General features: G+C 35.6%; 68 protein-coding genes (1 of these 68 running past the window's edge). 25 read left to right on the top strand and 43 right to left on the bottom strand.

The genetic code is table 11. The annotated features are described in order from the left end of the window. Positions 1–23 precede the first annotated feature (23 nt). Positions 24–272, top strand: a complete 249-nt coding sequence (locus tag JR050_RS18125) for a hypothetical protein (RefSeq protein WP_204205057.1) — start codon at positions 24–26, stop codon at positions 270–272. 265 nt (positions 273–537) lie between these two features. Here JR050_RS18125 and JR050_RS18120 read toward each other — a convergent pair whose 3' ends face one another. After that, positions 538–795 (bottom strand): hypothetical protein, encoded by a 258-nt coding sequence (locus tag JR050_RS18120; RefSeq protein ID WP_204205056.1) that lies wholly within the window; start codon positions 793–795, stop codon positions 538–540. A gap of 207 nt (positions 796–1,002) precedes the next feature. Between JR050_RS18120 and JR050_RS18115 the strand changes: the two genes are divergently transcribed. From JR050_RS18115 to JR050_RS18045, 15 genes are all read left to right on the top strand, one after another. Then, positions 1,003–1,998: a Gfo/Idh/MocA family protein gene (locus JR050_RS18115; RefSeq protein ID WP_204205055.1), complete on the top strand. Its 996-nt coding sequence runs from the start codon at positions 1,003–1,005 to the stop codon at positions 1,996–1,998. Positions 1,999–2,055: 57 nt separating this feature from the next. Continuing rightward, entirely contained in the window at positions 2,056–2,247 is a 192-nt protein-coding gene (locus tag JR050_RS18110; RefSeq protein ID WP_204205054.1) for a hypothetical protein, read from the top strand. Between the two features lie 12 nt (positions 2,248–2,259). Continuing rightward, the gene (locus JR050_RS18105) at positions 2,260–2,967 is read left to right on the top strand and encodes a DNA alkylation repair protein (RefSeq protein WP_204205053.1); all 708 of its coding nucleotides are present in this window, start codon (positions 2,260–2,262) and stop codon (positions 2,965–2,967) included. 90 nt (positions 2,968–3,057) lie between these two features. Continuing rightward, positions 3,058–3,324, top strand: coding sequence for a hypothetical protein (locus tag JR050_RS18100; protein WP_204205052.1), 267 nt, complete (start codon positions 3,058–3,060; stop codon positions 3,322–3,324). A 112-nt stretch (positions 3,325–3,436) separates the two neighbouring features. Then, entirely contained in the window at positions 3,437–3,760 is a 324-nt protein-coding gene (locus JR050_RS18095) for a PadR family transcriptional regulator (protein WP_204205051.1), read from the top strand. A gap of 1 nt (position 3,761) precedes the next feature. Beyond that, the gene (locus tag JR050_RS18090) at positions 3,762–4,388 is read left to right on the top strand and encodes an HAAS signaling domain-containing protein (protein ID WP_204205050.1); all 627 of its coding nucleotides are present in this window, start codon (positions 3,762–3,764) and stop codon (positions 4,386–4,388) included. A gap of 64 nt (positions 4,389–4,452) precedes the next feature. Then, complete coding sequence (locus JR050_RS18085) at positions 4,453–5,913, top strand: DUF4153 domain-containing protein (RefSeq protein WP_204205049.1); 1,461 nt, start codon at positions 4,453–4,455, stop codon at positions 5,911–5,913. A 368-nt stretch (positions 5,914–6,281) separates the two neighbouring features. Next, entirely contained in the window at positions 6,282–7,985 is a 1,704-nt protein-coding gene (abc-f, locus tag JR050_RS18080) for a ribosomal protection-like ABC-F family protein (protein WP_204205048.1), read from the top strand. Between the two features lie 95 nt (positions 7,986–8,080). Continuing rightward, the gene (locus JR050_RS18075) at positions 8,081–8,713 is read left to right on the top strand and encodes a pyridoxamine 5'-phosphate oxidase family protein (RefSeq protein ID WP_204205047.1); all 633 of its coding nucleotides are present in this window, start codon (positions 8,081–8,083) and stop codon (positions 8,711–8,713) included. A 14-nt stretch (positions 8,714–8,727) separates the two neighbouring features. Next, positions 8,728–9,213 carry an SAM-dependent methyltransferase gene (locus tag JR050_RS18070; RefSeq protein ID WP_204205046.1) on the top strand — a complete coding sequence of 162 codons (486 nt, stop codon included), beginning with the start codon at positions 8,728–8,730 and terminating at the stop codon, positions 9,211–9,213. Next, on the top strand, positions 9,210–9,662 hold the full coding sequence (locus JR050_RS18065) for a GNAT family N-acetyltransferase (RefSeq protein WP_204205045.1): 453 nt from the start codon (positions 9,210–9,212) through the stop codon (positions 9,660–9,662). The genes JR050_RS18070 and JR050_RS18065 overlap by 4 nt, the downstream gene beginning before the upstream one ends. 9 nt (positions 9,663–9,671) lie before the next feature. Continuing rightward, positions 9,672–10,214 (top strand): HD domain-containing protein, encoded by a 543-nt coding sequence (locus tag JR050_RS18060; protein WP_204205044.1) that lies wholly within the window; start codon positions 9,672–9,674, stop codon positions 10,212–10,214. Then, entirely contained in the window at positions 10,211–10,996 is a 786-nt protein-coding gene (locus tag JR050_RS18055) for a CPBP family intramembrane glutamic endopeptidase (protein ID WP_204205043.1), read from the top strand. Before JR050_RS18060 ends, JR050_RS18055 begins: the two co-directional genes overlap by 4 nt. An 11-nt stretch (positions 10,997–11,007) precedes the next feature. After that, positions 11,008–11,310, top strand: a complete 303-nt coding sequence (locus JR050_RS18050; RefSeq protein ID WP_204205042.1) for a hypothetical protein — start codon at positions 11,008–11,010, stop codon at positions 11,308–11,310. A 14-nt stretch (positions 11,311–11,324) separates the two neighbouring features. Next, on the top strand, positions 11,325–11,834 hold the full coding sequence (locus JR050_RS18045; protein ID WP_204205041.1) for a GrpB family protein: 510 nt from the start codon (positions 11,325–11,327) through the stop codon (positions 11,832–11,834). 21 nt (positions 11,835–11,855) lie between these two features. Here the strand turns inward: JR050_RS18045 and JR050_RS18040 are convergent, their stop codons facing one another. Beyond that, positions 11,856–12,923, bottom strand: a complete 1,068-nt coding sequence (locus JR050_RS18040) for a DUF3900 domain-containing protein (protein ID WP_204205040.1) — start codon at positions 12,921–12,923, stop codon at positions 11,856–11,858. 148 nt (positions 12,924–13,071) lie between these two features. Here JR050_RS18040 and JR050_RS18035 point away from each other — a divergent pair, with 148 nt between their 5' ends. Beyond that, the gene (locus tag JR050_RS18035) at positions 13,072–14,205 is read left to right on the top strand and encodes an alcohol dehydrogenase catalytic domain-containing protein (protein WP_204205039.1); all 1,134 of its coding nucleotides are present in this window, start codon (positions 13,072–13,074) and stop codon (positions 14,203–14,205) included. A 51-nt stretch (positions 14,206–14,256) separates the two neighbouring features. After that, positions 14,257–15,573: a DUF2254 domain-containing protein gene (locus JR050_RS18030; protein ID WP_204205038.1), complete on the top strand. Its 1,317-nt coding sequence runs from the start codon at positions 14,257–14,259 to the stop codon at positions 15,571–15,573. Here the strand turns inward: JR050_RS18030 and JR050_RS18025 are convergent. Next, complete coding sequence (locus JR050_RS18025; protein WP_204205037.1) at positions 15,549–15,770, bottom strand: hypothetical protein; 222 nt, start codon at positions 15,768–15,770, stop codon at positions 15,549–15,551. The two genes, JR050_RS18030 and JR050_RS18025, sit on opposite strands and share 25 nt — an antisense overlap. A gap of 622 nt (positions 15,771–16,392) precedes the next feature. Between JR050_RS18025 and JR050_RS18020 the strand changes: the two genes are divergently transcribed. Continuing rightward, positions 16,393–17,298, top strand: a complete 906-nt coding sequence (locus JR050_RS18020) for a BsuPI-related putative proteinase inhibitor (protein ID WP_204205036.1) — start codon at positions 16,393–16,395, stop codon at positions 17,296–17,298. A 232-nt stretch (positions 17,299–17,530) separates the two neighbouring features. Here the strand turns inward: JR050_RS18020 and JR050_RS18015 are convergent, their stop codons facing one another. Further along, on the bottom strand, positions 17,531–18,400 hold the full coding sequence (locus JR050_RS18015) for an LAGLIDADG family homing endonuclease (protein WP_204205035.1): 870 nt from the start codon (positions 18,398–18,400) through the stop codon (positions 17,531–17,533). A gap of 353 nt (positions 18,401–18,753) precedes the next feature. Here JR050_RS18015 and map point away from each other — a divergent pair, with 353 nt between their 5' ends. Further along, positions 18,754–19,497, top strand: coding sequence for a type I methionyl aminopeptidase (gene map / locus JR050_RS18010; RefSeq protein ID WP_204205034.1), 744 nt, complete (start codon positions 18,754–18,756; stop codon positions 19,495–19,497). Positions 19,498–19,814: 317 nt separating this feature from the next. On the opposite strand, the gene JR050_RS18005 is transcribed toward map, so the two are convergent. The 13 genes from JR050_RS18005 to JR050_RS17945 all read right to left on the bottom strand — a co-directional run bounded on the left by JR050_RS18005 (position 19,815) and on the right by JR050_RS17945 (position 29,526). Further along, positions 19,815–20,693 (bottom strand): DUF3307 domain-containing protein, encoded by an 879-nt coding sequence (locus JR050_RS18005; RefSeq protein ID WP_204205033.1) that lies wholly within the window; start codon positions 20,691–20,693, stop codon positions 19,815–19,817. A gap of 187 nt (positions 20,694–20,880) precedes the next feature. Further along, the gene (locus JR050_RS18000) at positions 20,881–21,504 is read right to left on the bottom strand and encodes a SatD family protein (protein ID WP_204205032.1); all 624 of its coding nucleotides are present in this window, start codon (positions 21,502–21,504) and stop codon (positions 20,881–20,883) included. 357 nt (positions 21,505–21,861) lie between these two features. Next, positions 21,862–22,485 (bottom strand): TetR/AcrR family transcriptional regulator, encoded by a 624-nt coding sequence (locus JR050_RS17995; RefSeq protein WP_204205031.1) that lies wholly within the window; start codon positions 22,483–22,485, stop codon positions 21,862–21,864. Between the two features lie 181 nt (positions 22,486–22,666). Beyond that, positions 22,667–23,137 carry an 8-oxo-dGTP diphosphatase gene (locus JR050_RS17990; RefSeq protein ID WP_204205030.1) on the bottom strand — a complete coding sequence of 157 codons (471 nt, stop codon included), beginning with the start codon at positions 23,135–23,137 and terminating at the stop codon, positions 22,667–22,669. Positions 23,138–23,139: 2 nt separating this feature from the next. Next, positions 23,140–23,667: a GNAT family N-acetyltransferase gene (locus tag JR050_RS17985; RefSeq protein WP_204205029.1), complete on the bottom strand. Its 528-nt coding sequence runs from the start codon at positions 23,665–23,667 to the stop codon at positions 23,140–23,142. A gap of 26 nt (positions 23,668–23,693) precedes the next feature. Beyond that, a complete protein-coding gene (locus tag JR050_RS17980; RefSeq protein WP_204205028.1) occupies positions 23,694–23,990 on the bottom strand; it encodes a hypothetical protein in 297 nt (98 codons plus the stop codon). Between the two features lie 19 nt (positions 23,991–24,009). Beyond that, the gene (locus JR050_RS17975) at positions 24,010–24,396 is read right to left on the bottom strand and encodes a DUF4181 domain-containing protein (RefSeq protein WP_204205027.1); all 387 of its coding nucleotides are present in this window, start codon (positions 24,394–24,396) and stop codon (positions 24,010–24,012) included. Between the two features lie 30 nt (positions 24,397–24,426). Then, the gene (locus tag JR050_RS17970) at positions 24,427–24,762 is read right to left on the bottom strand and encodes an NIPSNAP family protein (RefSeq protein WP_204205146.1); all 336 of its coding nucleotides are present in this window, start codon (positions 24,760–24,762) and stop codon (positions 24,427–24,429) included. Positions 24,763–24,784: 22 nt separating this feature from the next. After that, the gene (locus tag JR050_RS17965) at positions 24,785–25,252 is read right to left on the bottom strand and encodes a hypothetical protein (protein ID WP_204205026.1); all 468 of its coding nucleotides are present in this window, start codon (positions 25,250–25,252) and stop codon (positions 24,785–24,787) included. A gap of 444 nt (positions 25,253–25,696) precedes the next feature. Further along, positions 25,697–27,127: an aspartate ammonia-lyase gene (aspA, locus tag JR050_RS17960; protein ID WP_204205025.1), complete on the bottom strand. Its 1,431-nt coding sequence runs from the start codon at positions 27,125–27,127 to the stop codon at positions 25,697–25,699. Positions 27,128–27,348: 221 nt separating this feature from the next. Then, positions 27,349–27,762 (bottom strand): YoqH family protein, encoded by a 414-nt coding sequence (locus tag JR050_RS17955; protein WP_430392900.1) that lies wholly within the window; start codon positions 27,760–27,762, stop codon positions 27,349–27,351. 133 nt (positions 27,763–27,895) lie between these two features. After that, positions 27,896–28,795, bottom strand: a complete 900-nt coding sequence (locus tag JR050_RS17950) for a hypothetical protein (RefSeq protein WP_204205023.1) — start codon at positions 28,793–28,795, stop codon at positions 27,896–27,898. A gap of 170 nt (positions 28,796–28,965) precedes the next feature. After that, complete coding sequence (locus JR050_RS17945) at positions 28,966–29,526, bottom strand: cell wall hydrolase (RefSeq protein WP_204205022.1); 561 nt, start codon at positions 29,524–29,526, stop codon at positions 28,966–28,968. A gap of 213 nt (positions 29,527–29,739) precedes the next feature. Here JR050_RS17945 and mreBH point away from each other — a divergent pair, with 213 nt between their 5' ends. Further along, positions 29,740–30,747, top strand: coding sequence for a rod-share determining protein MreBH (gene mreBH, locus JR050_RS17940; RefSeq protein WP_204205021.1), 1,008 nt, complete (start codon positions 29,740–29,742; stop codon positions 30,745–30,747). A gap of 163 nt (positions 30,748–30,910) precedes the next feature. Here the strand turns inward: mreBH and JR050_RS20900 are convergent, their stop codons facing one another. From JR050_RS20900 to JR050_RS17875, 13 genes are all read right to left on the bottom strand, one after another. After that, a complete protein-coding gene (locus JR050_RS20900; protein WP_204205145.1) occupies positions 30,911–31,129 on the bottom strand; it encodes a DUF3888 domain-containing protein in 219 nt (72 codons plus the stop codon). Between the two features lie 6 nt (positions 31,130–31,135). Next, positions 31,136–31,354, bottom strand: a complete 219-nt coding sequence (locus JR050_RS17930) for a hypothetical protein (RefSeq protein WP_204205020.1) — start codon at positions 31,352–31,354, stop codon at positions 31,136–31,138. Between the two features lie 183 nt (positions 31,355–31,537). After that, complete coding sequence (locus JR050_RS17925; RefSeq protein ID WP_204205019.1) at positions 31,538–32,404, bottom strand: GNAT family N-acetyltransferase; 867 nt, start codon at positions 32,402–32,404, stop codon at positions 31,538–31,540. Positions 32,405–32,423: 19 nt separating this feature from the next. After that, the gene (locus JR050_RS17920) at positions 32,424–33,665 is read right to left on the bottom strand and encodes a GNAT family N-acetyltransferase (RefSeq protein ID WP_204205018.1); all 1,242 of its coding nucleotides are present in this window, start codon (positions 33,663–33,665) and stop codon (positions 32,424–32,426) included. A gap of 111 nt (positions 33,666–33,776) precedes the next feature. After that, positions 33,777–35,075: a phosphotransferase gene (locus JR050_RS17915; protein ID WP_204205017.1), complete on the bottom strand. Its 1,299-nt coding sequence runs from the start codon at positions 35,073–35,075 to the stop codon at positions 33,777–33,779. Positions 35,076–35,501: 426 nt separating this feature from the next. Beyond that, positions 35,502–36,458, bottom strand: a complete 957-nt coding sequence (trhO, locus tag JR050_RS17910; RefSeq protein WP_204205016.1) for an oxygen-dependent tRNA uridine(34) hydroxylase TrhO — start codon at positions 36,456–36,458, stop codon at positions 35,502–35,504. Between the two features lie 210 nt (positions 36,459–36,668). Then, positions 36,669–36,917: a YuzB family protein gene (locus tag JR050_RS17905; RefSeq protein ID WP_204205015.1), complete on the bottom strand. Its 249-nt coding sequence runs from the start codon at positions 36,915–36,917 to the stop codon at positions 36,669–36,671. Positions 36,918–36,965: 48 nt separating this feature from the next. Continuing rightward, the gene (locus tag JR050_RS17900; RefSeq protein ID WP_204205014.1) at positions 36,966–37,820 is read right to left on the bottom strand and encodes a pirin family protein; all 855 of its coding nucleotides are present in this window, start codon (positions 37,818–37,820) and stop codon (positions 36,966–36,968) included. Between the two features lie 294 nt (positions 37,821–38,114). Continuing rightward, positions 38,115–39,023, bottom strand: a complete 909-nt coding sequence (locus JR050_RS17895) for a CBASS cGAMP-activated phospholipase (RefSeq protein ID WP_204205013.1) — start codon at positions 39,021–39,023, stop codon at positions 38,115–38,117. A 180-nt stretch (positions 39,024–39,203) separates the two neighbouring features. Continuing rightward, a complete protein-coding gene (locus tag JR050_RS17890; protein ID WP_204205012.1) occupies positions 39,204–39,662 on the bottom strand; it encodes an SRPBCC family protein in 459 nt (152 codons plus the stop codon). Between the two features lie 151 nt (positions 39,663–39,813). Next, positions 39,814–40,209 carry a flavoprotein gene (locus JR050_RS17885; RefSeq protein ID WP_204205144.1) on the bottom strand — a complete coding sequence of 132 codons (396 nt, stop codon included), beginning with the start codon at positions 40,207–40,209 and terminating at the stop codon, positions 39,814–39,816. Then, complete coding sequence (locus JR050_RS17880) at positions 40,202–40,615, bottom strand: GNAT family N-acetyltransferase (protein WP_239454458.1); 414 nt, start codon at positions 40,613–40,615, stop codon at positions 40,202–40,204. Before JR050_RS17880 ends, JR050_RS17885 begins: the two co-directional genes overlap by 8 nt. 50 nt (positions 40,616–40,665) lie before the next feature. Beyond that, positions 40,666–41,445, bottom strand: coding sequence for a class I SAM-dependent methyltransferase (locus tag JR050_RS17875; RefSeq protein ID WP_204205011.1), 780 nt, complete (start codon positions 41,443–41,445; stop codon positions 40,666–40,668). Between the two features lie 186 nt (positions 41,446–41,631). Here JR050_RS17875 and JR050_RS17870 point away from each other — a divergent pair, with 186 nt between their 5' ends. The 3 genes from JR050_RS17870 to JR050_RS17860 are packed head-to-tail and all read left to right on the top strand — an operon-like array spanning position 41,632 to position 42,953. Further along, positions 41,632–41,835 carry a DUF1657 domain-containing protein gene (locus tag JR050_RS17870; RefSeq protein ID WP_204205010.1) on the top strand — a complete coding sequence of 68 codons (204 nt, stop codon included), beginning with the start codon at positions 41,632–41,634 and terminating at the stop codon, positions 41,833–41,835. Between the two features lie 42 nt (positions 41,836–41,877). After that, positions 41,878–42,081, top strand: coding sequence for a DUF1657 domain-containing protein (locus JR050_RS17865; protein ID WP_204205009.1), 204 nt, complete (start codon positions 41,878–41,880; stop codon positions 42,079–42,081). Between the two features lie 11 nt (positions 42,082–42,092). Next, positions 42,093–42,953 carry a DUF421 domain-containing protein gene (locus JR050_RS17860; protein ID WP_204205008.1) on the top strand — a complete coding sequence of 287 codons (861 nt, stop codon included), beginning with the start codon at positions 42,093–42,095 and terminating at the stop codon, positions 42,951–42,953. Between the two features lie 134 nt (positions 42,954–43,087). On the opposite strand, the gene JR050_RS17855 is transcribed toward JR050_RS17860, so the two are convergent. The 6 genes from JR050_RS17855 to JR050_RS17830 form a co-directional block, all read right to left on the bottom strand. Continuing rightward, positions 43,088–44,038, bottom strand: a complete 951-nt coding sequence (locus tag JR050_RS17855) for a TRM11 family SAM-dependent methyltransferase (protein WP_204205007.1) — start codon at positions 44,036–44,038, stop codon at positions 43,088–43,090. A 111-nt stretch (positions 44,039–44,149) separates the two neighbouring features. Then, a complete protein-coding gene (locus tag JR050_RS17850; protein ID WP_204205006.1) occupies positions 44,150–44,647 on the bottom strand; it encodes a hypothetical protein in 498 nt (165 codons plus the stop codon). A gap of 1 nt (position 44,648) precedes the next feature. Continuing rightward, on the bottom strand, positions 44,649–45,014 hold the full coding sequence (locus JR050_RS17845; protein ID WP_204205005.1) for a hypothetical protein: 366 nt from the start codon (positions 45,012–45,014) through the stop codon (positions 44,649–44,651). Between the two features lie 365 nt (positions 45,015–45,379). Then, positions 45,380–46,714, bottom strand: coding sequence for a UDP-glucose dehydrogenase family protein (locus tag JR050_RS17840; protein ID WP_204205004.1), 1,335 nt, complete (start codon positions 46,712–46,714; stop codon positions 45,380–45,382). Positions 46,715–46,745: 31 nt separating this feature from the next. Then, positions 46,746–47,894 (bottom strand): glycosyltransferase family 4 protein, encoded by a 1,149-nt coding sequence (locus JR050_RS17835; protein WP_204205003.1) that lies wholly within the window; start codon positions 47,892–47,894, stop codon positions 46,746–46,748. A gap of 33 nt (positions 47,895–47,927) precedes the next feature. Then, a complete protein-coding gene (locus JR050_RS17830; RefSeq protein WP_204205002.1) occupies positions 47,928–48,455 on the bottom strand; it encodes a phosphatase PAP2 family protein in 528 nt (175 codons plus the stop codon). Positions 48,456–48,924: 469 nt separating this feature from the next. On the opposite strand from JR050_RS17830, the gene JR050_RS17825 reads away from it, so the two are divergent. Beyond that, on the top strand, positions 48,925–49,854 hold the full coding sequence (locus JR050_RS17825; protein ID WP_204205001.1) for an FkbM family methyltransferase: 930 nt from the start codon (positions 48,925–48,927) through the stop codon (positions 49,852–49,854). A gap of 22 nt (positions 49,855–49,876) precedes the next feature. On the opposite strand, the gene JR050_RS17820 is transcribed toward JR050_RS17825, so the two are convergent. The 7 genes from JR050_RS17820 to JR050_RS17790 all read right to left on the bottom strand — a co-directional run. Beyond that, positions 49,877–50,440 carry an FAD-dependent oxidoreductase gene (locus JR050_RS17820; protein ID WP_204205000.1) on the bottom strand — a complete coding sequence of 188 codons (564 nt, stop codon included), beginning with the start codon at positions 50,438–50,440 and terminating at the stop codon, positions 49,877–49,879. 163 nt (positions 50,441–50,603) lie between these two features. Further along, complete coding sequence (locus JR050_RS17815; RefSeq protein ID WP_204204999.1) at positions 50,604–52,295, bottom strand: methyl-accepting chemotaxis protein; 1,692 nt, start codon at positions 52,293–52,295, stop codon at positions 50,604–50,606. A gap of 92 nt (positions 52,296–52,387) precedes the next feature. Further along, entirely contained in the window at positions 52,388–52,618 is a 231-nt protein-coding gene (locus JR050_RS17810; protein WP_204204998.1) for a hypothetical protein, read from the bottom strand. A gap of 71 nt (positions 52,619–52,689) precedes the next feature. Continuing rightward, positions 52,690–54,513 (bottom strand): LysM peptidoglycan-binding domain-containing protein, encoded by a 1,824-nt coding sequence (locus JR050_RS17805; RefSeq protein ID WP_204204997.1) that lies wholly within the window; start codon positions 54,511–54,513, stop codon positions 52,690–52,692. A gap of 103 nt (positions 54,514–54,616) precedes the next feature. After that, entirely contained in the window at positions 54,617–55,540 is a 924-nt protein-coding gene (locus tag JR050_RS17800) for a type II secretion system F family protein (RefSeq protein WP_204204996.1), read from the bottom strand. Between the two features lie 3 nt (positions 55,541–55,543). Next, complete coding sequence (locus JR050_RS17795) at positions 55,544–56,506, bottom strand: type II secretion system F family protein (protein ID WP_204204995.1); 963 nt, start codon at positions 56,504–56,506, stop codon at positions 55,544–55,546. Next, positions 56,506–57,671, bottom strand: the 3' portion of a protein-coding gene (locus tag JR050_RS17790) for a TadA family conjugal transfer-associated ATPase (RefSeq protein WP_204204994.1). The gene runs 271 nt beyond the window's last position; 1,166 of the gene's 1,437 nt are visible here — the last part of the coding sequence; its start codon lies beyond the right edge, outside the window; its stop codon occupies positions 56,506–56,508. The genes JR050_RS17795 and JR050_RS17790 overlap by 1 nt, the downstream gene beginning before the upstream one ends.

Genomic DNA, 57,671 nt, shown 5'->3' with positions numbered 1-57,671 from the left:
AAGATTAATAGGAGGGCTATACCTTGAAAGGAAAGTGGAAATACGTTTGTAGAGTGGGAATATTATACTCATTTGTCCTAACAATTGGTATCCAGCTAATTAATATTTTGCTATATGGACTCCCAAAGGAATTTGATACTCCATTACAGTCTGCGCTGGGTTTCGCAGTCGGTGTGATGGCAGGTACGATATTACTGTTTCCTTTTGGCATCATATCCGGACTTCTCATATGGAAACAAAAATCAAAAAAGATAAATGGAGTTCCATACTGAATTAACAAGAGTTGAAAATATCAGGAGGTGCATGTATGTTTTGAAGCTGTTCATATTAATTGTTTACCTGGTATTTTCTTTATTGATGCATACTGAAAAGAAGTTAATTAAAGAAGAGGAAGAAGACATAACGGAGTCACGACATTAATATGTTGTTCTATTTATAATGGTTTCAATAAAACTGTTTCTTGGTAAAAAGTTTAAGACTATAACCATTGTATCCTCATAAAAGAGTAGCTCAGAGTATAAACTCTGAGCTTTTCCATTAATACGGTCCGTCTAAAAGCTCTCCACCTAATAATCCTAAGCCAAAACCAAGAAGTCCAGTTCCTACTGGTCCACCAAACGGTCCACCATAACCATACCCATATCCTGGTCCATATCCGTAACCTGGACCGTATCCGTATCCATATCCATAAGGTCTTGGTCTCGGACGTCCATACCCATATCCATATCCGTAAGGTCTTGGTCTCGGGCGCCCATGCCCATATCCATATCCATAAGGTCTTCTACTATTCACCATCACAATTCCTCCTTGAAATGCAAATTAAATGTAGTAACACTGTAGACTATGTAATTACCTAACTTTTGGACTGGTCAAATACCCGGTTTTACAAATCTAGCAAGAAATAAGGAATTTGCCTATACACATTCGACAAATTTCGGGTAGTGACTGGCACCACGTAATCATTTACAATTTAAATAGATTACAACAAGGGAGGATCTTTAAATGGCGAAGGTTAAGGTTGGAGTTGTTGGACTTGGTGCAATAGGTAAGCGGTTGATGGATGGGATGAAGGCATTATTTACAGATGAAATTGAGATTTATGCGGTTTGTGATGTGGATCATCAACTAACTGAAACTGTTTCTCGTGAATATTCGGTTGAACGTACGTTTACGAATTATGTAGAGTTAGTTAATTTACCGGAGTTAGATTTTGTTTACATTGCGGTTCCTCCTAAGTTTCATGAGAAGGTAGCGTTAGATGCGATTGCAGCCGGAAAGCATATTCTCTGTGAAAAGCCGCTTGCAAATTCTTTAGAGGAAGCAAGTAGCATGCTTGAAGCTGCAAGTGGCAAGAACCTTATACATATGATGAATTTCCCTTTAAACTATCAAGGTGCGATGCATAAAATGATGAGTTTACTAGAAGATGGTTACATGGGTTCATTAGAGAAGATTGAATTGAACTTACATTTTCCCGAGTGGCCACGTGCCTGGCAAAAGAATAGCTGGGTAGGGAATCGTGAGCAAGGTGGTTACATACTCGAAGTAGGCGCACATTGGATTCAGTTTATTCAAAAGAACTTTGGACAAATTGAGTATATAGAAGGGGAAGTAACCTACCCAGAGGATGAAACGTTATGTGAGAAATCAGTTTGGGCTAAGATGAAGCTAGATAATAATCTAATTGTCCATCTAGATGGAGATAGCAACTTCGAAGGAATAGAGAGAGTAGAATTAGTGTTACATGGTACAGACGGAACACTTATGATAGAAAACTGGGGAACGTTAAAAGGTCAGCGGTCTGATGAGGAACTTTACGAAATCCCTACAAATGATGTAGAAGTACAACCAATTTTTCATCATATGATCCATGCTTATAAAGGAAATCCGGCAGATTTATATGATTTCAAAGTTGGGTATAATGTTCAAGTAGTGTTAGAGGCATTAAAGCATCCAAATCTAGCAGATGGAATCCACTTAAAAAGTCAATATAAATAGAATAGAAACCATTATTGATATAAATCGTATTACGAGTATTGGAATGGAGGTTTGATTGTGGAAGAAGCACACGGTTTTGAGTTGAATATTGGGGATATTATATGGCAATTATTTAACCTTGGAATAATCTTAGGGGTTATAGCAATTTTAGTATACCTTTTTATTAGTAAGAAAAAACAGAAAAAAAACATGGATGAGAGACTAGATCGTATTGAAAACAAGCTCGATAAATTAACAAACGAAAAATAGTGAGGTGACAATATGAACCTAGAAGAGGTCATGCAAACTCTAGAGCAACTCGGAACGGAACAAACGAAGAAAACGTTTATGAATCACGGTGCACAGGAACCATTTTTTGGTGTTCGAGTTGGAGATTTGAAGAAATTAGTGAAGCATGTAAAAAAGGATCAAGAACTCGCTTTAGCCCTTTATGAAACAGGGAACTCGGATGCGATGTATTTAGCTGGCCTTTCCGTTAATCCGAAACTAATTGAAAAGGAAACATTACAGCAATGGGTAAAGAATGCATACTGGTATATGATCGCGGAGTATACCGTTGCAGGTGTAGCTGCGGAAAGTAATTATGCGTTAGAGCTTGCGAGAGAATGGATGCAATCTCCTGAAGAAATGGTTTCTGTAGCTGGCTGGAATACATACGGAAATTACATTTCCATTACACCTGATGATCAGTTAGATATTGAGGAAATTAGAAATCTATTGCAACAAGTGAAACAGACCGTCCACGAAGAACGAAATCGTGTGAGGTATGTGATGAATGGATTTGTTATCGGGGTTGGTGCATATGTACAAGAACTTCACGACGAGGCAGTCGAAGTAGCTTCTCACATCGGTAAGGTACATGTTGATGTTGGTAATACTGCTTGTAAAGTTCCCCTTGCAGCTGATTATATTCAAAAAATTGATGACAAAGGAAAGACAGGTCAAAAGAGAAAAACGTGTATTTGCTAAACTATGGAAACTTCTTGCCATAGTTTTTTCTTTTCCCCCAAGTTATCTCGTCCACTTTACGAACATAAGATGAGGTAAGGAGGGGATCACTTGGAACAATTAATTGGAATGGAATTTTCCGCCTATGTCGCACTTGCAGTCGTTTTATTTGCAATCAGACAAGCAACAGGAATTCACAACAGATATATCCCTATTACAGCCATCATTCTAGGAAATGCTTTTGCAGTGTTCGAAACAGGTACATTCTCATTTGATGTAATGATGAAGGGAATACAATATGCCCTTTACGGAATCGGTACTGTAGCATCAATCAAGTATGCACTAACTAAAGCCGAACAACCAGATGATAAAAAGTGATAATTCGACAAAAATCGGGTGGTGCCTGGCACCCGGTTTTTTTTCTTGCATTTTTGGAAAGGGATGGTATGATGTTTTTAAGTACCTCATATTTCTAGGTAGGTGATGATAAATGTTTGATCGTGAGTTAGTGAAAGGGAGTACGTCCCTTATTTTGCTTCAGCTTTTAAATGAAAAGGAAATGTACGGTTACCAGCTTGTGAAGGAAATGGAAGAAAAGAGTGGCAATGTCCTTCAAGTGAAGGAAGGCACATTGTATCCTGCTTTGCATAAGCTTGAGCAAAAAGGTTATGTAGAGGCCTATTGGCAGGAGCAAGAAAAAGGTCCCGCTCGTAAGTATTATCGAATTACAGAAGAAGGCCGTGATATTCTCACTCATAAAACAAAAGAGTGGAATTCGTTCGTGAATATGATTCAAGGCTTTATCGGGAGATGAGATGATGACTCCTATGACAAAAGAGAACTTTTTAAAGGAGCTAAAAGCTCACTTACCCTATAATGTTGATAAGCAAGATATCATTCGTGAATGGGAAATGCATATTTATGATGCTTCAAAAGAGTCAGAGTGCTCTGAAGAAGAAGTGATTGTAAGTTTTGGAGAGCCAAAGGAAATTGCCAAGGCATATGGAAATAATACACCGGTACAAAAAAACTGGGTAGTTCCATTCTATATCGGCTGTAATGCGTTGTTTTATATAGTCGGCTCCTTAGTAACACTGGCTTATCACACAACAGAGCATCCGATTGTAGAATCGATATGGAATACGCTCATAGGATATGCACCTGCTATTATCGGAGGATATTTGTTATTTTGGATCTTCCTAGGCTTTGAAATTGGCAGAACCTATGGAGTAAGAGGTAGTAGGGTTTTAAGTAAAACGGTACTTTTTTGCATGTTGCCAAATGTCATACTTATGGTGCTAACACTATATAAATGGATTCCAATCGAACTGTTTGAGTCGTTGTTGTCACCAATGTTTGTCCTTGTTTGTGTGATTTTAAATTTTTTATTATATCCAATTTGTCGCATTGCGTACAGAGTCGGGATTTCTCGCTCGTTATAAGAGGGAGTTCCCCTTTTTTATCTATATACCTAGAATAACTATGTAAAATAAGGAGTGTATCAAAATGGAAACGATATTTTTACAAAAACGTACATTAACACTATTTGTAATGTGTTTATTTAGCGGGCTTATATTTCATTACTTTTTCTATTCGAAAACAGTAGGTATATCCGTTCTTTTATTTACTCTACTACTGTATACAATCTTTTTTTTACAAAATCGTGAGGTTATTACGTCACAACGAAAATTGAGCTGGTTTTTCTTATTGGTAATCTTACTACTAGCCGCCACATACGGAATCTTCACGAATGAAATGTTTCGCTTTTTCAACATTGTCGTACTTCCACTTTTATTTCTGTACCATACCTTTCTATTAAAGAAGGGAATTCCAGGTGAGTGGGCAAAACCAATCATCATCGCAAGACTTGGGAATGCAATAGGAGATATGATCGAAATTTTCTTCAAGTCGTTTTCGATGATTGGTGTTTTAGCAAAAAAAAGAATGGATGAACAAAGGTACGAGGTAGGACGAAGAGTATTAATCGGTGTTGTGATCTCCGCACCAATTCTGTTCTTTGTTACGTTTTTATTAATGTCATCCGATGTGAATTTTTCAAACATGATGTACCGAATACCAAATTGGTTTATTTCATTATCACCGTTGGAAGCGATTTTCCAAATTGTTATAGTCATCGGAATCACATTAGCTCTATTTAGTTACTTTTTATCATTAAACATTAAAACAAAACTTGACGAATATGTAGAAGAGGAAGTAACAAAACAACCGTTCGATGTCATTATCGTAGGCACAGTCTTAATCTTAATCAATCTAGTCTATATGTTATACGCAATTAGTCAGTTTACTTACTTTTTCAATATAGATCCAGCTAGCACAACAACAACTTACTCGTACGCAACATATGCACGAAAAGGATTTGCTGAACTAACAGTTGTATCACTCATTAACTTTACGATCCTGTTAGTCGTTTTGCATTATACGAGTCTCAAAGGAAAAGTTTCGCAAGTTCTAATTAAAGGTTTATTAACGTTATTAGTCGGCTTTTCAGGGTTTATGCTTTTTTCAGCGTATCATAAGCTTTCCCTGTATGAGCAAGCTTACGGGTTTACGTATTCTAGAATTTTAGCACATTCGTTTATGATTTTATTGTTCATCATGCTATTCATTGCTTTCGTTAGAATATGGTCGAAGAAAATTGAGCTTCTCAAAACGTATGTTGTCTTAGCAGTAAGCTATTATGTTATCTTAAACTATTTAAATATCGACGTGATTATTGCGGAAAACAATATGAACTGGTATACCCAAACAGGGAAGATTGACTCGTTATATATGGAGGCATTATCTGATGATGTCATTCCTTACCTAGTAGAACTTGAAGAGAAAACCGGGTATCGTTCGGAATATGTTCAACACCGTAAAGAGATGTTACTAAAGGGGAATTCATCGTGGACAGAATGGAATTGGTCACAGCATAAAGCGAGACAATTCTTGAAGGAGATCGAGTAATCACCTGCCTAAATTTTATGGATTCCCTTAATTGTTTTAATTGGAAATTTGTAAAAAGAATAATTGACAGTTTATGATTATCGTGACTATACTAATAATTAATAAACGGTAAGAAAGGGTGTTTTTGGGAAAATGAAGTTCTAATTCTATTTTTACTAAGATGAGTTTCATAGCAAGATGAAGCATACTTAGAGAATAGGATTAGTCTGTCCATTTTTCCATACTCCTTTATAAAACAATGATGTTGTCATGTTTTTTTCGTGTGACGTCTTGTTTCTATTGTGGTATGTATCAGGCTAAACCTCTCTAGGTGTACTAGGGAGGTTTTTATTATGCAAAAAACCTCCACAACTACAAGAGGTGATAATATGACAATAATTAGAATTAGAAATATTGAAAAGAACTTTGATCAACATACGATTATCAATAACGTTTCATTAGATATAGAAAAAGGAGAACGAATCGGCCTTGTCGGAAATAATGGAGCGGGAAAAACGACGCTTGCGAACATCATTTTCGGGACGATTTCTCCAGACAAAGGATTTGTCGAAGGAATCGATAAGGTACGAATTGGCTATTTAGAGCAAACTGTCCATTATATGATGAATCAAAAATCCAATCATCAATTTGAAGAGGTAAGCTCAGAATTCCTTGAAATGACCAGTGAACTAGGCTTAGAAAAGGTACATGTCTGGGAAGAGGAACGTTTTTCACACCTTAGTGGTGGGGAAAAACTGAAGCTTGCTCTTGCAACAGTTTGGGAAACGGCTCCAGACATTTTAATACTAGATGAACCAACAAACCATCTTGATGTACAAGGAGTTAGATGGCTTGTCGAACAGTTAGATGAATATAAAGGAAATGTCATCATTATTTCCCATGATCGTTATTTCTTAGATTTAACTGTTAAAAAAATTATAGAAATTGAGAATGGGAAGATTGCGACGTACAACGGGAATTACACTTCATATCGAGCGGAGAAAAAGAAACGATACGAAGATCAACTACATCATTATGACACGCAGCAACGAATGAAGGAACGAGTGGAGAGTCAGGTTTCACAGCTGCAGCAATGGGCAGGAAAAGCTCATCGTGAAATGACGAAACAAGACTACGGCACGAAAGAATATCATGGAGTAAAGGCGAAGAAATTAGATCGCTCTATAAAATCCAAGATGAAGAGACTTGAAAAAGAACTTGAGAAAAACAAAATCGATAAGCCCTCAGGCGAAAAGAAAGTTCGCTTCCAATTTGATAGTAGTACAAAGCGGGGGAAACGAATCATCGAGGCAAAGAAACTTGAGAAATCATTTCAAGATCGTCAGCTATTTGTAGAAAGTCAGTTTTACATCAATCAAGGAGAACGAATTGGGTTAGTTGGACCGAATGGGAGCGGAAAAACAACGTTACTTAAAATACTTCTTGATGAAGAACCCATTAGTAGCGGGGAAATATGGAAAAGTTCGTCATTAAATATTGCGTATTTAAGTCAAAACATCGATGATTTGCCTCAAGAAAAAACACCGATAGAAGCATTAGGTTTAACATCAAGAGTTGAGATATTACAAGCTCGAACGATACTAGCAAACATGGGAATGGGAGCAGACCTATTAAATCAGCCTATTCAAACATTGAGCTTAGGTGAGCGTACACGCGTTAAGCTTTGCGGCATGCTGATCAGGCCAAATGATTTACTCATTCTCGATGAACCAACCAATCACTTAGATTTAGCAAGCCGTGAGCAATTGGAAACTACATTACGTGAGTTTTCAGGTACAATTCTCGTCATTTCACATGATGTGTACTTTTTAAACAACTTATGTGAGAAAACGCTTGTGATTGAAAATCAGCAAATTAAACGTGTTGAAATGGGATTAGAAGAATATGAAAAGCGTAACGTCGTACCAAAACAAGAAACCAGGGTTGAGGAAGAAATATTAATTCTAGATACTGAAATCTCCGCCGTACTTGGTGAACTCAGTATGCTCACACCCGATCAGGATCGCTATAAAGAATTAGATGCTCAGTTTTTACAGTTAACAAAAAGGAAAAAAGAATTACTCAACTCATAATTAGTTAATCAAAAGGCTCTCTTTGTATAGAGTCTTTTGTTTATTCCAACTAGAAATTTATGGTAAACTAGTAAAAAAGACATCTAGGAGGACTTATGGTGAATTTTATGTTGAACGACATTATTTCTACAAAAGACGAGCTTCGCACACTACTGGGTGAACCAAGTCAGCGTGCAGAAGCAAAAGTAATACATAAACTTGATGATCATTGCCGTACAATACTCGCACACTCTCCGTTTCTAGTACTGTCTACATCAAATGAAGATGGTACGTGTGATGCATCACCAAGAGGAGATGCTCCCGGTTTTGTATATGTTATTGATGACCACCACATTGTCATTCCAGAAAGACCTGGGAATAAACGAATTGACTCATTGCAAAACATCGTATCAAATCCACATGTAGGATTATTGTTTATGATTCCTGGTATGGAAGAAACACTTCGATTAAATGGAAAGGCCTATATTACTAGAAACGAAGACTTACTTGAAAAGATGGAAGTGGGCCAAAAGATTCCTCAGTTAGGTATTATTGTTAAAATTGAGGAAATATATATTCACTGTGCAAAAGCACTTATTCGTTCAAAGCTTTGGAGTAGTGAAACATGGCCAAACCGTAAAGAGTTACCTACAATGGCTACAATTGTTAAGGCACATGCAGAGCTAAAAGAATCAACGGTTGAAATAGAGGAGTCCCTACAAGAAAGCTATACGACTAGACTATATTAAAGAGAGTGATAGAGATGGAAACTGTAACAGCAATACCGATTGGTAAAGTTATATCTGGGAGGAAATCAATTGAAGATGACTATTGGGGTAATGTTGTCTCAATCATTGAAATCGATTCTACTCAGTATACAGAAGACGTCTTACAAGGACTTGAAGACTTTTCACATCTTGAAGTAATTTTTTTCATGCACGGTGTTGATCCGTCCAAAATTGAAACACAGGCTCGCCATCCACGTAATAACGTGAATTGGCCAAAAGTCGGTATTTTTTCGCAAAGACCAAAGATGAGACCGAATCGTTTAGGGCTATCTCGTTGTAACATATTAAAAGTAGAGGGCTATCACATCAAAGTGGAAGCTCTTGATGCTGTGGTCGGTACACCCATTTTAGACATTAAGCCGTATATGAAAGAGTTTGGTCCAATCGGTGAAGTGAAACAACCTGAGTGGTCAACAGAACTCATGAACTTTTATTACATTCGAATTGAGGAAGAATCGTGAACGATGTGCGTATCATAAAAGTAATAGATTTGCATGATTGGAATTTAGATGCCCTAATAAAAGAAAGCGAACAAGAAGGACACCGTTTTGTAACGAAGCTTGTGAGACAATATGTCTCGTTTGAAAATCGCTTTGACCAGAAGGGTGAGGTGCTTTATGTTGCCACTCTTAACGATGAAGTGGTGGGTGTATGTGGTTTAAACAAAGATCCGTATAATGAGGCAACTGACATTGGACGGCTACGGCACTTATATGTTCTTTCTCCCTACAGAAATCTTGGTATTGCTAGAAAGTTATTGGAACAAATTAAAGAAGAAGCAACGTCTACCTTTTCAATTATGACATTACGTACATCTAATCCAGTAGCAGATCGTTTTTATACCCGTAATGGCTTTACAAGGGACGAACATACATATATAGATTCAACTCATTATTATTCTATTAAGTAGGTGAAAGCGATGAATTTAGTTGAAAAGGCTCGGGAATTATCACGGAAAGCACATGAAGGTCAAACGAGAAAACTTACAGATGCGGATTATTTTACTCATACAGAAGGCGTTGCGAACATCCTCCAAGAAGCGGGTTTACCAGATGAGGTAGTAGCGGCTGGCTATTTACATGATACTGTTGAAGATACAAGTGTCACAATAGAGGAAATTAAAGAGCAATTCGGAGAAAAAGTGGCTACGATTGTTGAGGGAAATACAGAAGATAAAACGAAATCATGGGAAGAACGAAAACAACACACGATTCAAGAGCTAAAAACAGCTTCCTTTGAGATTAAATGTCTTGTCGCAGCGGATAAACTGGATAACTTACGTAGTTTAATTCAAGATTCAAAGGGAAAAGCGGACGACATATGGATTTATTTTAATCGGGGAAAAGAACTGCAAGCCTGGTACTACAAAGGTGTCGCAGATGCATTAATCGAAAATGTCGATCAAGAAATACCCGCTTTCTTCTATGACTATCAAAAACTCGTTTATGAATTTTTCCGATGAGACGACTTAGCCTTGCTTTTGTTATAACTTACTTACTCTTATCCATCTATTTTTACTATGTACCGATGCTTCTTCCAATGAACGACGTCATTCGTTTTTTTCATTTATTGTTGTTTTTACCACTCGCACATTTTATCGCTAAAATGCTAAACGGAAAAGGCCTTGATAGTTATGGTCTTTATTTCTTTAAAGGCTGGTTTAAAAACGTATGGAGCGGTTTTCTCATAGGTTTTATTGCTTGGAGTATTTTATTTACTATTTACTTTGCTTTCGGTAAATATAAAGGGATTGAACTTATTAATGAACCTAGAAGCATACTCACGATCATTATCATTGTTGTAGGTTTTGGTCTTGGCTCCTTGATAAATGATCTATTAGTTAGAGGATTAGTATTTTCATATTTTAGAAATAAAGTACCATTTACTCAATTGTTTAGTCTTAGTGTCATATTATATGCATTAGATGATTGTTGGAACGAAGGATTATCGGTGCAAAATATCATCTTTTCTATTTGCTTAGGCCTCAGTTTTACTTACTCCTTCTTCAAATCTGGCTCAATTTGGGCAAATACAGGTATTCACATGGGATTAAACGTTGTGTATGGACTATTCTTTGGCGTATCCGGTATCATAGGTGACGGGATTTTTACGTTTGCGATTTCAGAAAATCCAGTAATCCACACAACTTGGTTATCTAGCATCCTCGCAATATTCATGTTTTTGTTCGTTTACTATAAGCAAAACAAACTATTTATATCACATGAAAGAAAGTCGAATAAATGAGAACTAGCTTATTGACTATACTTACGCTAGTACTAGTTAGTTGCTCAAACAATGATTCCTATGATTTAGCAAGAGAACGTGCGTGGAACTATTTAGTAGATCAAAATTGGGAAGAGTCTGCAATTGGCGAGAAAAAGGCTGATGTCACAAAGACCTTTGTTAATGAAAACTATGAATTACTGGATGAATCATTTAGAGGAGAAGAAGTAATACAAGTTACATTTCAGGATCAAGAAAATAGTTTAACAGGAACACCTACTATCATTGTTGATCCCGCTACAAATGCGGTATTAGGCTATATGCCAACAGAGTAAAAGGAGGTTTGCGCTTGAAAGTTCGGTTAAGTGAATATAGTGAGAATTGGACACTAATGTTTCAAGAAGAAACAGAGAAATTACGTAACGTTTTTGGTGATGAAATCGTAACGTTTGAACATTTCGGCAGTACATCCGTTCCTGGACTAAAAGCAAAGCCCATCATCGATATGATGTGTATGGTAATGGATATTGAGCGTATTGATACCTTTAACGATAAAATGGTATCCCTAGGATATGATGTGGCAGGTGAATGGGGGATAGAAGGTAGACGCTTGTTCCGAAAAGGTGGAGAAAACAGAACACACCATATTCATGTCTACCAATCTGACCATCCACAAATTAAACGTCATTTAATTTTTCGAGATTATTTACGATCTCACCCAGAAGAAGTCCAACTTTATTCAAACTTTAAAGAAAAGCTAGCGTCACAGTTTGAAAACACAAGTGGATATAGTCCAGCAAAAAAAGCATTTGTTTCAGAAATGGAGAAACAAGCACTTGAATGGTATAATACAAAGTAAAAAGGACGCAAAATATGCGCCCTATTTCTTATTCTTCGCTTCAATTCGACCTATCACACTATGCATATCATCCGGTTTTAATAGTTCGAGAGGGGAATATCCTTTTTCAAACATCATTGCATCACCCTCTAATAACACTACATATCGACCATTGATTTTAGCAATATGAATGTTCTCACCAAAATCAGATAGCATACCTTTTACATTGATGTGGTCCAATTTGAAGTTCAACTCTAAATCAGGGGAGTGTTCGATAATTTGCATTGTCGCTTCCATGACTTGATCGGATGTAAAGCGTTCTTGCAACTCACGCTTAGGGCTCGTCGCCCAAGCTTCCATCGCTGTTTCAAATTGCTCACGATATTCACTGTCTGGCTGGTATGTTTCTTCGATATGCTGCTGAACCATATCTAGTACTTGCGTTTTTACGATCGTTGGCATCGACTCAGCATAATCAACATACTTTAAAAAATCTTCAAAGTACCGGGCATGTGAAGCTTGATGTAGTTTTAATTCACCTTCTTCAAGGATTCCTTCTTCAGGCATGTACGGATATTGAATTGATTTCATATTTTTCGTCGTAATGGCCATTTCCACATTTCGAATTAATGTTGATTCATCGGATATAGAAGCAACTTTAGGTTCGAAATCACATTTCATAATAAATACAAATGGATCATCATATAACATGCGTAGCTTCGCATTTGCAACAATAAATACACCTTCACGAACGGCACTCGTTTCAATATACGCACGAACAAACTTTTCACTTTCATCTTTAAACTTTTCAAGAGAGTCTGCAAAACGAACTCGGTTAAATAAATTGTAATTGGGATTTGTATCTAACCCATGACCTTCTTCTGTTATAAAGTAGCCAACCTTTGTTGGTACTTGCTCAGACTTGGGATGACGTTCTACTTTACGTTTCACAATTTTCGTTAATTCACCGTCTAAAAAGTCCTTTAATGCATTATGTTCATATTTTCCTTCATCTAACGTTTGAAAATGCTTATAACTCTTCTGTGATTGCTCACCTGTTCCTTCTACTTGAACCACAAAAAAAGATAAAAACTTCATTTGGAAATCCATGATGTATCCACCTAACTTTTACTCATTTATAAGACTTTACAAGTATATTAAACGCATGAAAGCAAAGTCAATTTGTTTTTACTGTGAGTAAGAATTGGTAATTAGTCAAAACTAGTAATATGAGTAAAGTTTATAAGGAGTGTTACATGTGAAAGCCGTAACGTATCAAGGACCAAATAATATTGAAGTAAAGAATGTTGATGATGCAAAAATCCAAAAAAGTGATGATGTTATCGTACGTATAACGTCGACCGCCATTTGTGGTTCTGATCTTCACTTATACCAAGGCAATATGCTACTTCCACATGGTTACGTCATTGGTCATGAACCAATGGGAATCGTAGAAGAAGTAGGTCCAGACGTAACAAAAGTAAAAAAGGGAGATCGAGTTGTCGTTCCATTTAATGTTGCTTGCGGACAATGCTTTTACTGTCAGCATGAAATGGAGAGTCAGTGTGATGAATCGAACCCGCATTATGATTCAGGAGGATATTTTGGGTACACTGAGAAGTTCGGAAACTATCCAGGTGGCCAAGCGGAGTATTTACGTGTTCCTTTTGGGAACTTTACACCCTTTAACATCCCAGAATCGTGTGAACTAGAAGATGAGTCATTATTATTTTTAAGTGACGTATTGCCGACAGCGTATTGGAGTGTCCTTCATGCTGGAGTGAAGAAGGGCGATACGGTTGTCGTATTAGGTTGTGGTCCTGTTGGATTAATGGCCCAAAAGTTTGCTTGGATGCAAGGGGCAAAGAGAGTGATTGCGGTAGATTATATTGGATACAGACTGAATAAGGCGAAACAAATGAACAACGTTGAAACGTTTGATTTCACTGAATATCCAGATATGGGTGAGCATTTAAAAGAGATTACACACGGCGGGGCAGACGTTGTTATTGACTGTGTGGGGATGGATGGAAAGAAGTCTCCACTAGAATTTATCGAGCAAAAGCTAAAGCTGCAAGGTGGCACACTTGGACCTATTCAAATCTCAACAAAAGCTGTCCGTAAGTTTGGGACAGTTCAAATAACGGGAGTATACGGTAGCAACTACAATAACTTCCCGTTAGGAGCCTTTTTCTCTCGTAACATCACATTAAAAATGGGACAGGCGCCTGTCATTCACCTAATGCCTGAGCTGTTTAAGAAAATTACGAACAAGGAATTTGATCCAAAAGATATCATTACACATAAACTTAACTTAGACGAAGCGAGCCATGGCTATAAAGTATTTAATGGTCATGAAGAAGATTGTATAAAAGTCATACTAAAACCTTAAAACAGAGTGAGACTTCTTACTCTGTTTTTTACTCCTTACAAGTGGTGAATAATGATGAAAATATGGTTAAAAATACGCTCTAGCATTTGGTATATTCCATTTATCTATTCAGTTATATCTGTCCTATTAGCTATTTTAAGTTTTTATGTAGATGACATACTGGCTCATCATCCGACCTATTACGATCACATTCCGATTATTTTTCTTGCAGATATTGATTTAGCACTAACGGTGTTAAGTTCTATTGCAACGTCACTGTTAACGATGACTACCATTACGTTTTCATCGATTATGATTGTGTTAACAACCTTTTTATCGCAGTTTTCACCAAGGACATTGCAAAACTTTATCACCGATCCGTCGACACAGCGGGTACTTGGAATCTTTATAAGCGGGTTTATATACTCAATCATTCTTCTTTTATTAACAAGGGAAACTGATGTTCACCAGCTATTTATTACACCTACACTTGCTGTTATCTACGTACTTGTTTGCTTAGTATTCTTCGTGTTTTTCATTCATCATGTATCAAGCTGGATTCAAGTTAGTAATTTGATTTTTGACATTACAACTAACACGTTAAAAGCGATTCATGAACAATTTAAGGATAAGAAGGACGTTACAGGTGATGCACCTTGGGATGACTGGGAATATGGGGACATTTTGAGTAGAGAACCTCACAGAATTTTTGCAAAAGAATCGGGTTATATTCAATTAATTGATAAGGATGGGTTGTTACAGCAAACGGAGAAGGATGAGGTCATTGTACGAGTAGAGAAGAGGTTAGGGGAGTTAGTGGATATTGATACACCGATTTTGTCCGTTTGGAAGATGGGACAAGTAGAATCTTCAGAGAATTACTTACAATTTTTAACGCTAGGGAAAGAACGAGCACCCATTCAGGATATTGAATTCGGTATTACAAAACTCGTAGAAATCGCCTTACGAGCCATCTCGCCAGCAACTAACGATCCGAATACAGCAATAAATTGTATTGCACAATTAGGTAAAATATTAACCATACTAGGGACAAAGAATTTACCCAAGGCCTTTATTAATGATGGAAACCGGAATTTACGCATTATCCTCCAGCAACCTGACTTCGGAGAATATTTGTATAAAGCGTTTTATCAAATTCGTCTGTATGGAAAAAGTGATATTTCAATCATCATAGCACTTTTCAAAGCATTACTCGAGATTGCTGAGGGAAATGATAACGAGATTAAAAAAGAAGTATGGTGCTTTGCAAAATATATTGTTGAAGGTTTACAGCAAGAAACTTTACTTTCGTTAGACAAACGATATATAAACGAAAAACTAAAAACATTAGCCAAGAAAACCAGTCAAAAGGAAGAACTCTTTATATAGGTAAAATAAAAAGAACCATTATTTCCTTCACTGGAATGATGGTTCTTATGTTTGGAACGATATATTAGATCTTTCTTTGTTTTTGTCTTTCTAGTTCGCAAGTCAGATAAAGCGAATGGACTTCTACTTAATTCAGGATTACGAATTCCTTCTCTTTCAAGCTTTTCACGTAACTTTTTTGCTTTTGATTTAGCCATTTTCTTCACTCCTTTTCATGATTCCTACTTAGTATATAGCATTAGAGAGAGGGAGGGAAGGGAGAAGGGCAAACTGGTTTTTTAGCGTTAGCTTCTTAACGACGACACATTTATTTAGCAGGGAACCATCGTATATGTTGAGTTCTGTAGATATGTATTTTAAATGTAGAAAAGCTTACTCATCCTGTATTGGTTACTCAAATGCAATGTATACGTTGCATTTGAGTAAGACAAAGTTGAAGCATAAATTGATTATTAAATATACTTTGACCTGAACTAACATAATTGTGATTACTAAAACAACGTATACGATTACTTTTGTTAAATTCTCATTAAATTAATGATAATCCCTTGTCCTAATTTCCTTTAATAACCTCAACTGTCTACGAAAATAAGATAGTGTAGTTAGCAGAAGGGGACTTGAATATGCTGTTTTAAAGGTATTTTTTCTCATAGGTGTTCATAATCTGGTTTGATAGGATAATATGAAATCCTTAAAAGTATACCTCTTTCTAATTTACCATAATCACATTATGTTAACTTATATCTTGAAAATATATGAACCTTTTCAATATATTTTACGTGTATATTAGTATGAAAGCATAAAAAAGGAGAGCTAAACGTGAGTCAAACGAAAATTCATATATTTCTCATAGCAACCAGCTTTTTATTAATGAGTGGTTGCATAGCAAAAGAAACAAATAAGGAGAAGGTGCCTATGTCGGAAAAAGAGCAACAAGTCCTCTTACAGCCATACCTGGAGCTTAAAGAACAACCTGGGGGTGAAATTAGCGTAATATACAAAGCAACAAATAAATCAAAAAAAGATCAAAAATTAAGTTTTACCAGTGGTCTTAAGGCTGACGCAATATTATACGATAAAAATGAAACAAAACTAAGTCAGTACTCAGATAACATACTATCAACACAAGCATTACAAGAAGTAACATTAAAGCCTGAAGAATCCATAGAACAACAGTTTATATTCGAAAATATTCCTAATGGTGAGTATGTTGTTGAAGCATTTCTGACTGGTAATGAACAGCAAGTAAAAGCAAGAATGGTTTTGACGGTCCAAGAAAATACAGTTACATTAGGTTCTGACCCTGTTATTTTAACTAATTCAGTTTTAGAAATTGATAAAAATCTTCTAGATACATATAACCAAATTAAAGAAAGCAATAATCCAGATGCTTTAGCCAATTTAGAACCATTTCAAGTATTTCAGTTATATATGTACACACAAGCTGATCAGGACTTTAAAACGTTGTATCAATATTATTTTACGAATTCTGATCAAGTTGATCTAGACACGTTTGTAAAGGAATCCAAGATTAAAACGAACGTACAAAATATAGAGCATTTCATTCGTAAATTAAACGAAATACGGGAATTTAATGTTGTAAAAACAGAAATAGACCGTGCATACGTAGAATTTACGTTACCAGGTGAACAGGACATTTTTCAATTTAAACTGCAACAAGATGAAAACAAAATATGGCGAGTATTATGGATGTCGTTACAATAAACCACAAAACCTTAGCGGAATATGCTAAGGTTTATTTTAATTCGTTGGTTGTCTCAAAAACCTAGTAAACTCGTTATAATGAGATGAAATCTTTGTATATTTGTTTTTTTTGTTCGACTTCTCATAATTTATATTATGTAAACTAGAAAAAAGATATAAATAAAAGACTTACAATGCTGTAAGTCCTCTTTCCAAATCCCGTTTTTATATGTTAAATCTAATTATGAAACTCTTACACATAGTAAAACTCCTGATGTTCCTTAATTCTATTTAAATTTTCAAAGTTCTGTTTGAACACCAAATCTTCAAGATATGTCATTAATTCATTTGAGTGTTGTGACATATTCAATCTTTTATAGTTAATAAAATTGCCTGTTTCAAATTTATATATAATTGTTGCTAATCTAATTAAATCTACTTTTCCTGATACCCAAGTTTTATAAATTATTTTCCTGTTTATTGTGTAATATTGAGATATCTTTGTGTTAAGATCCCACAACTTAAAAACAGAATATAGACCTTCAGCAAATAATTTACTACCTGTAGTTACGTTTACCTGATATCCTTCATGATCTACCCAACCATCCCCATCAATCACACCTCTAATAAAGGATGGTAAATAATCTTCCGGTACATATGGAAATGGAATAGTTAGTGACTTATTTGCAGAAATCCCCATTCTTTCAAGGTCTTTTTTAATTATTTTTGAATTAATAATAAGTGTCGGAGTATTTCTAGTTTTTCCTGGTGGTGCCAAAACGAAATCTGCTTGCATATACTCAGCAACGAGTTTTAGTATTCTTTCATCCTTTTGTGTAAGTGTAATGCTATGAACATTTCTACTTATACAACCATCCGTTACAATTAATCCTAACACCCATGCCATTTCATGTGACCACTTTTTAAAGAAATCCTCATTCACTTTATGTTTTCGCGGACGTCCTGACGACTGTTTTCGATTCATCTGTACATTATGTTTATACAAAATATTGCGAATGGCACGGTCTGAGATTCCGATTATGCTGCTCATTTCTTTATAGGACCTTCCATTTTTATACATATCAATGATCTCTTTATCGGTTATATTTCTATTTCTTCCCATTTACTCATCTCCCATTAGCCTTGTACAGTCTCATGACTCTTTTCCCCTAACGTTAAACACAAATGTTTCATATCGTCTTAATCTGCAGTGACAACAATATATGTAGGTTTCATAAATTAACAGAAGTGAACCTCCCTCCCTTTTTCAATTATTTTACAAATCAATTATACAGAACAAGTGTTCCTGCTTCAAACATTTTCTCTCTCCCCTTCCATTACACTAACTTCGTGTCACCTCCTCTATGCCCACAATTGAGAATAGTAATAAGAGTAATGATTGGCTTTTGACGTTAAAAAAGGTTACCCTAATAACCAGATATACCAACAATCTTAAAAATTGGAAGGAAGTCCAGCATGATCGCAATAACAGAACAAGATTTTAGCAGCTTAAAAGAAATCGGAAGAATTGTAGCCTTGATTCGAGAGGAATTAGTACAGAAGACCGTTCCTGATATTACTACAAAAGAACTTGATGAGATGGCCGGCATCCTATTTGACCAGCACGGAGCAATTTCTGCGCCAAAGGGAGAATATAACTTTCCGGGTTTTACCTGTATTAGTGTAAATGAAGAAGTAGCACATGGAATTCCAGGGGATCGTGTGATAGAAGAAGGAGATCTTGTCAATATTGATGTTTCTGGTTCCAAAGATGGATACTTTGCCGACACGGGAATATCATTTGTCGTTGGAAATGGGGATCCTATCTTAACTAAATTATGTAAGACTGCTATTGAAGCATTTGAAGCTGGTCTGGCAAAAGCAAAACCAGGTTCTAAGAAAAGTGTGCTTAGTAAGGCAGTAATTGCTACCGCGAGAAAAAATGGGTTAACTGTGATTAAAAACCTTACTGGACACGGAGTTGGTCGATCAATACATGAAGAACCGCACCATATTTATAATTATCATGAGCCTAGTGATGATGAGCTTTTAACAGAAGGAATGGTCATCGCTTTCGAACCGTTCATCTCGACCCAAGAGGAAGAAGTGGTTCAATACGAGGACGATGAGTGGACATTCGTAACAGAAAACAGCTATGTCGCACAATGCGAACATACGATCATCATTACGAAAGAAGGACCTATCGTTATCACATTGTAAATACCCTTGCCACAACTCTATAGTTAGGTAAACAACTTAAGTTCATAATAGTTCATAAAAATGACTCCGGTATTATACCGAAGTCATTTTTAAATCGATGTTTTTAGGTTTGAAGTAGAGAAACAGCCACTTATTCAGAATTGACGATAGTTTACCCTCTTTGTTATATAAAATCCATATATAATTGATGAATACAAAAATCGATTATAGTTTATTCTCTCTACTTCGTTTTATAGTGAAGGTGCTTGACTCATGCGGAACCAGCGGAACGCAAGCACCTGTTACGAAAATAAACACCATTGTTTATCAGAGCCCTCCTATAATAGGAACTTCTTAAAAAACAACAATAATAGTCCGATTAAAAAGGCAATAGAAAAACTCGCAAAAGTACCCACAATGTAATAGTCACTCGTCTTATTTGTTATTTCTTTAAATCTGGCAATAGACTTAATCGCTGTTACAATGGCAATCAATTCAAATTTATTAATAAGCATAGCCATAACGATAATTAATCTCTCTATGATTCCTATGGTTTTGCCGTATCTCTTTTTCTCCTCTTCCACTATATCCATGTTTACTTCGAGTATCTTCCCTGTTACACTCGCCTGCTCAAGGGTGACAGCAATTTCTTCATTGTATAGCTTTCTACTAATACCTGTATCTTTTTTGTGTAGTTTTACTTTATCCAAAGGTAAATTGATAATCATTAATGATACAATCGTTCCCCCATTTATAGCAAACAGAACTCCCGCTAGAACGAGTATCATATAGGTTAATAAATCCACATTATTGATATTCTCTAAGAATGGATAAGTAGAAATAAATCGTTCAAGTAAGGAATTGATAACAGAGTTTGGATTGGTAGTTTTAAATATAGGATAAAATAATAAAACGACAAAAATGTGAGTAAATTGTTCAACTAAAAATAATAGAAACGTTTTAACATGATTTTCTTCTCTAGTAATATAACTTTTAATTTGGTCTATAAGTAAGCGTGCAATAGACACAATAAATATAACGAATAAAAGTTTTAGGCTTATAAACGCAATTGTAAATACAAGAGTAATGATAAAATAATAGAATGGCCCTGATTGTATTCCGAGTTTAGTCTTATGTTCTGGTTTCTCATTTTGAAAGTAAAAACTGGTCAATACATGACTTAAGATAAAAAAACTTATAATCAGTTCTGCAAACATTTACTTACCTCATTTCTCTTGGAACGCTTCAAAATCTTACACAAGGATATTCAAATTGGGTCTCCTTCTAGTACTCAGAGATAATAAGTACAAATAATAACCTCTAAAAGTTATAATCATCGAATATAACCCCCAGAGGTTATATTATTGTTTTATGACTCATAGAAGTTATATAGGGAAACTTTCATTACTCCCATTTATTCTTCAAAAACGTTTTCACACTATCATTACTCTTATCAATCTCGTGATAGAAGGCTTTTTTTAAGTGTTTACTCACAGCACTTTGACTAATATTCAATTTATCCGCAACCTTTTTTTGTGAACCATATACTTTATATAACCTAACGATTTCTTCCTGTTTGTCAGTTCGAGATCTACTGCACATCTCAGAATATAGTAGCAATGAATTAATGAGAGAATCCTCTGGAGAATTTGAAAATAAACAGACAGAAGGTTCTTTTAGTTTTGCTTTGTCGACCATTTTCCTTGCATACCAGTAAGCTGGACCATCGGAGCCAATGGACGTATGTTTGTCAAAGCTTGTTTCCATTTTTCCTATTCCAATCCCGAATACTAATTCGATGGGATTCATTCGGTCTTTAATAAATTCAATAATTTCAAAACTAAGACTAGGATGAACTAATAGACCTTGAAACTCATCCCCTAATGTTACAGTAAACTTTGAAGCTATGTATTTGTCATATTTTTCATTAGCAGCATTCAATACATTCTTAAAATGGTCCTGTGTTTCCTGTCTGTTTTGAAGCTTTTTGGAACCTACAATATCACCAATAATTGCACAATAATTCATTTTTGTACCCCTTATAGAAAATATAAATAACCAAGTCGTGTATCATACTATCTCTTTCTACTGGATATACTCAACCTATTTTTATTATACCAGTTAGCAACTAGTAATTTAGAGTGAAATCTTTCATTCTACTAATAGTATAAAACAAATGTAATTAAGCTAAAAGGTGCAGAGACCTTGTCCCTACACCTTTCTCAACAAATTCCTTAATTTTTTGATCTATTCTAAAGTTGGCACTCCGCTATTTATTCGCTAAAATAGGTCGTTTGCAAAGTTGTACATCTATTCCTTGGGCTTGTAGTTTCTTCACGATTTTTTTAACATCTATCGTCATTTTTCCTTTTCGGCCTACTGGTTTCAATGATTACACCCCTTATAAATTCCTCGCTTTAGTAAGTCTATCTCCATATTAAAATTAGCTAAGGCATCATTACTCGTTAAATCTCTAACGTACATTTCAACTAGATTATGAAAAGTAACAGAAATCAATAGCTTAATTAAATGATGTAATTCACGTTCATCTTGAACATTTAAGTTTTCTCTATTAATTAACCTTAGCGTTCCTATGTATTGTTCTTTTTGATTTTTCTCATATATATTTTTAGCTAGTGTATTCTCAATTTTATAATTCATATTTACAAAGGCATTTTTAAAAAATTCCTTATTTTCTAGTGAACCGCGATTATTTACCATCAATTGAAAAAAATCAGAGATTGTTTCAATTAAATCTCCATTTCTTTCTTTGAGTAGTATTATAAATCTTTCATTCGTTTCTTTTGTCATTTCATCTAATAGGTAAAAATACAAGTCTTCTTTATCATCAAAGTATTGATAAAAACTTCCCCTAGGTATTCCAGCACTTTTAATAATATTGGCAATTGAAGCCTCATGCAAGGAAACTCTTGAAAATTCCTTTTTGGCAGCTTGTATTAATATATTTTGCTTTTCCTTATCTAAATGTAAAAACGTCTGTTTCGGCATAAGGTAAACCACTTCCTCAAGTGACACAGTGTCATAACTAATAGTTTTATCATACGTGACTAGGTAATATAAGTCAATGAAACATGACACAGTGTCACAATTCACTCATAATTTCACTATTCTTTGAATTAACTCGAAGTATCTACTTCGAGTCATTTACTAGTCTTTATAGTTATTATATTCAAGTGTATACCACGGTAACTTTACCTTCTTTATTCTCTTCTTGATCCCATTGAACTTGAATTTCAAACGTCCCATCTTTAAAGAATAAAGGAAACCTTCTTCGTATAGATTCTTGCATAGGAAGTGTATAGGCTTCCTCTATATTTACCCAAACAGCCTTTCCCTCTGGTCCGTCTACAGGAAGCTCACCATGAAATTCCTTTGTAATGTAATTAAAAATCATATATCTGTCACTCGTGACTGGGTTTACATATTCATATAACCCTTTATAAATAAGGTTACTTACCTCTAAACCTGTTTCTTCTTTCACTTCTCTGATCGCACTTTCTACTATACTTTCTGGAAATTCAACCTTTCCACCTGGTGGAATATACCCTTTGAAATGATCATGTTGCCTGTCCAGAAGTAACACTTTATCTCCATCTTGAATCATACATACGGTCCAGATCTTATAATTTACGTGACTCATCGCTATTCTCCAAAATCCTTTCGCTCCAAATAATAGTAAATCAAGTGATCTCTGAGTTCTATGTCTCTATTAAATTCTAATCTCTCCATTAACTTAATAGACATTACGTTACCTGGCTCAACCGTAGCATCGATACTATCTAATTGAATTTCTCGAAAACCAAATCGTAATACTTCATTCATGGCTTCCGTCATATACCCCTTACCCCAGTACTTTCTGGATAAATCAAAACCTACCTCTGCTACAAAACGGTCAGTATCCTTTCGTAAGTAATGAAATCCAAGAGTACCCATCATTTCATTTGTCTCTCTATTAAATATTCCCCATCTACAACCTGAGTCGTTCAAGTGATAGGTAATAATCTCTTCAGCTTCTTTCATATCTTTACAAGGTTCAATATCCATGAATCTAGTAACGTCCTGATCAGAAAAATGATGAAGCACCTCTTGTGAATGTTCTAACGTTAAGATATGTAAATCCAACCTATTCGTTTGAAGTGAAGGATATTCTAAGGTAATTGTATTTGACATGTCTGTATCTCCTTACCATGTTGTTGTTACTGATTATTGCTGTTTTCTGTCTTACCTTCTTTCTTAACGAAGCCTGTGATAAGGATAATTAAACCAATGACAAAGATGATCGGCAGCAACAACATGAGTAAAGCTACTCCCGCAAATCCGTCACCCTCTAAATCTGCATAAATCAACGATAAAGTCCATGACAATATAGGTCCAATCAAAAACATCGTTAAAATCCCCCACATCATCATTTTCCTATTACGTGATAAATTGATACTGAATAGAGTAATAGTAGAGCCGATTAATAATAGAGCTAATATTACTAAAAATTCCATATTAATTCCTACTTCCCATCTATTTTGAAATTTCACCTATCAGTACAAACAAAAACATCACGAATAAAGTAATCGACACAAGCCAATCATGTAAGTAGCTTTTACCACTCTTATTTTCCATCTGCTCTTCAATACTACGATTTAAATAAATCAAGGCAAATAGAACAAAAGAAGGTAAACTTGCAAATATAGTATAATCGAAGTTATTCATAATATAGAATGTAATTAAAACAAATAATAAAAGAAGGATTCCTTCTACGTACATAAAGACTTTCTTTCTCTTCTCACTAAAAAGACTCTTACGAACAGCCTTAATCTTCAATACTCTTTTTAAATACAACTCTGACAAAAGAAGAAAAATGACAAAAAGGACTATAAATCCTACTAGATACGTAGAAAAATCCATCAACATCCTCCTATTAGCTTCTATTAAACGTTAAAATACAGTGGACTCCAAAAAGTCTTCGTCTATTTTCAAAAAATAGTTCTTTAGATAATCTCTGCCACCCATTTTTTCATACCATTTTCGGACTCGTTCGACATGTGCCTCATCACTTCTAACTTTCCGCTCAATTTCTTCATAATCGGTGTAACTGTTATATTCCCATATCGCAAAGATTTCTACTTTTCCGTCGTTTACTTTCGTCATCCATCGCCCGATTAACATAGACCCGTATTTTAACTGAGTAGGTAATAACGTTTTGTTAAAATGAAGATTAAATTCCTCCACAATACTTTCATCAACGATATACTTCTTTCGACGATAAATCATCATTTCACCCTTTTTAGCTTTTTTAATAAACTTCAATAATTGTATAATAATAAATTTCTCCCAATTCGTTCCATCTACCCTTAATTTGATAGTAATAGGTACCCTTTTCAATAGGTACGCTGAGTTTTTCTTCCAAACTAGTTACATTCTCTAACTTCTCAGAATCCCCCTGAATAATTGATAGGGAATTGGGCTGTACACCATCAAACACCAAATCAATTGTTGATCCACCAGGTAATTCATTCAATTTCACACTTCGAAACGGATCTTTATTATCTTCACAAGTATTTCTCCAACAATAAGAGCCTCTTCTAAAATGAATACTTTCGTCATTTGCAGTAAGTGATAATTTAGGTTTGAAAATTTTTTCTTCTGAGGAATCAGATTGAACATGGAAGACGGTTTCATCTACATTATCAGGATTAATTAAAATAAAGCCACTGCCTAACATTAGTAAAAGTAAGCCAAATGCGTACACATACTTTCTCATAAAATCATCCTCTGCTTATTTAGCAATCCGTTTTAGACATACAGGAAAATTATACCACATTACAACTTGAAATTTAGATAGAATATTCAATTTTCAATAAATAGAAATGGACCAACTCCATTTTTAGAATTGGCCAGATCCAAACTATTTCTTTCCTTTTTGTATGAAGAAAACAATTAACCCTACTACTAATAAAATCGGTAATAGACCTAATATCAATATACTACCCAAACGTATCACCTCAGATATTTTAATTAACTATTAATCAACCTCATACATGTATCTCTCGTTATATTTTACGGGTGCAGGAGCTGAAGGAGTAATAATTATCACAATGCAACAACCTTTCCATTCACTTAATCTCCTACTTTATTTCTACAAAAAAAGCATGAATCCTTTAAGGACTCATGCTTCTTTAAAATTTAGCAAGATAATTTTACGTTTCTACTCTCTCTCCAACAATGAAGCACCAGCAATACCTGGCTTAGTCATTTCGTACGGATCGAGAATAATATTTAATTCTTCTTCTGTCAGCACATCATATTTCAAGCAAAGTTCACGGACCGGTACACCGTCTACTATTGCCTCTCTGGCAATTCTAGATGCTACTTCATAACCTATGTGAGGATTAACGGCTGTAATGACTCCTGCACTTTTTTCCACATATTCTCTTAATCTCTCTTCATTTGCTTTAATCCCTTTTAAGCAATGTTCTGTAAAGGTAGAAAAAGCATTGTTCATGATACTGATGGATTGAAGAAGGTTGAAGACTAAGACAGGCTCCATCACATTCAGTTCCAATTGACCCGCTTCTGATGCAAGGCAAATCGTTTGGTCATTCCCAATTACTTGAAAAGCTACTTGATTAATTAACTCTGGTAATACTGGATTTACTTTACCAGGCATAATGGAAGAACCAGGTTGTCTTGCAGGTAATGTAATTTCTCCTAAACCCGCTCTAGGTCCCGATGCCATTAATCGTAAGTCATTCGCGATTTTAGACATGTTTATCATACATACTTTTAAAGCTCCTGATACTTCTGTGTATGCATCTGTATTTTGAGTAGCATCAACAAGATGATCAGCCCCTGTTAACTCAAGTCCGCTGAAATCTTTTAGGTGCTTAACAACTAATTCAATATAGCGAGGTTCAGCATTTAAACCAGTTCCAACCGCTGTTGCCCCCATGTTAACTTCATACAAATGCTGGCGTGATTGCTTAATTCGTTTTATATCACGTTCAAGCACACGGCTATAAGCTTCGAATTCTTGCCCTAACCGAATTGGTACAGCATCCTGTAGGTGAGTACGTCCCATTTTAATAATATGGTTAAATTCCTTAGCCTTTTGTTTGAAAACAACATGCATGTTGTCCATTGAAACTAGTAATCTTTCCAACAAATTCAACACAGAAATGTGAATCGCCGTTGGAAAAGCGTCGTTCGTAGATTGTGACATATTCACATGAGTATTCGGACTGCAATAAGAATACTCTCCTTTATCATGACCCATCAGTTCAAGCGCACGATTAGCAAGTACCTCATTGATATTCATGTTAATCGACGTTCCTGCTCCTCCTTGAATTGGATCAACGATCACTTGATCATGCATTTTACCTGCCAGTATCTCATCGGCAGCTTTAACGATGTTTTCCCCAATTCCAGGGTATAGTTGTTTAATCTCCATATTTGCAGTTGCCGCTGCTTTTTTTACAACAGCCATTGCCTTAATCAGCTCTTCGTGGATTCTGTATCCTGTAATAGGAAAGTTTTCAACTGCACGAAGTGTTTGTATTCCAAAATATGCATCGGCAGGAACTTCCTTTGATCCTAAGAAATCTTTCTCAGTTCGCATTTCGCTTCTCGTAATTGACATTTCTTTTAGACTCCTCTATTAAGCTACAAAAATCTAACTTTATTAATCATAATAATGTTTCTATTGCCTATTAAAACAAAAAGTACAGAAAACCTCAAGGTGTTTGTTTATGGTAGTTGAATACGCTTCCAGAATTTCAACATTTTTTAATCAGTCCCTCTATTTCATAACAGTAAAAAAAGCGCGTATGCCCTATCGGATTGACGCACTGATACTCATTACTATTTACAGTATTTTATATTTTTTTCTAACAAACTCGGTCCAATCTTTTTTGTTTTAGAATTAGAAAGGCGAACCTGTACTTCAACATTTTCCATCTTTGCTGTAATCCCATCAATTTTCCCTGCCCAAGTTTGGTCTTTTTCACGTAGAGGATATAAGTTGAAACGCCAACTAATTTCTTCTGTGATAAAAGCAAAGCCTTCATAGCTATCATAGACTCCATAAGACGATGGATCTGGAAGATGAACACCAAGAATACTTATATTCGTTCTTTCAAAACTGGGTGGATGGAACTGAACTTTATAAATTAATGCGACTCCCTTTGCATTGGTAATGTTTTTATTGGTAGGTTCCAAAATCATACTACAAGGCATAGTAATAGCCTTTGAAGGTAATGGGAAAACAGTAGCCATAGAAAGGATAACAATGATTAAAACAATAGGCTTCAAATCATATCCCTCCTACATCATTTTTTGTTAGTTTGCCCTTGGATCCATATTCCAACCAATAAAAAAGCACTCCTTGTTCAAGGAGTACTAAAGATTTTTAACGATTTTTAATTTGTTTAATTTGTTGATCGACTGTTTGTAAATATTGCTTAATAACTGTCATTTGATTTTCGATTGCTAGTTGATTCGTTTCATCCTCATAGTAAGGAGGTTCAGCTAGCCAATGAAACTGTTCATAAGCTTCTATTAGATTACTGCCTAACTCATGAGAAGGGTATGGGAATTGATTTGTAACCGGACTGTTTGCGTTTAACTCACTAATTAATGAGTTTAACCGTTCAGCTAGAAGTTCCTTATCGTTCTTATTTAATACGAGCTCTAAATCATTAAACGCAACTTGAAGGGTATGATACCATTCTTCTGACATTTCTAAATGGGCAGGATCTAATGTAGCTTGAATCGTTTGCTCTACATCAATTCCACCAAAGATAAAGTTAGACTGTAATAAGCTTTTCGTGAACAATTGTGAAAGCAAATCATACTCAAGTGACTCAGCTGGTGGTAAAAACTCTCCATGTTCATCTTCTGTGTAATAATTTGCATATGGCTCTATATTATGTTGAAACACATAAACCATTTGCTTGGCTTCATCGTAATTTACGATGTCCATTACGTATTCATCTTGCTTTCTTTCCAGCCACTCTTCTTTTGTCATGGGTACAATCTTACCGATTAACACTTTATCCTTCACTAATGTTTTATCATCATACCAAATTTGAGTAGTATCACCATCTTCAATGATGATTTTATTGAGTAACTGATTTTCTAGTTTAATGGAATAGTCATATGATGAGTTTATATACACGTCATTTTGCTTTTTTACTTCTTGTGATACAGTCATTTTTTCGTTCGTATCTACTTTTTTAATTGCTTCTTTACTATCACTACATCCTGATACCATCAACAAAAGTGCTGGTAATATAAGTACTTTTTTCATACAAGTTCTCCTAATCTAGTTGTTCTACCTATCTATTTTACTATAAACTCCTTATGTAATAATAAAAATTTAGTGAAATGATACTTTTTACTTATACTAGTTAGGGAAAACCTACTATGAATTTAGTAGATATTAGGAAGAAAGCATACAGAATTTACTCTGTACGCCTTCTAAATAGCAAATGCATGATTACCAATTTTCTTAATTACCTTTCGATCACGGATCCAATCACTTTCTGCCGTTTTTGGATTATAAAAAAACAACGCATCATTCACCTTATCTTCCTTTTGTAAAGCTTCATCCACTGCTTCTACTGCTTCTTGATCAGCTGGCTGTTGAATCGAGTTATTTTGAACAGGCTCAAACGCATTTTTTTCATAAATTACTTCTTTAACTGTATCTGGAAACTGTTCATGTTCTACTCGGTTTAAGACAACTTCTGCAACGGCAACTTTCCCCGCATAAGGTTCTCCTTCTGCTTCAGCATGAACAAGTCTTGCAAGTAACTGTTTCTCATCTGTTGTCATATCTATTTTATCTTGATTCTCAATATCTTCTGTTAAGAACTGATATTGTGCAGTTCCTTTTTGTTCCACATCTAAGTCCACTAACATTTTAATCGATGTTTTTGTATAGTTTGTATCAATTGCCTCTATCTTATTAGTAGTAGTTGGAAACACCATTCCAATTCCGATTGTAAAGATTGATAGGATGTTCATTAATTTTTTCATGTTTTTTTACCTCCTGTTTAGTTAATAGCAGCAGAAACAGGTCTATAAAAAGCTTAACAATAAAGAACTTGGGATTCATTAGTAAATGATTGGTCCTATTATGTCAGTCATATGACAATATGACGTTCTCATTTCAAAATTGTAACTACCCTCAAAAAACTACAAATTTCTACAAATTTTATAAGTGAAGTTATGAGAAATGAGGGTTGATATATGTTAAGCACAGCTGAATTTGGAATAGACTTAGGTACAGCAAATATATTGGTTTATAGCAAAAATAAAGGAATTGTATTAAATGAGCCGTCTGTTGTGGCCATTGATAAAGATACACGTAAAGTATTGGCAGTCGGTTCTGACGCAAAGAAAATGATCGGTCGAACACCCGATAACATCATCGCCATAAGGCCATTAAAGGATGGTGTTATTGCTGATTTTGAAATCACAACAGAAATGCTGAGAATAATTATGAAAGCTACTTCACGTAAATTGGGGATGTCACTCAGAAAACCAACGGTCGTTGTATGTACGCCTTCTGGTGCTACTTCTGTAGAGCGAAGAGCCATTCAAGATGCCATTCGAAGTTCCGGTGCAAATCAAGTTCATCTAATAGAAGAAACGGTAGCTGCAGCGATTGGAGCAGATTTACCCGTTGATGAACCAATTGCGAATGTAGTTGTAGATATTGGTGGTGGAACGACAGAAGTAGCAATTATTTCATTTGGTGGAGTGGTATCGTGTCACTCAGTTCGAATTGGTGGAGACAGATTTGACGATGACATCGTACAATATATCCGTAAAAAATATAACTTGTTGATAGGAGAACGTACGGCTGAAGAAATGAAGATGCAAATTGGGTATGCATTAATTGACCATGTCGAAGAAACCATGGAAATTAGGGGACGTGATTTAGTAACAGGGTTACCTAAAACCATTTCCGTTTCTTCTTATGAAGTACAAAAAGCGATGAAGGATTCCCTATTGCAAATTTTAGAGGCGGTTCGTGCTACATTAGAAGCATGTCCACCAGAACTAATTGGGGATATCGTTGACCGCGGAGTGTTATTAACTGGAGGCGGTGCATTGCTAAACGGAATTCAAGATTGGCTTCGCGAGCATATTGTTGTACCAGTACACATTGCGCCAAATCCGTTAGAATCTGTTGCAATAGGGACAGGTAAGTCTTTATCCATTATGAGTAAAGTGGTACGAGCATCAAAATAATATTCAAAATGTGCATTTTCAATATAATTGAGAAATCGTATAATTAGAAACGTTGTTGCAGACCAATTCGCTTTGGTCTGTTTTTTTATGATTATAGTCTTTATTCCCTCTATCATTACACTTCAATTATATGGACGGTTAAATCCCTAAAAATGTACTATCTTCAGTTCTTACTATGAATTAATATATGTTTCCAGTTCTCAGGCAATTCATAGTCTTTTATATGCTCATACTTTGTAAGCTTTACTTCCCCACTCCCACTAATGTAAAAAGTTAAACGATCTAACCCTATTTGCACATGAGGTCCTACAACTGGTAACACGTTCATGATTACCGTAAATTCAAAACTTAGATATTCTCCAATTCTCTCTACCTTCTCAATGTAGACTTAATAGGGGTATACGGTAGGTGGTTCGTTCAATACATCTTTATAATATGAATCAACGGCTTTGTCAATTTCAACACCAAGCAATGAAACAAATATGTCTTGGTACAATTCTTCAATTGATTTCACAGGAGGAGTATAGAAAGTTTTTGCTTCACATTTAAAACCAAAACAAGCTGTTAAAGAAATAGCTACTACTAAAATTCTAACAAACCCTTTCATCAAGGTACCCTCCAAATTGTTTTTCTCTTATTATTCCCCGTAGACAGACTTGTATTGACAAACCTTATAAAAAAACAGCATCGGCTTCATTCGATGCTGTTTCATAAGTACCCTTACGATTTCCCAAAGCAGTTCCCATTTATCTTGTTTTACAAAATTTACATAACAATAAAACCTAATACCTTAAAAGTATTTCCTCATATACACTTGCTTTGCGATTGAAGTAAATCCTACTTTCATTAAAAAATCATATGTCTCTTTACTTTCTGTGACAGGTAAATTAGGAATGACAATACGAATCTCATTTGTTGAATCAAACATGTGGTGAAATAAACTTTTAATAATCCCTTCATAATCATGATTCATAGACAGTGCTTCACATTGGAACAATACCGTGGCGACATGTTTCCCACTAGCATCATAAGAATGTCGGTAATTCGCATACCCTACTATTTCTTTGTTTGCATTCAATGCAACAATACCCTCTGCATCCTTTGCACTTCTCCAATGTGTTTGCCAAGGATTCATTCCTTTATAAAAGGAAATTTTTTCTAACTGACTAGCCGGGAATGATTTTATCTCATAATTTCTTTCAATCTCTACATGCATCTTTCCTTTATGTTCTAAATAATGAAGTTCATCAATGTTATCATATCCTAAGCTTTTATAAAGTGATATCGCTTTTTCGTTATCATAAATAGCTTCTAATGTTGCAATTTCAACACCTTCTTTTTTGTATAACGCAAACAATTCCTCCATAAGCATTTTCCCAACGCCTTGATGACGATACTCTTTCGCAACAGCTGTTCCACCATTCCACGCCACTTTTTTACCATTAATCATTCTAGTTCCACTAAGTACGATTCCAATTGGAATATCAGATGAATAGGCAACAACTGATAGGCTAGGTGACAACCCTTCTGATACGAGCCTTGTTAAAAAGCTATCCATATCCATTTGCACCGGAGCAGAATATCCTTCAAATCCATCGTTCCATGCTTTTACTGTATCCTCTAATGTACATTGAGAAAGTCGTTTTATTGTTACCACATCAAACACCTCCATTTTTTTAGAAAAGAGTCATACAAATTGGTTTTGAATCCATTTTGAAAATAGAAGAAAGTACTTCCACATGCAGCGGGGCAGAAATCTGCACCTTTCCATATCGATACAGCGCCGAAAAATCAACACTTCCCATCAACAACGAAGAGAAACTAGCCATATCTAGTGTAACTTGTATTTCCCCTTCCTCATGCTTACTCATGAATAGCTGCCCCTCTTTTACAGACAAATAAAGCTCTTGAGTTTCTTTCATGAACATATCTATAACAGATATTTTTACGTTGCATGCCTGGGCTTCTACATACTTCCCCTCTAATAACTGTGATACATCGTTCATTCGATACATAATCCCAACACCAGACGTATGACTTTCATGATAGACTGAAGGAATCATTTCATTCGTATGATTTCGAGGATCTTGAAGTACGTGATAAAACGATTCATCCTGTGTATTCAGAACAATTCGATTGACTTGATCTCCTTGAGATTGAAGAAATGATTGAAGTGCTAGTAAACCTTCAGGTGAATTGTAGATCATTTCATCGATAACGAGGTTGTTTAAACAAAAATTCGTATCACTCATTTTTTTGAACGTAAAGCTCATATAGGAATCTAGTACTTGATCTTTATAGAAAGCTATGACTCTCTTACCCGGATCATTCAATAACCGATTCATCTCAAACGATTGCTTATACATCATTCCGTGCTGACGAGATGCAAACGTATTAAAACAGTTGAATAATTGTTCACTTTCTTCGTTACCCACAAATCTTATATGCTCCTTCTTTCCCTCACTAGCTAGTGCATCAGGTAATATGTGATACTGATTCATTTTCGTTCCGTATCCAAATCCCATTTTCAAATAAAAATCTGGCCGAAAAGGGTAAAGTGCAAGAATAGGAATATTAGCTTCCTCGTTCGTTTTAATAAAATATGTAATGAGGTCTTTTGCTACTTTTTCCTTCTTGTGCAATAAATCAACTGCTACAAGCCCTACTCCTCCAACTTTTACTTTTTTGTTTTCATAGTTCATCTCAAAGGAATGAAGTCTCATACCGCCAATTAATTTACCGTTTCGAAATGCCCCATATAATTGAACGGTGTTATTGTTTTCTTGTGTGTCTTTATAATAGTTTATCAATCTTTCCTTTGAATCCTTTGTATTTTCCATGATTCCCGTATAAGCATTTGTTACTATGTCGATAAAACTGCTAATTTCCTCAAGTGTAAGCTTTCGAATTTCAGTCATGTGAGAGCGCTCCTTTACCAAAAAATAACTTATTTTCATTTTACACCAATTAATATAAACTGACTAGTCGTTTTAAAGGGATGTTAAGAAAAAGAGCTCATCTCCCTTCTTCTATTCTCCTGTAGCAAATTCCCGTTCTTCTAAAAGTGCCAATAACCATTGCGATGGTTTATTGAAATCAGATTGATCTTCCGCAAATGGAGTGAAATACAAATAGTAACTTAATGCTCGTTGAATGCAGCCAAGTTGATCAGAAATACCAAGTGCTCTCTCTAACGTTTCCTTTGGCGCAAATGATGACCATGCATCTAAATAAATAGGTCTAAAATATGCCACCAATTCTTGCCACTCTTCATCCGTATCATTTTCCGTCAATTCATAAAGAGAATTCCAAAATACACGTGTGCTAAAGAAAGGATGAGTCACAATGGCGTCACCCCAGTCTAAGAACACATTCTTTCCAGCTACAACCTGAATATTGGCAGAATGAAGATCTCCGTGATCAATGGATTGCAGGGGTAAAATATGAGCCAGCTCATCACACATATCCATTAACTCTTGCTTACAACTCATTACTTTTTCTTTATCTTCAGCCCCTAATCCAGTATCACACATACTTTCAAGGTGAGATGCGATTTGCTCCTTTAATAGAGCAAGATCACGCTTCGGAACTCCTAATTCTACTAATTTTGGCACATTATTGATTTCTGCGATTTGGAACTTCGCAAAATCACAAATTGCCTTTTCCAAAATTTCTTGATCCTTAACAGAGCGTAGTGGCATTCCTCCAATATCATTCATCAACAACCAAGCATTTTGAGAGTGTATGGAGAGAATTGACGTTGTCTTTCCTGGATGTGCTTCGTCTAAATACTGACTGAGTTCAGGCTCATATTGTGCAGATTGACTAACGGCTTTAAAATATACATTCCCTTTATTAGTTGGGATTAGTTGAACGAGACTAAAATCCGTAGCTTTTACTTGCTCAATTTCTCCTGTTAAAACGTATCCCTTTTTCTCCAACTCTGTTTGTATCCAATAATAGGTTTTAGCATAATAATCTTCTTGAAACCAATTTGCTCGGAGACTCGGTATTTCCTTCTCGGTAAACCATTCATTCAAAATATCTTTCTGTTCAAAGGAATGTATTGTGCTAACTTTCTCCCAAGTTAGATCACTACCATCTTGAAGTAAAAACGCTTCATAAATATAGCTAGAATCTTCTTTCCATAATTGTCTTCCAACAGCAATCTTTACTCCAAGCAATTTTGAAGCTGCCTTTTGTAATGGACCGATGTTTACTTGCTTCAAAGGTCCTTCCTCGACTACTGGCAATTTATAGCCGATTTCTGAATTAACTACTAGTACTTTGTCATTCTTTTTTATTAATATTGTCGTATTTGTTGTCATTTCATTTCCTCCTATAATAAAAAAAATCGCAGTATTCCCTGCGATTTGTGAACGAATAGATAGACGAAAATTAAAGACAACACAGCAAAAAGGTATATAAAAATACACCTTATTACAAAAAGGTCTCTTGCGTTCGAATAATCTATAAAAAGACATACTGATCCCGTTCACCCATCACAGAGTGTTTTTTGGTAATGATGAATCTGCCAAAAAAAGGGATTAGTTTATCATTGTTATAGATGACCTCCTTGAAATATTTCTTTTATTATAAGAATGTTCTTACTTTTACGTCAACACTTTTAAAATTTACTTAATTTTAGATAGTATAAAGAAATATATGCTGACCACCACTTTGTAACATAAAGTAAACGGTGAAAATTTGAAAAAAAAAAAAACTAGAGAATTTCCTCTAGTTGATTGTAATTGTTAATTTACTACTACTTCATTAATGTGTGCCAATCTCTCATTTACTTGCTCTACACTCAAATTATGTTCAGAAACATAACGGTTTCTAGGATGTACACGACATTCATGTGTGCAGCCACGTAAGTGCTTGTGTTCATTCTCCTCTGAAGTAATGATCTTCTTATTACATTCAGGGTTTCCGCAGTTTACGTAACGCTCGCACGGTTCTCCAGTGAAATGGTCTTTTCCGACAATCACATGTTCTGTTTGATTAATTGGAACAATGATACGCTCATCGAATACATAACATTGTCCATCCCATAGCTTACCTTGTGCTTCTGGATCTTTTCCGTAAGTGACGATTCCACCATGAAGCTGGGATACATCCTCGAACCCTTCTTCACGTAACCAGCCAGAAAACTTTTCACAACGAATACCACCCGTGCAATAGGTTAGAATCTTTTTTCCTTCAAACATTTCACGGTTGTTTTGAATCCAATCAGGTAGCTCACGGAAGTTTTTAATATCAGGCTTCACTGCCCCTCGGAAATGTCCAATTTCGTATTCATAATCATTTCTAGCATCTATAACAACTGTATCGGGGGTATTCATCGCTTCATAAAACTCTTGTGGACTTAAATAATTTCCTGTCACAATATTTGGATTAATATCGTCCTCAAGTCTTAGTGTAACTAACTCTGATCGATGTCTTACATGCATCTTTTTAAACGCATGAGAATCGGCTACATCAATTTTAAACACCATCTCTGCAAAACGAGAATCTTCCTTCATTGTTTTCATGTAAATATCTGTCTGTTCGATCGTTCCAGATACAGTACCATTGATGCCTTCTTTTGCAATTAAGATTCTTCCCTTTAATTCTAGGTCTTTACAGAATTTTAAATGTTGAGCTGTAAATTCCTCAGGATTCTCAATTGGGACATACATGTAATATAGTAATACTCGATAATTATTCATTTCTATCACCCTAACTTTTGTAATTTCCCTTCAGTATCAAAACTGTTAAACAATAATATTGATTTCCGTGGAAAGAACTCGCTTTCCTTGCTGCTACTGGAGCCTCCGTCGTTATGCTCATGCGGTTTCTCACCAGTCCCACTTCTCCCGCAGGAGTCTCGCACCTTCCACTACAATCAACTGTACTTAACAGAGCCTATCTAAAAAGTGCTAAAGTGCATATAGTTCTAATTCTTCTTTAATCCGATTACGGATCAATTCCAAGCATTCCTCAACTGTTTTCGCAAAAATGCGCTTCCCATTCACAATCGCATAAGGACTCCTTGCACACATACCACAGAAGGATAAGCAGCTACTCTCGATTACCGCTACCTCCGGGAACTCTGATTCTATAATACTCTCAATATCTATTTGCTTTATTAAACTACCATCACAAATCTCAACTACAACAATTCCCATCGATACTTATCCTCCTTCCCAAGCATTAAATATACTTATCTTATGATCTTAAATTGCAGGTGGTCCAAACTTTCCTTGATGGAAGTCACGGTATGCTTCTCTTATTTCATCCATCGTGTTCATGACAAATGGACCATAGGGAACGATTTCTTCTCGGATTGGTGTTCCTGAATTAACTAGTAACTTGGTTCTACGACTGTTAGATTTCAGTACAAGACTACTCTGTTTATCTTCGTGACCTTTTTCATCAAACGTCAAGGTTGCAACACCATGTTTTTTTAGATTTATTTCATTTTCTCCAACTGTAAGATCACCAGATAAAACGTATATAAAAGCATTATGTGTCTCTGGTAATTGATAATTATATGTTGTACCGTTTGACAGAGAAATCTCAGACAAGGTAATAGGCACTATTGAATTCAATGGTCCTTCAACTCCTGCTATTTCACCCGAGAATACTTTTACTGAACCACCATCAAACGAAACAACAGGCGCATCTTCACTGTACACATTTTGATAGCTTGTCTTCGTGTTTTTTAATGCTTGGGGTAAGTTCAACCATAATTGAAGGGTATGAGCAATATCATCCTCTACGCCTTCCTCAGCATGCCTTGCTGCCCAGCCAGCATTCATATACTGAACATCCCCTGTTTCTAAAATATCACTACCTCCTGCATTATCGATGTGCTCTAATCGTCCATCCACTACATAAGTTATCGTTTGAAATCCTCGATGTGGATGGTCTGAAAATGCACCTCGCTTGAACCAATCTTCAGCCATTAAAATAAACGGATCAAAATCACGCCATTTCTCTATTGGTAAAATCCATCCTTTTTGAATAAACGGAAAGCCCATTTCCTCATACTTTACATACCAATGTTCTCTAACTTTACGTTCAAACATCTATTCCACCTACATTTCTGTCAGTAGCTATAACAATAAACTGATACTCAACTAAATCATTACACCATAAAAAAACAACAAAAATCAATTGAATTGCTTGTATTTCCATATCTTGTTATATCCTTGATTGTTTTTAGTTTTCAGTTACTATCACTATGGCACTCAATAAGCATTATTTCTTGAATAATGCCACCGTTATAAATCTACTACGAGATGGTGTTTTCGTCATCAGCCTTTCCAATTATCCTATCTACAACTTTAGAAGGATAAAATAATCAAACAAAAGGAGTAAATTTACGACAAAAACTGTAAAATCTCGTCCTTATGAGAAATATAGCATTCTTTGGCTAAATCAATTAGGTACTCTACTGATTCAAGCTCATCAAATGGAATTTCTTCACCTAACTCTTCATTTATGCGTAAATAATGATCCTTTAAAAGCAACTTACAGTGATAAGAAACAGATTCTGACGAAAGGTGCAGCGCTAAATCTAATAACTTTGGTGTAACTTTCATCGATGGTAATGTAAACGGTAGCCATTTGTTAATTCCCCAATCGAGTTTCTTTTCAATTGAAAAATCTATTTTCTGCTGACCAGTGCCAATCGATAAAATTTTTATTTCTGACATGGGTGTTTGGAAATGGTGAATCGCTTCTGTCATACAAACTAACGATGGGTTGTTTGCCCACAGTCCGCCATCAATGGATAAATATTCATTATCAATATTATTTGGTTCAAAGTAAATAGGAGCCGAACAGGAAGATAATACCGCATCCCAAAGCAAAACATTGTCATCTTGTTCCTCCAAATTTCCGTAGTTAGAACGGTACACGAATGGCTTTCCATGACTTAAATCAACAGCTGGGATTAAAAGAGGGTGCTTAATATCTTTCAATGAAACCTCTTGAAATTCTTGTTGTAAGTATTTTCGTAAAAACTGACTACTGTAAACACTACGAAATAATCCCACCTTGGCTTGCTGAACAAAAATCTTCTTCCCATATTTCTGGTAGCTATCAAGGACTTTCCCCATTTCTACTTCCAAGGCAATCGAAGCTGCAATAATTGAACCAGTGCTTGTACCGGAAATACAATTAAACAATTGATTAATTGGTTTTCCCACTTCTTTTTCAATTTCCTTTAATATTGAGATGGCAAACACACCTCGTATTCCTCCACCATCAATACATAACATTTTCATCTCTTTCGTCTCCGCTTCTGTTGTCAAGTTAGTATCATTTTGGTCAATTTGTCTTGAGATTACACATAAAAATAAGAGACACTACCTGATAAGTAGTGTCCCCATCTATATTTATTAGTGAATTTCAATAATTGTCTAACTATATTGGGTCAGATCATTTAGGAGCTACTCAACTTTTTATCAACTAGTTGGCGTGGACTGCAATTCTTCAATTCTTGAAGCAACAGCTTCCGTTAATTGCCTCGTCATTTCCGGAACAGTGTTTTGTAGGATGGAATTCACCATTTTGCTCATAGCACCTTGTGCCTCAATGGTTAAGCTACCAGTCATTCGTGTTATCTTATCAGTAATCGCCTCTGCTTCAAAAAAACCATGCCCTGTAAATTTCTCGTTAATACCTGTTAAGTTAAACGTAACTTTTGTAGGTTCTGACCAATTTGTAATATCCACTTTTAAGTATACTTTCTTTTTCATTATGCCAATATCACTTTTGAACTTCCACGTTGATTCTTTATCACTAAGTATTTCGTGTGCAATATAGCCAGGTACTAATGGTGCCCATTGGTCCATAACTGAGACAAAGTTCCAAACACTTTGTATGGGTGCATTAACATTCACACTATATATTTCACTTGGCATTAAAGACCTCTCCTTTGTATCACCATGGTGTAAAAATGAGTAACACTTATCTATATGAGAGGTTTTTTTTGAGTAGTACTATATAAACATTGAAAATGAGATTTACACTACAGAGTTTATCAAAGTAGAAAAATGAAAAGTGAGCTAATCATCACTTTGGAGGCAATACACCCGCTTCAATATAGCTTCTAACTAGTTTCCATTCAGACCCATCTATCTTTTTAAACGTTTGAAAAAATAGATTAGCAGTTTCTAGTGGTTTTCCTTGAATTTCTAGCGATGCCGAAATAATGACCATTTTTTCATCTGCACGTAACGGAATAATTGAGATTTGTTCCAAAATCCAGTTTGCGTTATTCTCTTTAGCAAAATGAAAACCTTGTTTCCAGCCCTTGATGGATTGTTCAAAGCCGAAATCGATTATTTCTCCCTGGGACACTTCTCTAGCCTTGTAACCTTCGGAAATATATTTCTGTAAGTCTACTAAAGAGGATGTCTTCCAGGCAAATAAATATCGATCTAGACTTTTTTCAAACGATTCATCCATCGTTAGCAATGCACAAGAAAAACGTTCTATGCCAGGATACTTTTCTCCTAAAACTAGTAATTTTAAATCCACATTTCCGATAAAAACTTACAGCAGCTTGATCTGTTTCTGCATAAAGAGCATCCATTTTATGTTGCTGAACAACATCCTGTAGCATTTTCCTCCCTAAACCTGCTTCTCTATATAGAGGATCAACTGCGATATGTCTTAGTTCATAGCTATTGGAGCCTTTGTCCTCTATACCAATACAAGCAACAAAGTTACCAGCTTGTTCGTATCCATACAATTTCCTATTTTGTAAATGTATATAATGTTCATATTCTGCCTCAACTCTATCTTCAGCAGTTGCAAAAGACAGGAGTTTTTTTATATTCGAATCAATCTCTAAGGAATTTAATTGTTTCAACGATATACAACCCTTTCAGTAACCTCCAGTTTACTTTTTAATTCAATGTTTTAGAAAGTCAATTTCACTGCCCTTGTCGCAATAAACATTTTGATATATTGATCCAACACACGTGTTCCTCCAAAATCATCCTCGTAAAAGCCTGTGATGACAAAACCAGCATCAATTTGTCCTTGAATTTGGTCTTCAAGTGTGTGAGCATACTCGATTGTTTGATTGGTTCTTAAGTATTCTTCTACCTCTTCTTCTGGCAAATAATCTAGCGTCGAAGAGGGTATTTTGTGTTTTACATCTAAAATCCCTTTTCGCTCTTCATTATCATCAAAAATAAATAATAAAGGATTTGTAAAGCCAGATATTAATACTCCATTTGGTTTTAACACTCGAGACGCTTCCTTCCAAACTGGATGCACGTCCTTTACAAATAAATTAGAGACAGGGTGAATGACCATATCAAACGTTTCATCTTCAAAGTCACTTAAATCAGCCATATCCCCCTGTACGGTTTTCAGTTGTAAACCATCTCGCTTCGCTACAAACTCATCTTGTTCCAGTTGTTTTCTCGAAATATCTGTAACGGTCACATCGGCTCCTGCTGCTGCTAATATAGGAGCTTGCTGACCGCCACCAGAAGCGAGACAAAGTATGTTTAGTCCTTTTAACGATGAGGGAAACCAGTTTCTTGGCACTTTTTTTTCGGTTGTAACAATAATACCCCAGTCTCCATTCTTACTTCTTTCTATCTCCTCAGAACTTACAGCTTTAGTCCAAGGTGAGCCTTCGTCTACCTTTTGATCCCACGCACCACTGTTTTGTTTCGTTATATCCATCTTTAAATATCTCCTCTAAATCTTTTTAAACCTTAAATCAAACATTTCGACTTTTCTTAATTAAATCCTTTATTAATTTTAATAGCAAATATGGTATTTTTCCATTTTACACCATGCATATCCAGTAAATGTAAAGAGAAACTACAACTTGTAACACTACTTTATGAAAGAAAGAAGGAAACAATTATGACTGTTGGAGCTCAAGTAAAACAAACGATTGCTGGTTTAAAAAGTGCACAAGCAAGTTTTGAGACATTTGCACTTGCTACTGAAAATCAATCTGCTAAACAACTGTATGAAGATGCGGCAAAACAAACACAATCAATTATTGATAGTGTTATGCCTCGTCTTCAAGAAATAGAGCAAGAAGAACCACAGTATAAGCAATAATCATTACAATGCAAATAAATATACAAAGATAGGAAGATCAGCATGACTGTTGGCTCTGAAATTGCTCAACTCTTGGCGACCATTAAAGGTATTGAGTCTCAGTTAACCATTTTTGCCTTAAACAGTGTTAATCCTGAGGCACAAAAAGCATTCCACGATGCAATGTTGAAGATTGGCGAAATAAAAAATGAAATACAGAACAGAAAATATGAAGTTGAAATTGAGGAACCACAATATAAGAAATAGAGGTATGAGACATGCCTGAATGGATTGAGATTGCTTCTAGAGCACTTCTGTTTATTTTTGCACTTTTTTTACTAACTAAGTTACTTGGTAAGAAGCAAATATCCGAAATATCCTTTTTTGAATATGTGTCTGGGATTACAATAGGAAGTATTGCTGCAGAAGTCATCATGAAATTAGAATCTAGTATTATTCATGGACTTGTTGGAATATTTGTATTTGGTTTTGTTACAGTTCTTGTTGACTTTCTATCAATAAAAAGCAAAAAATTCCGTGAAATTGCGGAAGGAAAAGCGACTATATTCATTCAAGATGGAAAAGTTTTAGAAGATAATTTAAAGAAAGAAAGGTATTCTTTAGATGAACTAAATACATTACTTCGAAAAAAAGACGTATTTAGCTTTTCAGACGTTGAGTTCGCAGTACTAGAACCTAGTGGAGAATTAAGTGTACTGTTAAAAAAGGAACATCAACCAGTAACCTTAAAGGACTTGAATATAAAAACAGCTAGTGAAAAAGAGCCACAAACCGTTATTATGGATGGTAAAATCATTCACTCTTCCTTAGTTGCAGCAGCGAAAAGTCTAAATTGGTTACATACAGAACTTGATAAAATGAGTGTTACTCTCGAAAATGTATTCCTAGCCCAAGTTAATTCATATGGAGAATTAACTGTTGACATTTACGATGACAAAATTCAAGTACCAACACCGCAGGAAAGACCACTTCTAATGGCAATGATGAAAAAGTGTGAAGCTGACCTAGAGAGCTTCGCATTACAAACTGAATCAGAAACTGCAAAGAAAATGTACCAAGATAATGCTGAAAAGCTAGAAAGCGTTATCCGAAAACTAACTCCCTATTTAAATGGATAAATAGAAAAAGAAACTCTTCATTATTAAATCAGATAATAAAGAGTTTCTTTGTTACATTTATATTTTAGTCAATTGATTTGCTCAAGTAAATTTATCCAAAAAAAAAGCTAAGTATTTGTAATCATACTTAACTGTTACTTACATACAATAATTTGTCTGTCTAATCGACCTTTTTTTACAAAACAGCGATCAATAATGGTAAAACCAGCGTCCCTAATAATTGAATCAATGTCTTCAATCGTAATAATAACAATTCTTTTCGTAAATTCTCTTGCACACGATAGCATTTCTAATTGTTCCTGTGGTGAAATGACAGAACACAAATTGTATGGCATGTCGATAATCGCAACATCATATTGATTCACCACATCTCGAATATCACGGTACAATACTTCCGTTTCATATCCGAAATGGGCGATATTCTCTCTTGTTCCTTGTAGAATAAGCGGGTTTCGATCGCTTCCAATAATATTAATACCCATACTTAGTCCTTCTACTAAAACGGTTCCGATTCCGCAACAAGGATCAATGACTTTTTCATTCGTGTTATGAGGAACTGCAATGTTTACAACTGCTCTTGCCACTCGAGTATTGAGGGCAGTAGAATAGCTATTTGGCTTATTTTGATGCTTGAGCCAAACCGCATCATTTTTATGGTATTGACCCACATACCATTTTTCGCCGAAGTTAATAATACCGTAATATTGTTCAGGCGTTTCCATATGAACTTCGCCGGGAATATTCATCCCAACTTCTCTCTCAATCCTCCGTCGTTCCTTCAAGTCTATCTGATCTAGAAGTTCATCATGTCTAACATATATCGTTTTAAAGGACTTCGTACTGAGTGGAATGAATGTGACCTTCTCAAGCAATTCATTAAAACTGCTAGCTTCAACTAGCACATCTATGCTTTCTCGAATAAATGGACTTCTACTTACATCAAAGGGTATATAACTAACAAATGTAGTTGTTTGAGGTTGTTCTTGAAAAATCGTACGGAGCTCAAGGTCACATAGCGAACGTTCCTCAACGCGACAAGCATACGTGTAAATATATTTTTGCTCCTTTTGTAATTCGTTGTTCAATCATAATCATCCTTTAATCTATGAATTTGCATTAACTTCTTTATTATAAAGGAAGCCCAAGTAGATACTAGTGAAAAATGAAAAAGAGCGTCTAAAGAACGCTCTTTCCCTCTACTTAAATACTGTTCCAATAACCTCATCAACAGTCATGTTACTATTAAGGGTATACGTACCAAGACGTAACTTGTTTGCTACACCCCTTTTGTCTACTTCTAGAACAAACCCCATTGCCGTATCAGTAATTTTTAAATCAACTAAAACTTTGCCTACATCAAAACTTGTCATGCCTTGTGTGACATTTAATACGGTTTGAGTAGCTACTTCTTGTTTAGGTTCTGCTTCTGTTGTTTCAGTTTGAGTTTCGGTTTCTTCTGCTGGTTCAACTTTCGTTTCCTCTTCTTGAGAAGAAGCTAGTTGTGATTGTAATTCCGCTTCTGTATAAACTAAATAACCTTCTTTAGTTAACATAGATTTCATATCTTCGACTGATAGCTTTTCAACCTGTTGAACAGTTGGTTCTTCCGTATCACTGAGGAAGTAAATAGCACCAATAAAGGATGCTGCTGCAACCAATCCCGCCGCAAAGCTTCTCATTTGCTTCGTATCCATATTAAGCCTCTCTCCTCTCATCCTTATTTCCTACATAAGGAGAAAGTAGTTGTTCAATCTCTGTTACAAGTAAATTTTCTTTTGCAGCAATGCTTTCAATTGAATATCCACGTCTATATAAATCTAGTAACTCACGTAATTTCGTTCGCTCTGGAGTTTGAATTCCAACTTCTTGCGTCATAATTTCCACATCTAACTCTACGCTGCGAACCTTATCTTCAAGTTTATTCATTTCTTCCATAAAGTTCAAATACATCATATCGACCTTTTGTTTTTCACTAGTCGCTGTTTGTCTACTTTTCACAAAAGATAATACAACCATAATCACTGCCACTATAAATATAATGGCTAATGCCCATTCCATCATTCCCTTGCCCCTCCCTCACATTTTGATCCCTAATATAGGTAAACGTAACATGTGATAGTATCTATTATTCTCTTTATCTAACAATTAATTATTATACAAAGAAAAGAGGGAGAATTCGACATTTTTCTAAAAAACACGACAAAAGTCAGGTGTTATTGTTAAAATTTACTGGATTTCATATGTAACCATCTATTCTCGCTAAACGATATAGTAGTTGTTTATTTTTCTCATTCTGTTTAACAATAGTAATAATTACTTCTTTCTCTCAAAATAAAAAATACTGTATTAAATCCGATCCTATACAGGAAAATAGGTCATTTTTATCTAGTAGTAAAATACGGTCATAAAAGGAAAACATTATATTTTTAATGTACAAGAACTTGTATAGATAGATTTAATACTGGAGGACGGCCAATTGCGTAATAATCAACTTCATACTTTTTAACTTCTTGAAGAGAGAAACAATTCCGACCGTCAAAAATAATCGGAGTTTTCATCATCTTTACAAATACTTCGAGTGGAAGTTGTTTAATCTCGTCCCATTCTGTTGCAATAAATGCTACCTCTGCTTCATCAAGACATTCCTTTATATCTGTTGTGTAGCATATCCAATCACCTAATTCTGCCTTTGTTTTTTCGATAGCCACTGGATCATATGCAATGACCCGAGCTCCCTCCTCAGCTAATTTCCGTGCAAGAACGATGGCAGCAGATTCACGAACATCATCTGTGTTTGGTTTAAAGGCTAACCCTAATAATGCAACCTTCCGTTCCTTGAAGCAAGTTAGACGACTCCTTGCTTTTTCAATTAATTTTAATTGTTGTTTATTATTTACTCTTATGACTGATTCCAGTAACTCAAATTTATGTTTTACATCACCTGCAATTTGAACCAATGCTTTTGTATCTTTAGGAAAACATGATCCCCCATACCCAATTCCTGCTTGTAAAAATTGTGAACCAATTCTTGAGTCTTGACCCATACCATATGCTACAGCTTCGATATCTGCACCAACTCTTTCACATATAGAAGAGATTTCATTAATAAAGCTAATTTTAGTCGCCAGAAAAGCATTTGATGCATACTTTATCATTTCGGAACTTTTACAATCAGTGTGGATAATCGGCATGTTGAATGATTCGTTTATTTCATACAATAAACGGGCTGCCTCCTCACATGTTGACCCAATCACGATTCTATCACCATAAAATGAATCATGAATGGCCTGGCCTTCACGCAAGAATTCGGGATTAGATACGACATTAAACTTTGATAATTTACTGGCATGCGTCGTTAAATATTTATGTATCTTTTCATTGGTTCCCACAGGCACAGTGCTTTTTACTACAACAACCACTTCTCCACTTGTATAGCTACAAATGTCTTGTACAGCCTTAAATAAATATGTTAAATCCGCTGTTCCATCATTTTGTTGTGGCGTACCTACTGCAAGATAAATGACTTCAACATCACTCAACGCTTCTTTTTGACATGAAGTAAATGATAGTCTATTATTCTCTAAATTCTTTACCATCATTTCTTCAAGTCCAGGCTCATATATTGGGGAAATTCCTTGTTGCAATTTATGAATTTTCCCTTGGTCAATATCTAAACAAATTACGTGATGTCCAATCTCTGATAAGCAAACTCCTGTTACTAATCCCACGTATCCTGTACCCATAACTGTTATTCTTCTCATACACTCGTCCCCTTCTGGATAGAATATATCGTTACATATTGGCAACTTTACGCTGATTTTGATCACGATGGATTACGGATTCATACTGTTGTATCAGATTAATAAATATCTCTTCCCACGACTTACTTAATGCATAATTTCTAGCCTCAATGCCCATGTGTTTTAGTTGACCGGGATTTTCTAATGAACTCTGAATACGGCGGCTAAAGTCCTCTGTATCCTTTGGTTTACATAACCAACCAGTTTGCCCATGCTGAATGATTTCTTGCACACCACCTGCTCTCGCCCCAATTACTGGGGTACCACAAGCATGAGCCTCTAATACTACGTTACCAAACGTTTCAGTTGTTGATGGAAAGACAAATAAATCCGAAACTGCATATAATTCAGCTAGTTGGTCTCCTCGCAAATACCCTGTAAACGTCATATTCTGAGGTTTAACACTCTCCAACTCATCTCGTAACGGTCCATCCCCTGCTATAAGCCAATGCACATTCTCCTTTAACGGCAGTGGTAATTTTTCTGCAACCTCCATAATGACATCTATGTCCTTTTCGGGAGCTAATCTTCCTACAAAGCTTAAGATATATCTTTCTTTTATGTTATATTTTTTTCGGATAGAGTTTGAGTGAAATTGAGGGTGGAACCTTTCACAATCCACACCACGACTCCAAATTTGAACATTACGAAATCCATTCCTACTTACCTCTCTTTTTGTTTCAAAAGAAGGAACAAAGTTCATCTCAAACAACCGATGAAACCAGTTCAAATACTTCCATATCCACTTCGAGAGAAACTGTAAATGATAGTATTCTAAATATCTATCAAAATGTGTATGATAGGAACCAACCATTGGAATGTTAAGCTTTTTTCCATAATATAGGCCTGTTAAGCCCATATTAAAAGGAGTTGCAATATGAATGATGTCAGGTTGAAATTGTTCAAGTTCTTTTTTTATATGAAATACATTGGGAAGTGCGAGTCGGCATTCCGGATATAGATAAAATGGGAAGCTGGTAAACCTGAGAATTTGACTAGAATAGAGGTCTTCTTCAGAGTCCGGAACAAATAGACGATATTCAATGTTATGCTCCTCTAGATAGTCAACAAAGCGTTGAAATGTGCGTGCTACTCCATTCACTTGTGGAGTGAAGGTGTCAGTAAAAATTGCAATCTTCATGGATTACCTCCTGCTAACAATGTAGTCTTTGTTTTAATAAAAAAAAACAACTAGAAAACCGAATAGCGATCCAACGATACAACCAACAAATACATCGGATGGATAGTGTAATCCTAAGAAGATACGAGATAATCCAACACAAACAGCAAGAGGATATAATAATAAGCTAAGTAATGGCATGTGTAAAACATAAGGAGTGATGATAGAGAAGATAGCCGTAGTATGACCAGACGGGAAGGAATAGTCCCGTAACGGATTATCTACCACTCTAGCATCTATAACGGAAAGGTATGGACGATTTCTCGGATATAGCTTTTTAAATAAGACAACAACCAGATGACTGAGAACAAGAGAAATCCCACTTTGCATAGCCCATAATTGATAGGGCATATTCAAAAAAATAATCAACATCGCAGTAGCTCCAATTGTTATTCTCGCTCCTCCAATATGAGTAATAAAACGGAAAAACCAATTTAACTTAGCTCGATCGAAGCGACGATTTAGAGTCAAAAATAACCCACATTCAAACTGATACATATGATGAACCCATTTGTTAATCATCTTAAACCTCCTTTCTACTACCATTAGTTTAACGACCAATTATGTTGCCTTTATAAATAACATGTAAATTTCTCTTATAGATTTTTTAAAATGGCTGTTTTCGCATACTTTGTTGCTATTTTTACAAAAAAAGAATTTATTTTAGGTCCGTTGATTTCCGCTTCAGGCACACGCTTTCCGCTGGGAGGAAGCTGATGGTTATTTTCACTATCGTGAAAAAACCTACCTCCTCGGCTTCGCCTGCGGGGTCTCACGATTCCCTCTATCTCCCGCAGGAGTCGAGTGCCTTCCGCTCCAATCAACTCAATGTTTTAACAGCGCTATCCAAATAGCAACAATCTTTACGAAAAGAGCCTTAAAAATAAACAATGATTAATCTTTACTTTAATTCAACCAATCTTTATACAAGATTAACAGTTTATTAATATCCAGACGGTAAGATAATAAAAACCGAATTGGAGGAAAAAACATGAGTAGTTTTTCAAGATCGGCATTAAAAGTACCCATTTTATCAAGATTATGGACCATGTACCCTAAAGCTTGGAAATACGTTGTAAACATTGGTTTATTTATCAAGTACAAAACGTTAAACATACAAAAACTACCTTCAAAAATAAAATTACCATCCTCTTTCACGATTCATATCAACCCAACTGAAAATAGAGGACGTGCACTGTTAATTAAAAATGGTATCACTCAACAGCAATTAGGTACATTTTGGAGAGAGTCTGTCTCTTCCTTTATGCCATCGATTGTTTTAGACATTGGAGTTAATTATGGTGAATGTCTTTTTTCTGTTCAATATCCTGAACATACGAAAATATTTGGAATTGAAGCGAATCATCATTTAATGAAGTATGTCATAAAGTCACTAAGTGAACATCCGAATCGATCTCAAATGAGAATTATCCATGCATTTGCTTCAAATGAAAATCAACAAGAACAAGAATTTTATATCGATAAGAATTGGTCAGGTACATCAGGTGGGAAGCCTATTTATTCTGATAGAATTGAAAAGGATACCGTACAAACGATAACAATCGATTCTCTTCTCAATGACATAGATGTTACTCAACAAAAAGTGCTTTTTAAAATTGATGTAGAGGGATATGAAGCATTTGTTCTTGAAGGAATGAAGAACATGATTGAAATGTGCAAAGAATTATTAGGAATTATAGAATTCGATAGCAAGTATATTAAGCAAACAGGCGTTCATATTGATGAATTTATCTACTATCTGTCTACTACCTTCGAACTATTTATCTACGATAAGAGAGGTACATTGCAACCAATGACAGAAACAATGTGTAAAGAATTACAAAAAATCGTTCAAACGAAAGATGTTCATCTTGATATCGTGCTGCATAAGCGAAACGAACGAAAAAACAGAGAGTGGTAGCCACTCTCTGTTTTTTCAAGTTTTAGGATTTTAATACATCATGATCTACGTAACGTTCACCATTTAGTTCACTAATCACGTTAATCGCTACTTTTGCTCCGTCACCTGCAGTGATGATGGTATGCACACTTAGCCCAGCAATGGTACCAGCTGCCCATATCCCTTCAATTTCAGTCTTACCGTTTGCATCAACTTGAACATTTTTAGGAATTCTAGGCTCTGATCCAGGTTTTGTTGTTAAGCCAATTCGCTCTGCTAAGTCAGCTAAAAGACCTGTTGCTAAGATTACATGTTTTGCTTCATAGGAATGTCCCTCAGTTTCAACTGTAAATCCATTGTCATTTTTCACAATATTTGTAACAGTTGTTACAACGAGCTCAGCACCGAATTTTGTTGCTTGTTTCTTACCAGTTTCAACTAGATCTGGACCAGTCGTTTCCATTACACCAAAGTGGTTCTCAACCCAAGCACGTTTTGTAATTGACTTGTCATTATCTACTAATAATGTATTCTTTCCAGCCTTCGCTGTAAAAATGGCAGCACTAGCTCCTGCAGGACCTGCTCCAATAATCGCGATATCGTACATTACAACTCCTCCTTCTATATATTGAATGAATATCCACTTATTTTAGATAACCGAAATATATGAAGTCAAATATTATGCTTTAACGATATCTTCGTACGGTTCCTGAATTCAGCGAAATAACAAAAAAACAGTGAACTTCTTCATGAAGCTCACTGCTTTCAAATTACACTTTAAATTTTCCGATTAATATTTGAAGCTCTTCTGCCATTTGTGATAATGAAGCAGATGAAGCAGCAATTTCCTCCATAGAAGCTACCTGTTCTTCTGTAACTGACGCCATTTCTTGTGTTCCCGAGTCTGTCAATTCAGAAATACTTTCAAATGTTTTAATATCTTGAACCATTGAGTCTGTTCCTACTCGCATATCCATAATAGAATGTGAGACATCTTTAATTTGTAAGGATACCTCTGAAATGGAGTGTTGAATTTGTCTAAATGAATTTCCAGCACTTTGAACAAGTGAGATTCCTTCCGAGACTTTTGTAGTTGTTTCATTCATTGAATGAACCGTTCTCGTTGTATCTAACTGAATCGTTTCAATTAATTGAGAGATTTGTTGTGCAGATGATGCTGACTGCTCTGCAAGCTTACGAACTTCATCTGAAACAACCGCAAATCCACGACCGTGTTCTCCTGCTCTAGCTGCTTCAATTGCAGCATTTAAAGCAAGTAGATTGGTTTGGTCAGCAATACCTGTAATTGTTTGGATAATTTCGCTTATTTCATTTGAACGTTCGCCAAGTCTAGTAACATCCAACGATAGTTGATTCACTGTCTCATTAATTCCGTTCATTTGTGCAATAATGTTAACAATTGCTTCGTTACCTGCCACTGTATTTTGTGAAGCGAGCTCTGCTGTTTTTGTGGCTTGTTCTGAACTATCAGCGATACTGGTTACAGTTGTTGATAACTGATGAATAGTATGAGAAGTTTCTTTTAAACTCGCCACTTGCTTTTCAGATCCCATTGCTACTTCTTGAACTGTAGAAGATATTTGCTCAGTTGCTCGTGTCGTTTCTTCTGAACTCGCTGTTAATTCCTCTGCCGCTGCGGCAACCTGATCAGCATTGTATCCAACTTGTTGAATTAATCCACGTAAATTAGTAATCATTTTATTAAATGAATTTGCCATCATACCTAATTCATCTTTAGAAGAGATGACTAATTCACGTGTCAAATCACCTTCACCATTCGCAATCTCTTCTAATGATTTAGTCATTACATACATCGGTTTTACAATTGAACGAATAATTAAAATTGCAAACACTAAGCCAACTACGATTAGAACTAAGATTAGAGAGTAGAAAATGATTGCTTGCATTTTTTGTGACTCAGCTAAGTTTGTTTTGTCTTCTTCAATTTCTTGATTTAATTTTCCAATAAAATTTTCTATACTTGGATCTACTAATTCTTTTCGGATTTTTCTTTGTTCTTTTATATGAGTTTCTGTAGCTAGATCAAGATTACCACTATTATATTGACTAACCATCGACTTACTCTTCTCAAAATAAACAGCTAAGTTTTCTTCAATTGCTTTTATGTTTTTCTTATCTGTTGTATCTAAATTTTTCATCTTATCAAGCTGTAAGAAGTATTCTTGTATATTATCTATTTTCTCTTCAATTCCTTCAGCTAATGACATATCTCCTGTTAATAAAAACGCACGTTCATCATTTGATATTCCGGTAAATCGATACTGAATAGACTTCAACAGTAACTGTACCTCATCATCCTCTTGCATCTCTGTATACGTGTTTTTTGTTTGATTTAATTGTAAATTTGATAATATTCCTGTGATGACAACAGTAACGAGTAATAGCGCAACAAGTAACAACAATTTCACCTTAATTTTCATAGTTCCCCCTTAGATGTGCTTATTTTCTATTTCTATCGTCTGTTTTAGAAAAACCTTTAATGATAAATAAAAGCCACCCAATTGAGGGTGACTTAGTTAAAAAAACCTAATGCATATTTAATACCTTCTTCAACATCTTTTGTTTCATAACCATCTAGATCTTCATGTGAAATTTCTAATTCAGTTCGAGTTAAAGCGTAACCACTATCTAAATTTACATCTAGAGTTACACGATACCCATTTTCTGACGGTTTAACTTCAATAATGTCGTAATCCCTAATGGCTGTACCTGTTACATATTCTACTGGCTCTAATTCTGACATATTTGCTCCTCCAGATTTGTATTCAAAACACTGCTAGTATTTTAACCAAACATGACTAGTCAATACGTAAATTATATAAACGAAAGGCTAAAGGCAATATCTTCAATATGATTTTGATCACTCCATAAAATAAAGTATTGATACACCTCTCCTTGAATGGTAATTGGTTCAGGATATCTAACAATTAGAGCTGCTTGATTTTTCATTTCCGGTAGCTGGTCATCTGAAGGGAAGATAAAGCACGCTTCTTCTCCCTCAATTGTTGTCTTACGTATTTGAGGCTGAGTTCCATAGGGATTTAGACTATGATGAGCCTCATTTTGGCATATATCTTCAATATTGCTACTACCTGCAATGGCTGACACTTGAAAGAAACCATCGATTCCTTCATACCGTTCTTCGTTTTGCTTTCTCCAATGACTCGGAAATAAAAATTGGACACGATATTCTTCACTACGGAATAGTGAGTTTCCTGTACGATTATTGTTAGACCAACTAATAGACACAACATTGAAACCACCAAACAGATGAATCGGCACTGGATGAAGTAGATTTACAAACCAAGCGTCTTTTGCGAATTGTTCTTCCGTACAGCCTGAAAGATAAATAAGTTCCCCACTATCTGGAGACCAAGTGATTGGTGTAGCAAAACAAGTAGAAATCGCTACAGTGCGATCATTCCTACCGTTTCTATTAACTGTGCGTACTTCTGAATAATATCCACTAGAAAAGGCAGTAGCACTGTACGAGATGTTCTCAGAATTTGGAGACCAAGATGGGTAATAGTTTTTCGCTAATGTCCCACCTTTTACTTGGTCGATTTCACCCGAAAGGAGATTTACTGTTCGAATTAACGAAATACTTGCTCCAGGTGTCGTATACAACGCATAACTTCCATCTGGTGAAAGACGTACATTGTTTTTTGGATTATCATCATTGTTAGTCAGTTTCGTACGTTGCATCGTTTCTACATTCATTTTGTACAATTGACTTAAACCATTTTCAGCAGTACCCTGAAACAATATTTCTGTTCCATTTGGAAACCACATTACATCCGTAACACCATTAATCTGTACGGTTTTAACAGTATGTGAAGATAGCGTATATAAAACGAGTGTATTTTGTTTACTATAGGCAAGCTTTTGACTATCACTTGACCAACCAATGAAGTGGACACCGTTTACGTTTAATTGATCAATGGTTGCCACAGTATTTTGCCTAACGTCTATAACATATAAAATTTGATTCTTTCCAACGAATGCTATTTTATCATTATTAGGAGACCAAAAAGGAATAGAGAAACTCGCAGCAAGTCCAGTTGTCATTTTAGTATGAGTACCCGTTTGAAGTTCATAAAGCCAAAGGTCAAAGCTACCATTTCGATCTGAAATATAAGCAAGTATCCCTTGTTCTCCTGTCACGGCAAACGGTATGACAAGCCTCATCCCTGGGAAAATCGTGTACGAATTCAACTGATTGACACTCCTAATCAGTTCATAATTTGGCACACCATTTGTTTTAACATTAAAACGATTCGCAATCCCGTAAAGACTATCTCCTCGTTGTACAACGTAATAAGGTACTCCTGGCGGAATGAGTAATACTTGTTCTGGATAAATCATAAAAGGTGGAACTAATTGATTTGCTTCTATTATTGCTGAGATTGGTACGCCAAATTTCTCACCAATTTTATAGATAGAGTCACCTGCTATAACACGATATCGGTTGTACCCAAGTGGTATAGCAAGCTGCTGCCCAATATAAAGCGTGTACGGCAAAACCAAATTGTTTGCTGCTATTATCGCCTGAATCGGTACTCCAAACCGGCTTGACATTCCTGAAACAGTATCACCAGCTCTTACAGTGTAAAAATATTGCCTTGATGAACGTAACATTACGGCCACCTCCCTGCATTAGCCTATTCATCCAAGATTCATGATGTTCAATTGAAATACAGGAGACCGTTAGAAAATAGAAAAAACAGTGACTACAAACGAATCACTGTTTAAACGTATCAATAAATTGTAAAATGGCAGGTCCTAATAATACGATAAAAATACTTGGGAAGATGAATAATACGAGTGGAAAAAGCATCTTAATTGGAGCTTTCATTGCTTCTTCTTCAGCTCGTTGTTTTCGCTGGTCGCGAACTTCGGCAGATTGAATCCGAAGAACCTGAACCATTCCAATCCCTAGCTTTTCTGCTTGAATAATACTACTAATTAAGATTTTAATTTCATCTACTTCTAGACGATCACGTACGCCCGATAACGCTTCTCTTCTTGTTTTTCCAAGCCTGATTTCCTCTAAACAACGATGAAACTCATCTGCTAACACACCTTGCTTTTTTGAGACAAGTTTACTTAATGCAGAATCAAAACCAAGTCCCGCCTCTAAGCTTACCGTTAACAGATCTAATACATCTGGAAGCTCACGCACCGCTGCTTTATAACGTTTTTTCATTTTTTGCTTTAAATAAAAATGCGGAAGAAACGAAGCTGTTGCAAATGACAAAATAAGAAGCAATAGGATACCGCCAAAATGTAACTGTAGTAGCATTCCGTATCCGATAAATAATATCGGTAGTAATAGGAATAAAGAAATTTGCAGTAACCGAAATTCAACCGGATTCATCCCAAAAGGATTTCCTGCTTGAAGTAACTTTACTTCTATCTTCGCTTCCTTTTCACCTGGTAACTTTTGTTTGAAGCTACGTTTGAATTCCTTCCAAATATGGTGAATAGTTCTCTTTATGATCCCGTCTTTTTTCTCTGTCGCTTCTATATCTATCTCAGGTTTTTCATCAGGCTGATCTGTAAATATAGATAATCTTCTTTTAACAAGGTCTCTTCTTTCTTTTTGAAAAATAAATATAAAATACATGAAAAACGTAATAGTTAAAAAGAAGGTGAAAAATAACATCGTTTACACCTCGATTGTCGTCAATTTTCGTATAAAGACAAATCCGATTGTACTTGAAATCACGCCTGCCGATAACATAATGATACCGATGACATTGCTAAAGAGTGTACCAATATACTCAGGCTCAATTAAATACAAAACAAACCCTAATATTACAGGGAGTAAACCAATTACAATTCCAGATAATCTACCTTGTGCTGTTAGTGTAACAATTTGTCTTTGAATCTTCGTACGATCACGAATCGTTTCTACGATTTTATCTAGTACGGTTGCTAAATTCCCACCAACTTGACGTTGTATTAAGATTGCTTGAATCATTAAGTCTAAATCTTCAGAAGGCATTCGTTCTTTTAGTCCTTGAAGCGCATCTTCAATGCTACTGCCATATTGCATTTCACGTAACACAATATCCATTTCTTCTTTTATCGGACTATGTGCTTCTTCCACTACTGTTTTTAACGCTTGCGGAAAACTAAATCCTGCACGAAGAGAACCAATGATCGTTGTAATCATATCAGGTAAACTTTCATTAAAAGCATGTAATCGTTCTTTTTGCTTTTTTCCTAAAAACCACTTCGGCAAAAGGAAGCCAATTAAAGCTCCTAAAAACCCGAATAATACGTTTCCTACAATTAAGAAGGCTACTCCTCCAATTAATGCGGTTAAAATCCATTGAAAAAGTACATACTCTTCTGGTTTTAGCTGTAAACCGGCTCTACTAATCAACACTTCCAAGCGATTGTTTTTATCCTTCGTTAATACTTGGTTTCTTATTTTTTGTTTTGTAAGCTGAAGCTGAACGATTAAGTTAAATTTATTTCGATCTAACATCTTCTTTTCTTGTACCGACAAATAATGCTTCATTCGTTTTTCTAACCTGCTATTAGATAAGAAAATGAGCTGAAAAATGGCTGTGAAAATTAAGAAGGAAGAAAACATTATAAGGACGAGAAGTAACCACATCATTAATTCCACTCCTCTTCTTCAATGAATACACTTGCCGGGATATGAATACCAGATGCTTCAAGCTGTTCATAAAACTTAGGACGAACCCCTGTAGGAGAAAGCTTCCCGATAATTTTCCCATTCGTATCAACACCATCTTGGTGATATGAGAAAATATCTTGAAGGACGATAACATCCCCTTCTAACCCTTGTACTTCGGTAATGTTCACAATCCTTCTCGTCCCATCCTTTAAACGGGATTGTTGGATGATAAGATCGACTGCCCCTGCGATTTGTTCACGAATGGCACGTACTGGTAAATCAACTCCTGCTAGTAACACCATCGTTTCAAGTCTGGCAATCATATCACGTGGACTGTTAGAGTGACCTGTAGCGAGTGAACCATCATGACCTGTATTCATCGCTTGTAACATATCAAGCGCTTCTCCACCACGAACCTCACCAATTACAATTCTGTCAGGTCTCATACGTAAGGAGTTACGAACTAAGTCTCGAATTAATATGGCACCCTTACCCTCAATGTTCGGAGGTCTTGACTCAAGCGAAATGACGTGATCCTGTCCAAGCTGTAGTTCGGCGGCATCTTCAATCGTCACAATACGTTGATCTGTTGGAATGAAGTTGGATAACACATTTAGAGTCGTTGTTTTCCCTGAACCTGTACCACCACTTACGAAAATATTTAAATTCGCTTTTACACACGCTTCTAGAAAAATGGCCATTTCACGCGTTACCGTTCCGAACTTAATTAAATCTTCTATTGTATAGGGGTCTTTAGAGAATTTCCGAATAGTAATTGTCGGACCGTTTAACGCAAGTGGCGGAATAATTGCATTTACACGAGACCCATCGGGCAGGCGTGCATCAACCATCGGTGAACTTTCATCAATTCTACGCCCAATTGGAGATACAATTTTTTCGATAACGTTCATGACATGCTCGTTATCACGAAAGCTAATGCCCGTTAATTCAATTTTCCCTTTTCTTTCTACATACACCTGGTTCGGACCATTTACCATGACTTCTGTTACTACATCATCCATTAATAACGGATTGATTGGACCAAACCCTGTTAAATCATTAATAAGTTCGTCCACTACCTTTTTCCGATCAATCTTCCCTCGGAAGGATTCATCTTCTTTCATAATCTCAATTGCCATCGCAT

Source organism: Bacillus suaedaesalsae, assembly GCF_016890225.1.
GTDB classification, from domain to species: domain Bacteria; phylum Bacillota; class Bacilli; order Bacillales; family SA4; genus Bacillus_BS; species Bacillus_BS suaedaesalsae.
The sequence above is the reverse complement of the archived record's forward strand: the minus strand, read 5'-3'. Positions and strand labels throughout refer to the sequence as shown.

Coding starts and splice junctions, on each gene's coding strand:
- JR050_RS17985 (WP_204205029.1), bottom strand. CDS start 23,667: ATGTCAAATACAATTACCTTAGAATATCCTTCACTTCAAACGAATAGG.
- aspA (WP_204205025.1), bottom strand. CDS start 27,127: ATGTCAATTACGAGAAGCGAAATGCGAACTGAGAAAGATTTCTTAGGA.
- JR050_RS17875 (WP_204205011.1), bottom strand. CDS start 41,445: ATGGATATAACGAAACAAAACAGTGGTGCGTGGGATCAAAAGGTAGAC.
- JR050_RS17800 (WP_204204996.1), bottom strand. CDS start 55,540: ATGTTATTTTTCACCTTCTTTTTAACTATTACGTTTTTCATGTATTTT.
- JR050_RS17865 (WP_204205009.1), top strand. CDS start 41,878: ATGACTGTTGGCTCTGAAATTGCTCAACTCTTGGCGACCATTAAAGGT.
- JR050_RS17945 (WP_204205022.1), bottom strand. CDS start 29,526: ATGAAAAAATTAATGAACATCCTATCAATCTTTACAATCGGAATTGGA.
- JR050_RS18025 (WP_204205037.1), bottom strand. CDS start 15,770: ATGGCTAAATCAAAAGCAAAAAAGTTACGTGAAAAGCTTGAAAGAGAA.
- JR050_RS18070 (WP_204205046.1), top strand. CDS start 8,728: ATGGAAACTGTAACAGCAATACCGATTGGTAAAGTTATATCTGGGAGG.
- JR050_RS17920 (WP_204205018.1), bottom strand. CDS start 33,665: ATGACTGAAATTCGAAAGCTTACACTTGAGGAAATTAGCAGTTTTATC.
- JR050_RS18040 (WP_204205040.1), bottom strand. CDS start 12,923: ATGGATTTCCAAATGAAGTTTTTATCTTTTTTTGTGGTTCAAGTAGAA.
- JR050_RS17815 (WP_204204999.1), bottom strand. CDS start 52,295: ATGAAAATTAAGGTGAAATTGTTGTTACTTGTTGCGCTATTACTCGTT.
- JR050_RS18120 (WP_204205056.1), bottom strand. CDS start 795: ATGGTGAATAGTAGAAGACCTTATGGATATGGATATGGGCATGGGCGC.
- JR050_RS18090 (WP_204205050.1), top strand. CDS start 3,762: ATGATGACTCCTATGACAAAAGAGAACTTTTTAAAGGAGCTAAAAGCT.
- JR050_RS17890 (WP_204205012.1), bottom strand. CDS start 39,662: ATGCCAAGTGAAATATATAGTGTGAATGTTAATGCACCCATACAAAGT.
- JR050_RS18030 (WP_204205038.1), top strand. CDS start 14,257: ATGATGAAAATATGGTTAAAAATACGCTCTAGCATTTGGTATATTCCA.
- mreBH (WP_204205021.1), top strand. CDS start 29,740: ATGTTAAGCACAGCTGAATTTGGAATAGACTTAGGTACAGCAAATATA.
- JR050_RS18015 (WP_204205035.1), bottom strand. CDS start 18,400: ATGGGAAGAAATAGAAATATAACCGATAAAGAGATCATTGATATGTAT.
- JR050_RS17975 (WP_204205027.1), bottom strand. CDS start 24,396: ATGGATTTTTCTACGTATCTAGTAGGATTTATAGTCCTTTTTGTCATT.
- JR050_RS18075 (WP_204205047.1), top strand. CDS start 8,081: ATGGTGAATTTTATGTTGAACGACATTATTTCTACAAAAGACGAGCTT.
- JR050_RS18055 (WP_204205043.1), top strand. CDS start 10,211: ATGAGACGACTTAGCCTTGCTTTTGTTATAACTTACTTACTCTTATCC.
- JR050_RS17830 (WP_204205002.1), bottom strand. CDS start 48,455: ATGATTAACAAATGGGTTCATCATATGTATCAGTTTGAATGTGGGTTA.
- JR050_RS17795 (WP_204204995.1), bottom strand. CDS start 56,506: ATGATGTGGTTACTTCTCGTCCTTATAATGTTTTCTTCCTTCTTAATT.
- JR050_RS17990 (WP_204205030.1), bottom strand. CDS start 23,137: ATGAGTCACGTAAATTATAAGATCTGGACCGTATGTATGATTCAAGAT.
- JR050_RS17895 (WP_204205013.1), bottom strand. CDS start 39,023: ATGAAAATGTTATGTATTGATGGTGGAGGAATACGAGGTGTGTTTGCC.
- JR050_RS17805 (WP_204204997.1), bottom strand. CDS start 54,513: ATGTTACGTTCATCAAGGCAATATTTTTACACTGTAAGAGCTGGTGAT.
- JR050_RS18105 (WP_204205053.1), top strand. CDS start 2,260: ATGAACCTAGAAGAGGTCATGCAAACTCTAGAGCAACTCGGAACGGAA.
- JR050_RS18095 (WP_204205051.1), top strand. CDS start 3,437: ATGTTTGATCGTGAGTTAGTGAAAGGGAGTACGTCCCTTATTTTGCTT.
- JR050_RS17850 (WP_204205006.1), bottom strand. CDS start 44,647: ATGGATACGAAGCAAATGAGAAGCTTTGCGGCGGGATTGGTTGCAGCA.
- JR050_RS17900 (WP_204205014.1), bottom strand. CDS start 37,820: ATGTTTGAACGTAAAGTTAGAGAACATTGGTATGTAAAGTATGAGGAA.
- JR050_RS17840 (WP_204205004.1), bottom strand. CDS start 46,714: ATGAGAAGAATAACAGTTATGGGTACAGGATACGTGGGATTAGTAACA.
- JR050_RS18085 (WP_204205049.1), top strand. CDS start 4,453: ATGGAAACGATATTTTTACAAAAACGTACATTAACACTATTTGTAATG.
- JR050_RS18000 (WP_204205032.1), bottom strand. CDS start 21,504: ATGAATTATTGTGCAATTATTGGTGATATTGTAGGTTCCAAAAAGCTT.
- JR050_RS17835 (WP_204205003.1), bottom strand. CDS start 47,894: ATGAAGATTGCAATTTTTACTGACACCTTCACTCCACAAGTGAATGGA.
- JR050_RS17825 (WP_204205001.1), top strand. CDS start 48,925: ATGAGTAGTTTTTCAAGATCGGCATTAAAAGTACCCATTTTATCAAGA.
- JR050_RS17955 (WP_430392900.1), bottom strand. CDS start 27,762: ATGGCTACTGTTTTCCCATTACCTTCAAAGGCTATTACTATGCCTTGT.
- JR050_RS18115 (WP_204205055.1), top strand. CDS start 1,003: ATGGCGAAGGTTAAGGTTGGAGTTGTTGGACTTGGTGCAATAGGTAAG.
- JR050_RS17905 (WP_204205015.1), bottom strand. CDS start 36,917: ATGGGAATTGTTGTAGTTGAGATTTGTGATGGTAGTTTAATAAAGCAA.
- JR050_RS18060 (WP_204205044.1), top strand. CDS start 9,672: ATGAATTTAGTTGAAAAGGCTCGGGAATTATCACGGAAAGCACATGAA.
- JR050_RS17870 (WP_204205010.1), top strand. CDS start 41,632: ATGACTGTTGGAGCTCAAGTAAAACAAACGATTGCTGGTTTAAAAAGT.
- JR050_RS17915 (WP_204205017.1), bottom strand. CDS start 35,075: ATGACAACAAATACGACAATATTAATAAAAAAGAATGACAAAGTACTA.
- JR050_RS17995 (WP_204205031.1), bottom strand. CDS start 22,485: ATGCCGAAACAGACGTTTTTACATTTAGATAAGGAAAAGCAAAATATA.
- JR050_RS17965 (WP_204205026.1), bottom strand. CDS start 25,252: ATGAGAAAGTATGTGTACGCATTTGGCTTACTTTTACTAATGTTAGGC.
- JR050_RS17845 (WP_204205005.1), bottom strand. CDS start 45,014: ATGATGGAATGGGCATTAGCCATTATATTTATAGTGGCAGTGATTATG.
- JR050_RS17950 (WP_204205023.1), bottom strand. CDS start 28,795: ATGAAAAAAGTACTTATATTACCAGCACTTTTGTTGATGGTATCAGGA.
- JR050_RS17930 (WP_204205020.1), bottom strand. CDS start 31,354: ATGAAAGGGTTTGTTAGAATTTTAGTAGTAGCTATTTCTTTAACAGCT.
- JR050_RS18005 (WP_204205033.1), bottom strand. CDS start 20,693: ATGTTTGCAGAACTGATTATAAGTTTTTTTATCTTAAGTCATGTATTG.
- trhO (WP_204205016.1), bottom strand. CDS start 36,458: ATGAATAATTATCGAGTATTACTATATTACATGTATGTCCCAATTGAG.
- JR050_RS17820 (WP_204205000.1), bottom strand. CDS start 50,440: ATGTACGATATCGCGATTATTGGAGCAGGTCCTGCAGGAGCTAGTGCT.
- JR050_RS17860 (WP_204205008.1), top strand. CDS start 42,093: ATGCCTGAATGGATTGAGATTGCTTCTAGAGCACTTCTGTTTATTTTT.
- JR050_RS17980 (WP_204205028.1), bottom strand. CDS start 23,990: ATGGAATTTTTAGTAATATTAGCTCTATTATTAATCGGCTCTACTATT.
- abc-f (WP_204205048.1), top strand. CDS start 6,282: ATGACAATAATTAGAATTAGAAATATTGAAAAGAACTTTGATCAACAT.
- JR050_RS17810 (WP_204204998.1), bottom strand. CDS start 52,618: ATGTCAGAATTAGAGCCAGTAGAATATGTAACAGGTACAGCCATTAGG.
- map (WP_204205034.1), top strand. CDS start 18,754: ATGATCGCAATAACAGAACAAGATTTTAGCAGCTTAAAAGAAATCGGA.
- JR050_RS17885 (WP_204205144.1), bottom strand. CDS start 40,209: ATGGATGAATCGTTTGAAAAAAGTCTAGATCGATATTTATTTGCCTGG.
- JR050_RS17970 (WP_204205146.1), bottom strand. CDS start 24,762: ATGATTTATCGTCGAAAGAAGTATATCGTTGATGAAAGTATTGTGGAG.